General features: G+C 29.5%; 64 protein-coding genes, 4 tRNA genes and 1 pseudogene (2 of these 69 cut by a window edge). 38 read left to right on the forward strand and 31 right to left on the reverse strand.

All coding sequences use genetic code 11. The features are described from left to right. The 6 genes and pseudogenes from CQA75_RS00275 to purM all read right to left on the reverse strand — a co-directional run. Positions 1-492 carry the start of a hypothetical protein gene (locus CQA75_RS00275; protein ID WP_137623073.1) on the reverse strand. It extends 858 nt beyond the left edge of the window, so only the first 492 of its 1350 coding nucleotides appear in the window; the start codon lies at positions 490-492; its stop codon lies beyond the left edge, outside the window. A 12-nt stretch (positions 493-504) separates the two neighbouring features. After that, a complete protein-coding gene (locus CQA75_RS00280; RefSeq protein WP_137623074.1) occupies positions 505-1059 on the reverse strand; it encodes a hypothetical protein in 555 nt (184 codons plus the stop codon). A 64-nt stretch (positions 1060-1123) separates the two neighbouring features. After that, positions 1124-1276: pseudogene (locus tag CQA75_RS09085) on the reverse strand (SAM-dependent DNA methyltransferase); the annotation flags it as partial. 52 nt (positions 1277-1328) lie between these two features. Beyond that, positions 1329-2279: a glycosyltransferase family 9 protein gene (locus tag CQA75_RS00285; RefSeq protein WP_137623075.1), complete on the reverse strand. Its 951-nt coding sequence runs from the start codon at positions 2277-2279 to the stop codon at positions 1329-1331. A gap of 104 nt (positions 2280-2383) precedes the next feature. Beyond that, positions 2384-3127, reverse strand: a complete 744-nt coding sequence (locus CQA75_RS00290; protein WP_212741792.1) for a class I SAM-dependent methyltransferase — start codon at positions 3125-3127, stop codon at positions 2384-2386. Further along, the gene (gene purM / locus CQA75_RS00295) at positions 3124-4113 is read right to left on the reverse strand and encodes a phosphoribosylformylglycinamidine cyclo-ligase (protein WP_137623076.1); all 990 of its coding nucleotides are present in this window, start codon (positions 4111-4113) and stop codon (positions 3124-3126) included. The genes CQA75_RS00290 and purM overlap by 4 nt, the downstream gene beginning before the upstream one ends. Positions 4114-4173: 60 nt before the next feature. Between purM and coaE the strand changes: the two genes are divergently transcribed. Genes coaE through CQA75_RS00310 form a run of 3 tightly spaced genes read left to right on the forward strand, consistent with a single transcriptional unit; the run spans position 4174 to position 6261 of the window. Next, complete coding sequence (gene coaE, locus CQA75_RS00300; RefSeq protein WP_137623077.1) at positions 4174-4785, forward strand: dephospho-CoA kinase; 612 nt, start codon at positions 4174-4176, stop codon at positions 4783-4785. After that, positions 4782-5531 carry a diaminopimelate epimerase gene (gene dapF / locus CQA75_RS00305; RefSeq protein WP_137623078.1) on the forward strand — a complete coding sequence of 250 codons (750 nt, stop codon included), beginning with the start codon at positions 4782-4784 and terminating at the stop codon, positions 5529-5531. The genes coaE and dapF overlap by 4 nt, the downstream gene beginning before the upstream one ends. Beyond that, on the forward strand, positions 5506-6261 hold the full coding sequence (locus CQA75_RS00310) for a glucosaminidase domain-containing protein (RefSeq protein ID WP_137623079.1): 756 nt from the start codon (positions 5506-5508) through the stop codon (positions 6259-6261). The genes dapF and CQA75_RS00310 overlap by 26 nt, the downstream gene beginning before the upstream one ends. On the opposite strand, the gene CQA75_RS00315 is transcribed toward CQA75_RS00310, so the two are convergent. From CQA75_RS00315 to tupB, 7 genes are all read right to left on the reverse strand, one after another. Further along, complete coding sequence (locus tag CQA75_RS00315; RefSeq protein WP_137623080.1) at positions 6258-7295, reverse strand: ATP-binding protein; 1038 nt, start codon at positions 7293-7295, stop codon at positions 6258-6260. The genes CQA75_RS00310 and CQA75_RS00315 overlap by 4 nt on opposite strands. Before the next feature lie 39 nt (positions 7296-7334). Then, the gene (locus CQA75_RS00320; RefSeq protein WP_246023715.1) at positions 7335-8237 is read right to left on the reverse strand and encodes a lipase family protein; all 903 of its coding nucleotides are present in this window, start codon (positions 8235-8237) and stop codon (positions 7335-7337) included. Further along, positions 8225-8674 carry a Dps family protein gene (locus CQA75_RS00325; RefSeq protein ID WP_137623081.1) on the reverse strand — a complete coding sequence of 150 codons (450 nt, stop codon included), beginning with the start codon at positions 8672-8674 and terminating at the stop codon, positions 8225-8227. Before CQA75_RS00325 ends, CQA75_RS00320 begins: the two co-directional genes overlap by 13 nt. A gap of 127 nt (positions 8675-8801) precedes the next feature. Then, positions 8802-10022 (reverse strand): glucose-6-phosphate isomerase, encoded by a 1221-nt coding sequence (locus CQA75_RS00330; protein ID WP_137623082.1) that lies wholly within the window; start codon positions 10020-10022, stop codon positions 8802-8804. After that, the gene (gene galU / locus CQA75_RS00335) at positions 10016-10840 is read right to left on the reverse strand and encodes a UTP--glucose-1-phosphate uridylyltransferase GalU (RefSeq protein ID WP_137623083.1); all 825 of its coding nucleotides are present in this window, start codon (positions 10838-10840) and stop codon (positions 10016-10018) included. Before galU ends, CQA75_RS00330 begins: the two co-directional genes overlap by 7 nt. A gap of 104 nt (positions 10841-10944) precedes the next feature. Then, positions 10945-11925 (reverse strand): tungstate ABC transporter ATP-binding protein TupC, encoded by a 981-nt coding sequence (gene tupC, locus CQA75_RS00340; protein ID WP_137623084.1) that lies wholly within the window; start codon positions 11923-11925, stop codon positions 10945-10947. After that, the gene (tupB, locus tag CQA75_RS00345; protein ID WP_137623085.1) at positions 11926-12612 is read right to left on the reverse strand and encodes a tungstate ABC transporter permease TupB; all 687 of its coding nucleotides are present in this window, start codon (positions 12610-12612) and stop codon (positions 11926-11928) included. Between the two features lie 97 nt (positions 12613-12709). On the opposite strand from tupB, the gene tupA reads away from it, so the two are divergent. Further along, positions 12710-13519, forward strand: coding sequence for a tungstate ABC transporter substrate-binding protein TupA (gene tupA / locus CQA75_RS00350; protein WP_137623086.1), 810 nt, complete (start codon positions 12710-12712; stop codon positions 13517-13519). 17 nt (positions 13520-13536) lie between these two features. On the opposite strand, the gene CQA75_RS00355 is transcribed toward tupA, so the two are convergent. Beyond that, positions 13537-14118 carry an NAD(P)H-dependent oxidoreductase gene (locus CQA75_RS00355; RefSeq protein ID WP_137623087.1) on the reverse strand — a complete coding sequence of 194 codons (582 nt, stop codon included), beginning with the start codon at positions 14116-14118 and terminating at the stop codon, positions 13537-13539. Positions 14119-14221: 103 nt separating this feature from the next. On the opposite strand from CQA75_RS00355, the gene rrpA reads away from it, so the two are divergent. After that, a complete protein-coding gene (rrpA, locus tag CQA75_RS00360) occupies positions 14222-14551 on the forward strand; it encodes a MarR family transcription factor RrpA (RefSeq protein ID WP_137623088.1) in 330 nt (109 codons plus the stop codon). A 3-nt stretch (positions 14552-14554) separates the two neighbouring features. Continuing rightward, positions 14555-15001: a lipocalin family protein gene (locus tag CQA75_RS00365; protein ID WP_137623089.1), complete on the forward strand. Its 447-nt coding sequence runs from the start codon at positions 14555-14557 to the stop codon at positions 14999-15001. Here CQA75_RS00365 and CQA75_RS00370 read toward each other — a convergent pair whose 3' ends face one another. After that, positions 15002-16078, reverse strand: coding sequence for an NAD(P)-dependent alcohol dehydrogenase (locus CQA75_RS00370; RefSeq protein ID WP_137623187.1), 1077 nt, complete (start codon positions 16076-16078; stop codon positions 15002-15004). A gap of 147 nt (positions 16079-16225) precedes the next feature. Between CQA75_RS00370 and infA the strand changes: the two genes are divergently transcribed. The 7 genes from infA (at position 16226) to rplQ (ending at position 19532) form a co-directional block, all read left to right on the forward strand. Continuing rightward, entirely contained in the window at positions 16226-16444 is a 219-nt protein-coding gene (gene infA, locus CQA75_RS00375; protein ID WP_002781436.1) for a translation initiation factor IF-1, read from the forward strand. Positions 16445-16611: 167 nt separating this feature from the next. Continuing rightward, a complete protein-coding gene (rpmJ, locus tag CQA75_RS00380; RefSeq protein WP_002781429.1) occupies positions 16612-16725 on the forward strand; it encodes a 50S ribosomal protein L36 in 114 nt (37 codons plus the stop codon). A 2-nt stretch (positions 16726-16727) separates the two neighbouring features. Further along, positions 16728-17093 (forward strand): 30S ribosomal protein S13, encoded by a 366-nt coding sequence (gene rpsM / locus CQA75_RS00385; protein ID WP_002779545.1) that lies wholly within the window; start codon positions 16728-16730, stop codon positions 17091-17093. Positions 17094-17102: 9 nt separating this feature from the next. Beyond that, positions 17103-17495: a 30S ribosomal protein S11 gene (gene rpsK / locus CQA75_RS00390; RefSeq protein WP_002779544.1), complete on the forward strand. Its 393-nt coding sequence runs from the start codon at positions 17103-17105 to the stop codon at positions 17493-17495. 27 nt (positions 17496-17522) lie between these two features. Then, on the forward strand, positions 17523-18149 hold the full coding sequence (gene rpsD / locus CQA75_RS00395) for a 30S ribosomal protein S4 (RefSeq protein ID WP_137620237.1): 627 nt from the start codon (positions 17523-17525) through the stop codon (positions 18147-18149). Between the two features lie 12 nt (positions 18150-18161). Continuing rightward, on the forward strand, positions 18162-19175 hold the full coding sequence (locus tag CQA75_RS00400; protein WP_137623090.1) for a DNA-directed RNA polymerase subunit alpha: 1014 nt from the start codon (positions 18162-18164) through the stop codon (positions 19173-19175). Between the two features lie 3 nt (positions 19176-19178). Beyond that, positions 19179-19532: a 50S ribosomal protein L17 gene (gene rplQ / locus CQA75_RS00405; RefSeq protein WP_137623091.1), complete on the forward strand. Its 354-nt coding sequence runs from the start codon at positions 19179-19181 to the stop codon at positions 19530-19532. A 103-nt stretch (positions 19533-19635) separates the two neighbouring features. Here rplQ and CQA75_RS00410 read toward each other — a convergent pair whose 3' ends face one another. Next, positions 19636-20796 (reverse strand): tetrahydrodipicolinate N-succinyltransferase N-terminal domain-containing protein, encoded by a 1161-nt coding sequence (locus tag CQA75_RS00410; RefSeq protein ID WP_137623188.1) that lies wholly within the window; start codon positions 20794-20796, stop codon positions 19636-19638. A 1307-nt stretch (positions 20797-22103) separates the two neighbouring features. On the opposite strand from CQA75_RS00410, the gene CQA75_RS09090 reads away from it, so the two are divergent. Both CQA75_RS09090 and CQA75_RS09095 read left to right on the forward strand, forming a co-directional pair. After that, positions 22104-22925 (forward strand): relaxase/mobilization nuclease domain-containing protein, encoded by an 822-nt coding sequence (locus tag CQA75_RS09090; protein ID WP_171000057.1) that lies wholly within the window; start codon positions 22104-22106, stop codon positions 22923-22925. A gap of 17 nt (positions 22926-22942) precedes the next feature. Then, positions 22943-23692 carry a hypothetical protein gene (locus tag CQA75_RS09095; protein WP_171000058.1) on the forward strand — a complete coding sequence of 250 codons (750 nt, stop codon included), beginning with the start codon at positions 22943-22945 and terminating at the stop codon, positions 23690-23692. 495 nt (positions 23693-24187) lie between these two features. Here CQA75_RS09095 and CQA75_RS00420 read toward each other — a convergent pair whose 3' ends face one another. Continuing rightward, entirely contained in the window at positions 24188-25201 is a 1014-nt protein-coding gene (locus tag CQA75_RS00420; RefSeq protein ID WP_137623092.1) for an aldose epimerase family protein, read from the reverse strand. A 132-nt stretch (positions 25202-25333) separates the two neighbouring features. Further along, entirely contained in the window at positions 25334-26440 is a 1107-nt protein-coding gene (locus CQA75_RS00425) for an Mrp/NBP35 family ATP-binding protein (protein ID WP_137623093.1), read from the reverse strand. A gap of 129 nt (positions 26441-26569) precedes the next feature. Between CQA75_RS00425 and CQA75_RS00430 the strand changes: the two genes are divergently transcribed. From CQA75_RS00430 to prfA, 6 genes are all read left to right on the forward strand, one after another. Then, complete coding sequence (locus tag CQA75_RS00430; protein WP_137623094.1) at positions 26570-27685, forward strand: bifunctional 2-C-methyl-D-erythritol 4-phosphate cytidylyltransferase/2-C-methyl-D-erythritol 2,4-cyclodiphosphate synthase; 1116 nt, start codon at positions 26570-26572, stop codon at positions 27683-27685. Next, entirely contained in the window at positions 27682-28566 is an 885-nt protein-coding gene (locus CQA75_RS00435; RefSeq protein WP_137623095.1) for a DNA-binding transcriptional response regulator, read from the forward strand. Before CQA75_RS00430 ends, CQA75_RS00435 begins: the two co-directional genes overlap by 4 nt. Then, complete coding sequence (locus CQA75_RS00440; protein ID WP_137623096.1) at positions 28547-29704, forward strand: sulfate adenylyltransferase; 1158 nt, start codon at positions 28547-28549, stop codon at positions 29702-29704. Before CQA75_RS00435 ends, CQA75_RS00440 begins: the two co-directional genes overlap by 20 nt. 9 nt (positions 29705-29713) lie before the next feature. Further along, positions 29714-30214: a phosphatidylglycerophosphatase A family protein gene (locus tag CQA75_RS00445; protein WP_137623097.1), complete on the forward strand. Its 501-nt coding sequence runs from the start codon at positions 29714-29716 to the stop codon at positions 30212-30214. Between the two features lie 78 nt (positions 30215-30292). Further along, complete coding sequence (rpsT, locus tag CQA75_RS00450; protein WP_137621647.1) at positions 30293-30556, forward strand: 30S ribosomal protein S20; 264 nt, start codon at positions 30293-30295, stop codon at positions 30554-30556. A gap of 11 nt (positions 30557-30567) precedes the next feature. Further along, a complete protein-coding gene (gene prfA / locus CQA75_RS00455; RefSeq protein ID WP_137623098.1) occupies positions 30568-31635 on the forward strand; it encodes a peptide chain release factor 1 in 1068 nt (355 codons plus the stop codon). Between the two features lie 13 nt (positions 31636-31648). Here prfA and CQA75_RS00460 read toward each other — a convergent pair whose 3' ends face one another. After that, positions 31649-32404, reverse strand: coding sequence for a HugZ family heme oxygenase (locus tag CQA75_RS00460; RefSeq protein WP_137623099.1), 756 nt, complete (start codon positions 32402-32404; stop codon positions 31649-31651). Between the two features lie 187 nt (positions 32405-32591). Between CQA75_RS00460 and CQA75_RS00465 the strand changes: the two genes are divergently transcribed. Continuing rightward, positions 32592-34712 carry a TonB-dependent receptor gene (locus CQA75_RS00465; RefSeq protein WP_137623100.1) on the forward strand — a complete coding sequence of 707 codons (2121 nt, stop codon included), beginning with the start codon at positions 32592-32594 and terminating at the stop codon, positions 34710-34712. Here the strand turns inward: CQA75_RS00465 and CQA75_RS00470 are convergent. Next, the gene (locus CQA75_RS00470) at positions 34709-35563 is read right to left on the reverse strand and encodes an SPASM domain-containing protein (protein WP_137623101.1); all 855 of its coding nucleotides are present in this window, start codon (positions 35561-35563) and stop codon (positions 34709-34711) included. The two genes, CQA75_RS00465 and CQA75_RS00470, sit on opposite strands and share 4 nt — an antisense overlap. A 158-nt stretch (positions 35564-35721) precedes the next feature. Here CQA75_RS00470 and CQA75_RS00475 point away from each other — a divergent pair, with 158 nt between their 5' ends. Then, positions 35722-36975: an MFS transporter gene (locus tag CQA75_RS00475; RefSeq protein ID WP_137623102.1), complete on the forward strand. Its 1254-nt coding sequence runs from the start codon at positions 35722-35724 to the stop codon at positions 36973-36975. Here CQA75_RS00475 and mutY read toward each other — a convergent pair. Next, complete coding sequence (mutY, locus tag CQA75_RS00480) at positions 36961-37980, reverse strand: A/G-specific adenine glycosylase (protein ID WP_137623103.1); 1020 nt, start codon at positions 37978-37980, stop codon at positions 36961-36963. The genes CQA75_RS00475 and mutY overlap by 15 nt on opposite strands. A 74-nt stretch (positions 37981-38054) precedes the next feature. Here mutY and CQA75_RS00485 point away from each other — a divergent pair, with 74 nt between their 5' ends. From CQA75_RS00485 to CQA75_RS00515, 7 genes are all read left to right on the forward strand, one after another. Beyond that, entirely contained in the window at positions 38055-38807 is a 753-nt protein-coding gene (locus CQA75_RS00485) for a hypothetical protein (RefSeq protein WP_137623104.1), read from the forward strand. 52 nt (positions 38808-38859) lie between these two features. After that, positions 38860-38934, forward strand: a tRNA-Gly gene (locus CQA75_RS00490). An 8-nt stretch (positions 38935-38942) separates the two neighbouring features. Continuing rightward, positions 38943-39031, forward strand: a tRNA-Leu gene (locus tag CQA75_RS00495). Between the two features lie 17 nt (positions 39032-39048). Beyond that, positions 39049-39122, forward strand: a tRNA-Cys gene (locus CQA75_RS00500). Positions 39123-39143: 21 nt separating this feature from the next. After that, positions 39144-39231, forward strand: a tRNA-Ser gene (locus tag CQA75_RS00505). Between the two features lie 74 nt (positions 39232-39305). Continuing rightward, on the forward strand, positions 39306-40289 hold the full coding sequence (ribD, locus tag CQA75_RS00510; RefSeq protein ID WP_137623189.1) for a bifunctional diaminohydroxyphosphoribosylaminopyrimidine deaminase/5-amino-6-(5-phosphoribosylamino)uracil reductase RibD: 984 nt from the start codon (positions 39306-39308) through the stop codon (positions 40287-40289). Then, positions 40267-40779: a hypothetical protein gene (locus CQA75_RS00515; protein ID WP_137623105.1), complete on the forward strand. Its 513-nt coding sequence runs from the start codon at positions 40267-40269 to the stop codon at positions 40777-40779. Before ribD ends, CQA75_RS00515 begins: the two co-directional genes overlap by 23 nt. A gap of 4 nt (positions 40780-40783) precedes the next feature. On the opposite strand, the gene CQA75_RS00520 is transcribed toward CQA75_RS00515, so the two are convergent. The 4 genes from CQA75_RS00520 to CQA75_RS00535 form a co-directional block, all read right to left on the reverse strand. Next, positions 40784-42148, reverse strand: coding sequence for an L-serine ammonia-lyase (locus tag CQA75_RS00520; RefSeq protein WP_137623106.1), 1365 nt, complete (start codon positions 42146-42148; stop codon positions 40784-40786). A 6-nt stretch (positions 42149-42154) separates the two neighbouring features. After that, positions 42155-43429, reverse strand: coding sequence for an aromatic amino acid transport family protein (locus tag CQA75_RS00525; RefSeq protein ID WP_137623107.1), 1275 nt, complete (start codon positions 43427-43429; stop codon positions 42155-42157). A 243-nt stretch (positions 43430-43672) separates the two neighbouring features. After that, a complete protein-coding gene (locus tag CQA75_RS00530) occupies positions 43673-44089 on the reverse strand; it encodes a PepSY-like domain-containing protein (RefSeq protein ID WP_137623108.1) in 417 nt (138 codons plus the stop codon). A 64-nt stretch (positions 44090-44153) separates the two neighbouring features. Then, positions 44154-44891: a DUF4261 domain-containing protein gene (locus CQA75_RS00535; RefSeq protein ID WP_137623109.1), complete on the reverse strand. Its 738-nt coding sequence runs from the start codon at positions 44889-44891 to the stop codon at positions 44154-44156. A gap of 164 nt (positions 44892-45055) precedes the next feature. On the opposite strand from CQA75_RS00535, the gene exbB reads away from it, so the two are divergent. The 3 genes from exbB to CQA75_RS00550 are packed head-to-tail and all read left to right on the forward strand — an operon-like array spanning position 45056 to position 46501. Further along, positions 45056-45481 carry a TonB-system energizer ExbB gene (exbB, locus tag CQA75_RS00540; protein WP_137623110.1) on the forward strand — a complete coding sequence of 142 codons (426 nt, stop codon included), beginning with the start codon at positions 45056-45058 and terminating at the stop codon, positions 45479-45481. Then, complete coding sequence (gene exbD, locus CQA75_RS00545; protein WP_137623111.1) at positions 45474-45863, forward strand: TonB system transport protein ExbD; 390 nt, start codon at positions 45474-45476, stop codon at positions 45861-45863. Before exbB ends, exbD begins: the two co-directional genes overlap by 8 nt. Next, positions 45860-46501 carry an energy transducer TonB gene (locus CQA75_RS00550; protein WP_137623112.1) on the forward strand — a complete coding sequence of 214 codons (642 nt, stop codon included), beginning with the start codon at positions 45860-45862 and terminating at the stop codon, positions 46499-46501. The genes exbD and CQA75_RS00550 overlap by 4 nt, the downstream gene beginning before the upstream one ends. A 21-nt stretch (positions 46502-46522) precedes the next feature. Here the strand turns inward: CQA75_RS00550 and CQA75_RS00555 are convergent, their stop codons facing one another. Continuing rightward, the gene (locus CQA75_RS00555) at positions 46523-47395 is read right to left on the reverse strand and encodes a hypothetical protein (protein WP_137623113.1); all 873 of its coding nucleotides are present in this window, start codon (positions 47393-47395) and stop codon (positions 46523-46525) included. A gap of 30 nt (positions 47396-47425) precedes the next feature. Then, positions 47426-47581, reverse strand: coding sequence for a hypothetical protein (locus tag CQA75_RS09100; RefSeq protein ID WP_170999697.1), 156 nt, complete (start codon positions 47579-47581; stop codon positions 47426-47428). A gap of 105 nt (positions 47582-47686) precedes the next feature. Here CQA75_RS09100 and CQA75_RS00560 point away from each other — a divergent pair, with 105 nt between their 5' ends. Beyond that, positions 47687-48670 (forward strand): MnmA/TRMU family protein, encoded by a 984-nt coding sequence (locus CQA75_RS00560; RefSeq protein WP_137623114.1) that lies wholly within the window; start codon positions 47687-47689, stop codon positions 48668-48670. Between the two features lie 86 nt (positions 48671-48756). Here the strand turns inward: CQA75_RS00560 and aroC are convergent, their stop codons facing one another. From aroC to CQA75_RS00580, 4 genes are read right to left on the reverse strand one after another with little or no spacing between them, the layout of a single operon-like run. After that, positions 48757-49845, reverse strand: coding sequence for a chorismate synthase (gene aroC / locus CQA75_RS00565; protein WP_137623115.1), 1089 nt, complete (start codon positions 49843-49845; stop codon positions 48757-48759). Beyond that, positions 49842-50519: a ribonuclease III gene (rnc, locus tag CQA75_RS00570; protein ID WP_137621670.1), complete on the reverse strand. Its 678-nt coding sequence runs from the start codon at positions 50517-50519 to the stop codon at positions 49842-49844. Before rnc ends, aroC begins: the two co-directional genes overlap by 4 nt. Beyond that, positions 50516-50947: a ribonuclease HI gene (gene rnhA / locus CQA75_RS00575; RefSeq protein WP_137623190.1), complete on the reverse strand. Its 432-nt coding sequence runs from the start codon at positions 50945-50947 to the stop codon at positions 50516-50518. Before rnhA ends, rnc begins: the two co-directional genes overlap by 4 nt. Continuing rightward, positions 50934-51920, reverse strand: a complete 987-nt coding sequence (locus tag CQA75_RS00580; RefSeq protein WP_137623116.1) for a CDC27 family protein — start codon at positions 51918-51920, stop codon at positions 50934-50936. The genes rnhA and CQA75_RS00580 overlap by 14 nt, the downstream gene beginning before the upstream one ends. Positions 51921-51989: 69 nt before the next feature. On the opposite strand from CQA75_RS00580, the gene dnaG reads away from it, so the two are divergent. From dnaG to CQA75_RS00600, 4 genes are all read left to right on the forward strand, one after another. Next, a complete protein-coding gene (gene dnaG / locus CQA75_RS00585; RefSeq protein ID WP_137623117.1) occupies positions 51990-53804 on the forward strand; it encodes a DNA primase in 1815 nt (604 codons plus the stop codon). Between the two features lie 85 nt (positions 53805-53889). Then, positions 53890-54162 carry a NifU family protein gene (locus tag CQA75_RS00590; RefSeq protein ID WP_137621673.1) on the forward strand — a complete coding sequence of 91 codons (273 nt, stop codon included), beginning with the start codon at positions 53890-53892 and terminating at the stop codon, positions 54160-54162. Next, positions 54149-54703 (forward strand): histidine kinase, encoded by a 555-nt coding sequence (locus tag CQA75_RS00595; protein WP_137623118.1) that lies wholly within the window; start codon positions 54149-54151, stop codon positions 54701-54703. The genes CQA75_RS00590 and CQA75_RS00595 overlap by 14 nt, the downstream gene beginning before the upstream one ends. Continuing rightward, positions 54687-55844, forward strand: the 5' portion of a protein-coding gene (locus CQA75_RS00600; RefSeq protein WP_137623119.1) for a UDP-N-acetylmuramoyl-L-alanyl-D-glutamate--2,6-diaminopimelate ligase. Its footprint extends 123 nt past the window's final position; 1158 of the gene's 1281 nt are visible here — the first part of the coding sequence; it begins with the start codon at positions 54687-54689; its stop codon lies beyond the right edge, outside the window. Before CQA75_RS00595 ends, CQA75_RS00600 begins: the two co-directional genes overlap by 17 nt.

The raw sequence follows: 55844 nt of genomic DNA on the forward strand, positions 1-55844 counted from the left end.
CATATTGCCGCCCATAGGAATGAAATCTAGATTAATAATTCTTATTTCTAAATTCCATAAAAATAAACCCATGCCTACAATAAAAACTAGAATGCCTATAAAACCTGTGTAAAAAGCTCTAATAAAATATTTTTGATGCGTTACTCTTGCGATTTCATAAAATATATTCTTAGAAAATTTATAAAAAACTATCAAGATAATAACACTTAATAACAATTTCAAAACTATAGCAGTAAGTTGTTCAGCACCTTGTATCAAAATAGCTCCAATGATACCACTAAATATAATAATACCTACCATACTAAACAAATTACTAAATAAATTCTTAGCACCGGCATGAACTTTGAGTTTATAAAAAACAATGATAAATAAAATAGAGCTAACTAAACTAAAATATAAACCTATCATAGGAGTAAAACCTAACAAGCCAAGCGTTAAACCTATAAGAGCAAAAATTTTCACATTTCTAGCGATTTTTTGTCGATTTTCCAATAAGATTTCCTTTTATTTTTTTGAGTTTAAATCAATTTGATTTTCTGTATTATTTATTTCTATCTCTTCATCAAAACTTTTAAATTTAATCCAAGCTAGGATATGATAAATAAAACCAATGAAAATAAGTATAATTGGAAAGACAAGAAATATTGTTAACATACCTATAAAATACATATAAAAAGCTTTGATAAAATATTTTTGATGAGTTACTCTTGCGATTTCATAAAACATATTCTTAGCAAATTTATAAGAAACTGCTAACACGATAACATACAATAAAAATTCTACAACTAGGATAGTAATGTCTTGATCATGAAAAGCATACCTCAAAATAATTTCAATGATGACGCCAAGCACAACAATACCCACTATGCTAAAAAAATTAATAAATAACTTCTTAGCGCCAGCATGAACTTTGAGTTTATAAAAAACAATGATATATAAAATCCAACTAGCTATATTAAAGAGAGGCCCTATTAAAGGTATTATAGCCAACACACTGAGAGTTAAACTTGTAAGAGCAAAAATTTTCACATTTCTAGCGATTTTTTGTCGATCTTCCATAAATTTTCCTTGTAAAAAAAATAATTTAAGCTTTTTATTATATATAAATCATTTTAAATCTAGTTTATCTTATAGTTTTTAAGATGCCAACAAATAACTCTTTAGCTTTTTCTTGATTTTGTTTTAATTCCTCTAAAATTTCTTCCACTTCACGCAAAGATTTTTCTTCTTTAACATTTGGATTTTTAGCGCTTAGATCATAATTTCTATTTGACAAAGTATTCCAATAAAAATTATCCAGAAAATCTCTATATTTTAACGAACAAATTTTAATCAAGTAATCGCTTCAATCTATCTAAACATTCCTCAATGATTCTATCAATATCTTCCTTGATTAACTCTTTTTGTGGTTTTGGGATAAAAACATAATTTTTATTAAAAGTTGGCCATTGCTCATCATCCTTATAAGGATATAAACCTATACTTGGAATTTCAAGATTGGTAGCAAGATGAATCGTTCCTGTGCTAGGACTAATCAAACATTTAGAGTAATTAAGCAAGGCGACTAAATTTAAAATATCCTCATTATTTTTAAAGATAAAAATTTGTTTATTTAACAAAGCATCTAAACTATTTATTTGCTCCATAAATTCTTGATGGACTGCTTCATAAGTAGGAATGATGACTTGTTTCATCAAACTGGCTTTACAAATTAAAGTGATGTAATCTTGAATGCTTAGATTATAAGGCGTTGAAACAGCAAAAGGATTGATCACGATAAAATCTTTTTCTTTTAACTTGTAAGAATTTAAAAAATTTTGAACAAAAATTTCATTCTCGGCTGGAATTTTAATCTTAGTATCAAAGCATAGATTTTTAATTTTTTCATCATAAAGCTTTGGATTGATTTTTCTTGCATAATAAAGAAATTTTGCTCTTTCACTTCTATCTTTAAAAAATCTCTTAATAAAACTAATATTGATAGTAATACAACGAGGACTTAGAAAACTTAGCCATTTGAGACGGATTATAATGCGTTTGGCATTGGTTTGAAGCAAAAATTTAACAAAAAAGCTTTTTGCATGAAATGCTATTAAATAATCGCAATTAAAAGAATTGATTTGTTTTAAAACTTGCTGATTTCCTCCTCTTGCGGCGAAATCAATAACTTCAACTTTATCTATAAAATCAAAATTTTCTAATAATTTTTGAGTATTTTTCACACCAAATACAATAACCTTTGCCTTAAAAATAGTTTTTATAGCATAAAGTGCATCCAAAGTTGCAACTATATCTCCTATACTATAGGGGCAATAATACCCTACACAAAGTTGCTTATACCCCCCCCCGTAAATCTATACTTTTCATTATTTATCTCCTTTTCTTAATTGATACATTCACATAAAAACATTTCACTTGTATCATCTTTAGCAATTCTTTTATCAAAAGAAGAATATATAAAAAAGCACTCAAAGTCAAGCTCTTGTAAAATATTTTTTATTTCCTCTAAATCATAAAGATGGATTTTAAAATCCATAGTTTCACTTTTTAAAAGCTTATCTTTATCGTATAATTCATAAATTGAAGGTGAAAATTGAGTCTTTGTAAGCTCATCATAATGATTTTTACTTTTCAAAAACAAGTCAAAATTTTGCTTTGTTTTAACACTAACGCTTATTTTATAATCCTCATCATCTTTACATTTTGTCGCTATAGTATCAAGCGCAAAGACCAATCTTCCACCTTTTACCAAAAAAGATTTTAGTTTTTTTAAAAACTCTTTACACTCATTTACATCACCAATCAAACAAATCGAACCCGAACTTATAAAAATATAATCAAAACGTTCATGAGTAAAAAAATCTAAAACATCACCCTGTATAATCTTTGCGTTTGGCTCTTTTTCTTTTAGTTTTTCCAGCATAAAAATAGAATTATCTACCCCGCTAATATCAAAACCGCGCTCTATAAAAGGGAGTAAAAAACGTCCACTTCCGCACATCATTTCTAAAATTTTATACTCTTTTTTAGCATAAGAAAGATAAAAATTTAATTCATCTTCAGGAGCCTTTGTATGCAAAATTTCATACATTTGCGTGCATAAAGCATCGTAATAATTTGCTTTCACTCTAAAACTATACCTTCATTGATCACAATTTCACCGATGATAAAAGCATCACTTGCCTCTAAAACCTTGCTTACATTTGATGGATCAACCACCATCACTAAACCAACACCCATATTAAAACTTCTATACATTTCATTTTCTTCAACCGCTTCGCCTATGGTATAGAAAATTTCAGGGGTTTTAAGATGATGTTTTCGGATGATTGCTCCCATTCCACGCGGTAAAACACGCGGTAAATTTTCAACCAAGCCTCCACCAGTAATATGTGCTAAAGCATTGATAAAAGGTTTTAAAGTAAGAAATTCACGCACATAAATTCTTGTAGGCTCCAATAAAACATCGATTAAATTTTTTCCTTCTACTTTATCATCAAACTTCATCTTTAAACTTTCAAAAAGCACTTTTCTAGCTAAAGAATAGCCATTAGAATGAAGTCCAGAACTTGGAAGTGCTAATAAAATATCACCATTTTTTACAAATTTGCTTCGATCGATTTCATCTTCTTCAGCCATGCCCACAGCAAAACCCGCAAGATCAAAATCATCTTTTGCATACATTCCAGGCATTTCAGCAGTTTCACCGCCGATTAAAGCACAATTTGCCAACTTACAACCCTTAGCGATCCCTTCAACAACAACTTTTGCAACATCCACTTCTAATTTAGCCGTAGCATAATAATCCAAAAAGAATAAAGGCGTAGCAAAATTGCAAATAAGATCATTCACACACATCGCAACCAAATCTTGCCCTATGGTGTCGTATTTTTTTGCGTCTATAGCTAAGCGAAGTTTAGTCCCAACTCCATCTGTAGCACTTAACATCACAGGCTTTTTAAAGCCACTTGGCATTCTAAAAGCACCTGAAAAAGATCCTATGCCACCGATAACATTTTCATTAAAAGTTTCTTTTACAAGTGGCTTTATAGCTTCAACAAAAGCATTACCGTTATCTATACTTACTCCAGCATCTTCGTATGAAATTTTCATTAATTTTCCTTTAAGAAATAAAAAGTTATTTTAACGAAAAAAGTTTTAATAAGGCATAAGATGAAGAATGCTTTTTTTGTAACCGCTTCAATCGCTTGCGGCAAAAGCACTTTTATACAAATTGCAAATTCTATGGGATTTCAAAGCATCAGCGCAGATGAAATCGCTCATGAAATTTTAGATCAACACTCTTTAGAACTTGCACAAATGTTTTCAAAATTCAATACAAAAAATCAAAAATTATTAAAAGAAAACAAAAAAATCGATAGAAAAATTCTTGGTAGTATCATTTTTAACGATCAGGAAGCAAAAAAAATATTAGAAGATTTTACCCACCCAAAAATCAGAATGCAAATTTTAGAGCAAATGCAAATTTTAGAAAAACAAAATAAACCCTATTTCGTTGAAATTCCACTTTTTTTTGAAAGCAAAGCTTATGAGAATTTAGGCAAAGTGATCTTGATATATTCTCCTAAAGAATTAAGCCTAGAAAGACTTATGAAAAGGGATAATTTAAATTTAAAAGCTGCCAAAGAAAGGCTTTATTCTCAAATGGATATCGAAGAAAAACTTAAAAAAGCGGATTTGATTATAAAAAATACTGGCTCTTATGCCGATTTTGAAAAAGAATGCATACTGACGATTAAAAAAATCTCCAAAGGAATAATTTGAAATTTTATAAATATTGTGCTAATGGCAATGATTTTATCATTACAAATGCTGATAAAAAAGAAAATAGAAGTGAATTAGCTAAAGAAATTTGCGATCGCTATAAAGGCATAGGTGCAGATGGTTTTATCGTGATCTTGCCTCATGAAAAATACGATTTTGAATGGGAATTTTATAACAATGATGGCTCTTATGCAAGTATGTGTGGCAATGGCTCAAGGGCTGCGGCACATTTTGCACATCATATCAATAAAACACCATCAAAAATGACTTTTTTAACTGGAGCAGGTGTGATCAAGGCCGAAGTTGAAAATGATTTGGTAGAAATTTCATTTGGACAAGTTAAAAATATAAAAAGCCCATTTGAAGAATTTGGAAAAACTTGGCAAATTTGCGATACTGGAGTGCCACATTTAGTACATTTTTGTAAAAATTTAGATGAATTTGATATCATACTTTGTGAAAAAATGAGAAAAAAGTATGATGCAAATGTCAATTTTGCAAAAATCATAAATGAAAATTCCTTAAAGGTACGAACCTTTGAACGCGGTGTCGAAAATGAAACTTTAGCTTGTGGAACAGGAATGGGAGCTTGTTTTTATCTTGCATTTTTAGAGCAAAAAATTCAAGATAAAGCTAGCGTATTTCCAAAAAGCGGAGAAAAAGTTGATTTTAGATTAGAACATGAAGAATTGTTTTTTAAAGGAAAGGTAAGATACTGTTTTGAGGCGAATTATAATTTTTCTTAGTCTTTTTTTGAGTCAAATTTTTGCTACATCAAATTTAGAAGATGGCTTTGGGGAAGATTATTATAACTTAAGCATAGAAGAAAAAAGGCAAGTTTTTTTTGTCAAAATGAATGCGATGTTTGATGAAAGTTTTAAAGAAATCGCTAAAGAGCAAGATTTCATCGATGCATTTTTTAAATACGAATTTCAAAATGGCTTTAGATTGGCCAATCAACAAGCTTTTGCCAAACTTTTAGAACTCAAAGAAAAATATCGAGTGCAAAATCTTTTTGATTATTACGAGTATAAAAAAAGAATCGCTCCTATCCCAAAATCTATGGGCATAGCACAAGCTTTAGTTGAAAGCGCAACCGGCACTAGTCGTTTTGCAAAAGAAGCAAACAATCTTTTTGGGGAATGGACTTGGGGTGATAAAGGCTTGATTCCTGATCTAAGACATCCTAATAAAAAGCATAAAATTAAAATTTTTGATTCTTTACAAGATAGTGTTAATTCTTACGTTTTAAATTTAAACAGACATTTTGCTTACGCTAATTTTAGAGAAGCAAGGTATCAAGATATGAAAGAAGGCAAACTTATAAAAGGCTTTGAAGCTATAAGAACCTTACACGCTTATTCAGAACGTAAAGATTTTTATATCGATATCGTAACAAAGGTCATGGATAAATATCATCTTGAAAAATACGATAATCTTAATTCTAAGCCAAGCTTAGATCTTTTTAAAAATTAAAAACCAAGTGCGAATTTATCAAAAGGCAAAATTTCAAATTTAACCCCTTGCTCTAAAAAACTATCTTCACTCGAAAGGGTGATAAATATCACATTATAAATTCCTAATTCTAAAGCCTTAGAAACGATTTTTCTTGCACGAATTTTAATCAAATCAATATCCAAAGTCGGACTAGAAATATAAGCGATTTTTAACTCTTTGCTAAAAAAATGAAAATATTTATTGTAAAAAAAATCTTCTTGAAATTTAAAAAGCTCATTTAAAATCACATTTTCAAATAAATGTGCAAAATCCTTATAAATGCAAAGATTATTCCTTAAACCAAAATCTCTAAAATAAATTTTTTGAAGTTTTTTTTCACCATGCATAATAGGATAAATAATATAACGATTTTCAAGCTCTTTTATGGCATGATAAACACTGTCTTTTGAAGTTTTTATCTTTGTTTTAAGCTCTAAAAATAACTTAGAAATGCTGATTTGCTGCCCTAAATTTTTGGCTAAATATTTTAAAATTTCAAGCTCTAAAAAGTTAAAACTTTGCTTTAAAAGCTCATTTTTTCGGCTCAATTCACTGCGTCCAGTTTGCAAAAAAAGCCCTACTAAGTGATTAATGGGTAGATTTTTTTTATTGATACTTATGAATTCTTCAAAATCAAAATAATCAAGCCAAAGTTCTTTAAAATCTTTAAAATGCAAATCCTTTTTATCTGTGCTTACTATAATAGGAATTTTAATATCTTGCAAATCCAAAGTAAAATCAAGATCATAAAGACAAAGAATTTTGATTTGATGATGATTTTGCAAAAAAACTCCAAGTTGTTTTAAACTCTCTTTTTCAAAACGTATATCGCTTAAATTTAAAAATAAAATTTCTTCGGGTTTAAATTGGGATAGATAATTAAAAATTAAGGTTTTTTTGCCTGATTTTTTAGGGCCTTTAAGGATGATATTGGCTTGTGAAATTTGCACTTTTCTTTCATAGTCTATTTCAAATTTGGGTGCATTTTCATAGAAAAAATTCAATATTTTCATTTTTTTCCTTTTAAAAAGGATATTATAATAATTTTTTCTTCATAAAAGTTTTAAAACTTTATAAATCATCATAGGACAAAGTCTTGGATGATGCAATCTTGTTCCTAAATTTAAGATGATCTCATTTCCCTTCTTAGAGTACAAGGCTTGGACAAAATTAAAATGATGCCAGCAAATTTGCTCCTTAGGCAAATGATGGGTATAAAAATGATAAGAATTATTTTTTATATGTAAGCTGTTATTTTTTATATTTTTAGAAAGCCCAGGAGCTTGAAAGGTATAAATTCTATCTACAGCAAATCCTAAACGCGCCATAAAAATTTGTGCTAAATATCCGCCTAAAGAATGTCCTACTAGAGTGATTTTTTTAAATTGAAATTTTGATTTGAGTTTTTTATAAAAGGAGCAAAGGGATAAATATTGTGCTTTGGGGATTTTGTGATTTAAAATTAAAAAATCACTCCAAATATCTCCAAGATCAAATTTAATCGGCCTTAAATCACTCCCAGCAATGACTAAAATAAATTCTTGAGTGTTTCTATCTTGAAACAAACTCGCTCTAAAACCGCCTTTAGATTCTAAGAAATTTTCATTAATATGAGCGAGTAAAACGAAATTTTTTATAAAATAAAATGCTATAAAAGGATCAAATTTTCCTATGGCTATACCATTTTTATAAGAAAAATTTGTTAAAACCCTAAAGAATTCTTTTTGACTAACTTTAACAAAGATATCTTTTAAATCTAAATTCAAATAAGCAGCATGAGAAAGCAAAGAATAATGATACATTTGGATCAAATATTCTTTATTTTCTTGAAATTTAGAGTGTAATTTTTCTTTGGAATTTAATTCTTGAAGAGTTAAAGATTTTTTAGATGATAAATTTAAAAAAGTATCAAAATCATAAAGGGGTAAAAACCCCTTTTTAATTACATTTTGCAAGTGTTTTGTAAAGTGGAGCTAAGCATCCAAAGACTTTTTTCATATTTTGCAATATTTTCCTGTGCAAATGCGGCTGTAGTTGTATCTCCTTCTTTTTCTGAAGCCTCATTTAACTTTTTAAATTCAGCCAAAAGATACTCATAATCTTGTTTGATTAACTCGATCACTTCAGTTGGTGTAAAGCAATCTTTACCCACTTTAGGACTTTTTGCATTTTCCATTAAAACTTTTTGGCAAGTGATCGCTTTTTCACCAAGTTGCAAAACCCTTTCAGCACAATCATCAAAAAGCTCTGCCATTTCTTCATAAGCTTTTTCTGTGTATTCGTGGATTGAAAAAAATTGCAAACCTTTTACATTCCAATGATAATTATGGAATTTAATCCATAAGTGATGAGCGTCCGCTTGCATTTGTAATAATTGTTTAACTACTGACATTTTAAACTCCTTTTTTAATTTTTGAAAATTATAACATAAAATTCTTAAATAATAATTATTATTAGTTAAAAATTTATATCATATAATTTATCTAATAACTATTATACTCTTTTTATTTAAAAAATGGTTAGGATTTTAAAATATTTTTTAAAATCAATTTCCCCACTTCAACACCAGGCTGATTGTAGGTATTAATACCTAGCATTATGCCACAAGCTGAGGTAAAAAGCTCATAATAATACATCAAATAACCCGCATGCCAAGCATCAAGTTTTTCCATTTCTATAACATCTACGCTTAAATTTTCAGAAATCAAAGCATGCATTGTCGCATCACATTGTGCGTTTAAAAGATCGTGTAAATTGACTTTATTGCTCAAAGAATCTAAAAATTTAAAATGAATATCAGGAATTATAGGCGATTTTTCATTGTCTTTTACTTTTAAAAAAGTGATGGTTTTATTTTTTGGGCCATCCATGATTAATTGCAAGAAACTATGCTGATCCCTTGCACCTATTAAAGCAATGGGCGTAAGTCCTATGCGTTTATAACCTTGCTTTTTTCCAAGACTTTCTGCGATTAATTGAATATACCACTCATTAAAACCCTTAAAAACATCATCATAGGAAAAAAGTACATTGATATTTGCATTTTTATGCGTACAATAATGATAAGCCTTTTGTAAAATTTCCTCTTTTTTATGGATAAAAAAATCATCAAAACAAGCCTTAGCACCCTCTAAAAGAGCTTTTACATCATAGCCACAAAAACAAAGTGGTACAATACCAACAGCTGAAAGAACACTAAAGCGTCCTCCAACATTTGAAGGAATAAAAAAACTTTTAATGCCTAAATTTTCACCTTCTTGATGCAATTTAGAATTCTCATCTGTAATAAAAACAAAATATTTTTTTAAATTAGAAATTTCAATCTTAAAATAATCAATGATCAATTTAAAAAGCGAAACAACCTCTATAGTGCTACCTGTTTTACTTGTGATTAAAAATAAACTTTCTTCTAAATTGAGTTTTTCCAGTACAGAAAATAAAGAATAAGTACTTGTATTATCAAGGATAAAAAGCTCTTTATCCTTGCTTTTTTGATTTAAAAGCATATCTTTTAAAGCCTTAACTCCGCAACTTGATCCGCCCATTCCAATCAAAACAATATTTCTAACATGATCTTGTTTTTTGATAAATTCTAAACCTTCTTCAATGAGTGGCAAACTCGTATTAAAAAGATGATAATACCCTATTTCACCGCTTTGAACCTCATCATTGATGCGATAGGCATAAGAAGTAATGGTAGAAAATTCTACTTTTTTAAAAAAAATCGAATTTTTTAGCATTTACTCTTCTCATAAAAATAATTTGTCGCCTCGACAAAACCTTCAACACTACCGCAATCAAAACGCCTTCCCTCAAATTTATAAGCCAAAACCATACCATTAGTTGCTTGCGTTAAAAGTGCGTCTGTAAGTTGAATTTCTCCATTTTTACCCGCGTTTGTATTTTCTAAAATTCCAAAAATATCCGGAGTTAAAATATATCTTCCAATGATAGCTAAATTACTCGGAGCTTCATCAGGATCAGGCTTTTCTATCATAGAATTTACCATGATCAAATTCTCCTCTACTGTATTTCCAGCGATCACTCCATAATTACAAACTTGTTCTTTTGGTACCTCCATAACCGCTATAACAGTACAACGATATTTTTCATAAATCTTAACCATTTGTGCCATTACATTTAAGCCGTTTTCATTCACGCATAAATCATCAGCTAAAATAACCCCAAACGCTTCATCTCCTGCTAAAGGCTTTCCTTTAAGCACGGCATCGCCTAAACCACGCATTTCATTTTGACGTGTAAAAGTAAAGGTGCATTGATCGATTAAAGATCGTATGTCTTTAAGTAAATATTCTTTTTTTGTCCCAGAAATTTGATGCTCTAATTCATAAGAAATATCAAAATAATCCTCTAAAGCTCTCTTACCTCTTCCTGTGACAAAGCCCATATTATCCATTCCAGCTTCTAAAGCCTCATCAACTCCATAATGGATTAAAGGTTTAGTAAGTATAGGCAACATTTCTTTAGGCAGACTTTTTGTAGCAGGTAAAAATCTAGTCCCATAACCAGCCGCAGGAAAAATACAAGTTTGAAGCATAATAATCCTTTATTTTTAAACTAAAATCAATAACGATTTTCTATTAACATTTTTTAAATTAAAATTGAATTTTAATCTTAAAAAGCGATTTTACAAAAATTATGTTAATCTAAAAAATAAATAGCATCTTGATTAAACGTAAGAATAATTTCATCGTATAAATTTAAACCGCTTTGGCTAAATTGATCTTGATTTAAGCCAAATTCTAAAATTTTATCTTGAGTTTTAATACGTACAAAAACAAAATCTTTTCTAGTTCTTAAAGCTATAACTAAACATTTATCAATTATAAAATCAAAAGCATGATCTAAATTATCTTTTTCTTTTGCAAAAGAAATTTTATAAGGATTTATGGCTATTTTACTTGAATTTTTTTTCATATAAGGACTAAAATCCATAAAACGATCAAAATAAATTCCTTTATTTTCAAGATCAAAAACATTAGTATTTTCAAATTCCAAAATTTCACCAGAATGCAAATAATATCTTTTTTGTGCTAAAGAATCTAAAAAAACTTTATCATGACTTGCAATTAAAAAACCGCTATTATAAGTTTTTTGCATAAATAAAATTGCTTTTTTAAACAAAATGGCTGTTTTTTGATCTAAAAAAGCGCTAGGCTCATCCAATAAATAATACTTCGCACGAATACTCAAAGCCAAAGCAAAGGCAAGTTTTTGACTTTGTCCTGAAGAAAGTTCATTAGGATGTTTTTTAAGTAAGCTTTTATCAATCTCAAGCAAATTAAAAGTTTCATCGATACGATTTTGACTTTCTTTTAAATCGATTTTATAAGTTTTTAAAAGAAATAAAAAATTTTTTTCAATACTGCGATTGAGAAATATAGGTTCTGGAAAAAGAAGATAAATTTGACGCTTTTCATCTGAATTTAAATGCGTTTTTCCAAAATAAGAAATATTTTCAAAATCCCCTTCAAGAAATTTAAGTATTCTTAAAAGCGTGGATTTTCCACTCCCATTTAAACCCATTAAAATACTGATTTTGCTAGTATCTAAAACTAATTTTTTAATATTTAAAATATTTTTTTGATCATAGCTAAAGCTAAAATTATTAAGCTCTATCACTCAACGCCTTTTAAATTTATAAATGATGCAATTTAAAACAAAAGCAATTGAGATTAAAACCAAAGCAAGGGCAATGCCACTGGCAAATTCGCCTTTATTGGTTTCCAAAGAAATTGCCGTTGTAATTGTTCTTGTATCGTATTTGATATTTCCGCCAACTATCATGGCTACACCCACTTCAGCTACAATACGCCCATAAACTAAAGCTATGACACTGATAAGAGAAAACCTTAACTCATGGATGATAATCATGATAAGCTTTATAGAATTTAAATGAAACGATTTGATAAGCAATAATTGCTTTTTACTGATACTTTCAACTAAATTCGCAAAAAGAGCTATTGCTATAGGCAAGGCGAGTATAAATTGGCCTAAAATTAAAGCTTTTATAGTAAAAAGTAAGCTAAGCTCCCCTAAAGGCCCACGATTTGAGATCAAAGCGTATAAAATCAAACCCACCGCCACGGTTGGAAAAGAAAGGCTTGTATCGATTATAAGCCTTAAAAAACGCTTAAATTTAAAATTAAAAAATCCTAAAACAAAACCCAAAGGAAAGCCCACTACTAAAGCTAAAACTACAGATATACTAGAACTTAACATGGTTGTTTTTATAGCTGAAATCACACTATCATCAGCGTTTAATAACAATAATAAAGCTTGTTTAAAACCGTCAAAAATATATTCCAAATTCACAAGTCCAAAAAAAATAAATTAAGAAATTTTAGCATAATTTATGTTAAAATCTTTCTACATTATATTTTATAAAATTTTTTAAAGGAAAAAGATGAAAAAAACGATATTTCTAGGATTGTTTTTGGCTTTAAACATTCAAGCAGCAGAATTAAGAATGGCAACCACAACAAGCACCGACAATACAGGCTTACTCGATGGCTTACAACCTCTTTATAAGCAAGAAACAGGCAATACTTTAAAATGGGTTGCTGTTGGTACAGGCGCGGCCTTGAAAATGGGTGAAGATTGTAATGCAGATGTGCTTTTTGTGCATTCTCCAACAGCTGAAAAGGAATTCATCAAAAAAGGTTATGGAATTGATAGAACCCCTGTAATGTATAATGATTTTGTCATTATTGCGGATAAATCTTTAGCACCAAAATTTAAGGGTAAAAATTTAGAAGAGAGTTTAAAACTTATAAGAGATGAAAAATTAACCTTTATTTCAAGAGGAGATAAATCAGGCACCGATAATAAAGAAAAAAGCTTGTGGAAAAGCATAGGCAAAGTTCCAGAAAAAGAAAGTTGGTATCAACAAAGCGGACAAGGAATGCTCGCAAGTATTAAAATCGCTGAAGAGAAAAAAGGAGTGATTTTAACCGATCGTGGCACTTATATCAAGTATGAATTTAATGAAAAAGGAAAACCGAATTTGATCATCGTTAATGAAGGTGATGATAGATTGAAAAATTTTTATTCTGTAATCGCAGTAAATCCAAAACATTGTAAAAATGTTAATTACACTGAAGCAAAAAAATTCATCAATTGGCTTACAAGTGACGATACTTTAAGTTTTATCGGCGGATTTAAACTGCTTTATAAACCTTTATTTAAAGTAGATGCTAAAACAAGAAAAGAATAAAGCAGGAAATTTCCTGCTTATTTAAAAACCTTTTTCAAATGTAATTCATAATCACTTAGGTATTTTTCAACTTGTGGATTTTTTATGACATCATTGCATATAAAAGTTTCTAAGGCTTTCATACCTAAAAATTCATGAGCTTTGTGCAAGTGCCAATACACCATATCCACGCCCTTACCCTCAAAAAACTCATTTTGATCATTAAAAGCTTCAATAGGTGCATTCCAAGTTAAGCTAAACATATATTTTTTATCTTTAACCAAACCACCTTTTCCATAATTTTTTGTAGGATTTTCATGACTTCTTCCATCGTTAGCATAAAGTTTGCCATGCCCTACAGTAAAAACTTCATCGATGTATTTTTTAACAATCCAAGGCTCACCCATCCACCAAGCTGGCATTTGATAAATAATAACATCAGATTTTAAAAATTTTTCCAATTCTTCTTGTGCATTATAGCCTTTATCAATGTGAGTTTGTAAAATTTCAAATCCCAAATCACTTAAAATTTTAGCAGCATGATTGTGCAAAGTAAAATTAAGTTTGCCATTTGAATGTCCAAACTCCTTCGCTCCATTGAGTAATAATATTGTCTCCATCTTCACTCCTTTGATCAATTTTTGTGCTAAAATTATATTTTAACTATAAACAATAGTCAATACGAAAAATAAAGTAAGATACTATACTAAAGGAGTGCATTTAATGATAAAAGATGAAAATTGCAATTTCAATGAATGTGGCTTTAATTATACCTTATCCCTTATTGAAGGTAAATACAAAATGAGTATTTTATACTGCCTTTTTCGCAATCAAGTGATAAGATATAATGAATTAAAAAGAATTTTAAAACCAATCTCTTTTAAAACACTCACCAACACTTTAAGGAGTTTAGAAAATGATAAACTCATCATACGCAAAGAATATCCTCAAATTCCTCCTAAAGTAGAATACAGCTTATCTAAACGCGGACAAAGTCTCATTCCTATCTTAGAAGCCATGTGTGAATGGGGCGAAAATCACAAAAAAGGATAAATTATGATAGAACTTATCGGCGATATTAATTTACAAAATTACATGGGTGAATGGCTTGAAATCGCTAGAAAGCCTAATTTTTTTCAAAAAGCCTGTCAAAGCTCAAAAGCCAAATACACATTAAAATACAAAGGTGAAACTCCTTATATAGAAATAGAAAATTTTTGCCAAAAAGAAAATGAAATTTCAAGCATCAAAGGTAAAGCAAAGCTAAATGCTAATCGAAAATTAGCTGTAAGCTTTAATTTTTTTATGAATCTTTTTAATAAAACCAATTATGAAATTATTTTCATCGATACAGAATATCAAGTGGCTATTGTCGGAAGTCCTGATAAAAAATATCTATGGATTTTAGCAAGAAAAAAATTAGATGAAAAAACCTTGCAAGAACTTTTAAAAATAGCCAAAGAAAGAAATTTTGATATCAGCGATCTGATTTTTGATCGCTGATTATTCTTTTGTCATATCGATTACATAACGGAATTTTGCTTTTCCAGAAGTTAAATTTTCATAAGCTTTATCGATTTCTTGCGGAGTGATTAGCTCGGTTTCTGGATAAATTTTATTTTTAAGTGAAAAATCAAGCATTTCTTGAGTTTCAGCTATTCCACCTATTAAAGATCCATAAACCCTTTTGCCTGCTTTATGGATTAAGGTATTGATTTGAATTCCTATTTTATGCTCAACCGGTGGAAGTCCTACTATAGCTAATTCTCCTCCAAATTTAAGCAAATCAAGATAAACAGAAGGATCATAAGGTGTTGGAATGGTTGAAATGATCAAGTCAAAACGCTCTTTAACCGCATCTTTATCTGTGCTCGTATAAAAAGAACTTACACCCATTGCTAAAGCGTCGCTTTTTTTATTTTCATTTCTCGCAAAAACACTCACTTTTGCACCCATTTTAATCGCATATTTTACCGCCATCATTCCAAGTCCGCCAAAACCTGCTATAGCCACCAAAGAACCTTCTTTGATTTTTGAAAATTTCAAAGGAGAATAAGTTGTAATACCCGCACAAAGCAAAGGCGCAACCTTTTCAAGAGGTGCATCTTTAGGAACACAAACTGCAAATTTTTCACTCACGACTATATTGTTAGAATATCCACCATAAGTGATTTCATTATTATGAAAAATATCTTTACTGTTATAGGTATAAATCGTTTTTCCATTTTCGCAAAATTGCTCTTGAGAGCGTTTGCAAGCTTCACATTCCCCACAAGAATTGACCATACAACCTACACCCGCATAATCACCTACTTTAAATTTAGTCACATTTTTACCTACAGCAATAACCTCTCCAGCGATCTCATGGCCAGGAACACAAGGATAAATAGTTGCTCCCCACTCACTTTTTGCAGTATGCACATCACTATGACAAATTCCTGCGTATAAAATTTTTATCAAAATATCATTATCACCTATAGCGTGACGAGAAAATTCAAAAGGGGTAAATTTCGCATCTTTGCCAAGCATGGCATAGCCCTTGCTATGAATTCTTCCATTGTCTAAAATTTTATAATCGATCATTATTTCATCTCCTTTTTATAAAGATTTGGTTGTTTTTATTTTATCAAAAAAATATCAAACGATAAATAACAAAAAATAAGTAAATTTTTTAATAATTTTTGATAGAATAATTTTTACATTTTAAAAATTAAAAGGAGAAAACTTTTGGCAAAAGATGATGTAATAGAAATCGACGGAACAGTACTCGAAGCATTACCTAATGCGAATTTTAAAGTAGAATTAGACAATAAACATGTCATTCTTTGTCACATTGCAGGAAAAATGCGTATGCATTATATAAGAATTATGCCTGGTGATAAAGTTAAAGTAGAACTCACACCTTATAGTCTTGATAAAGGACGCATTACTTTTAGATATAAATAAGCTAATTAAAAGTTTTTTTTCGATAAAATTAGCGTTTTTGCGACATTTTGTATCGAACTATGAAAGAAGTATTTTTAAAATTCACCACTTATTTTAAAAATAGTTGGTTATTCATAAAACCTGATGCAGTCGCAAATCAAGTGGAATTTACTTAAAAGGAGACGCTCATGAAAGTGAGACCATCTGTTAAAAAGATGTGCGACAAGTGCAAAGTAGTTCGCCGTAAAGGCGTAGTTCGCATTATTTGCGAAAATCCAAAACATAAACAAAGACAAGGATAAACATGGCTCGTATTGCAGGTGTTGATTTACCAAAGAAAAAAAGAATTGAGTATGGACTAACTTACATTTATGGTATAGGACTTTTTACATCAAGAAAAATTCTTGATAAGACAGGAATTTCTTACGATAAAAGAGTTCATGAACTTAGCGAAGATGAAGCAGCGGCAATTAGAAAAGAAATCCAAGAAAACTATATGGTTGAAGGGGATCTTAGAAAACAAGTTGCTATGGATATCAAAGCTCTTATGGATTTGGGAAGTTTTAGAGGTTTAAGACATAGAAAAGGCTTACCTGTTCGTGGTCAAAAAACAAAAACAAATGCTAGAACTCGCAAGGGTAAAAGAAAAACCGTTGGTGCAAAATCATAAGGATAAGAAATGGCTAAAAGAAAAATTGTAAAGAAAAAAGTAGTTAAAAAAAATATAGCAAAAGGTATTGTATATATCAGTGCAACTTTTAACAATACCATGGTAACAGTAACTGATGAAATGGGAAATGCGATTGCTTGGAGCAGTGCGGGTGGTTTAGGATTTAAAGGTTCTAAAAAATCAACCCCTTATGCGGCACAACAAGCAGTAGAAGACGCTTTAAATAAAGCAAAAGAACACGGAATTAAAGAAGTAGGTATAAAAGTTCAAGGACCAGGAAGTGGTAGAGAAACTGCTGTAAAAAGTGTAGGCGCTATGGAAGGAATCAAAGTTACTTTCTTAAAAGATATCACTCCATTAGCTCACAATGGTTGTAGACCGCCTAAGCGTCGTCGCGTCTAAAATATAAGAAAAATTTAGGAGATTATTATGGCAAGATATAGAGGACCAGTAGAAAAATTAGAAAGACGCTTTGGTGTTAGCTTGGCATTAAAAGGAGAAAGAAGATTAGCCGGAAAAAGTGCATTAGATAAACGCCCTTATGCACCAGGACAACACGGAGCAAGAAAAGGTAAAATTAGCGAATATGGACTTCAATTAAGAGAAAAACAAAAAGCTAAATTTATGTATGGAGTTAGCGAAAAGCAATTTAGAAGACTTTTTGCAGAAGCAGCTAGAAAAGATGGCAATACAGGGGTTTTACTCATCCAACTTTTAGAGCAAAGATTAGACAATGTAGTTTATAGAATGGGATTTGCAACAACTCGTCGTTTTGCAAGACAACTTGTAACTCATGGACACATTTTAGTTAATGGTAAAAGAGTGGATATCCCTAGCTTTAGAGTAGAAGCAGGTGCTAAAATCGAAATCATCGAAAAAAGCAAAAATAATCCTCAAATTACAAGAGCAATAGAGCTTACAGCGCAAACCGGTATAGTAGCTTGGGTTGATGTAGAAAAAGACAAGAGATTTGGAATTTTCACAAGAAAACCTGAAAGAGAAGAAGTTGTCATTCCGGTAGAGGAAAGATTTATCGTTGAGCTTTACTCTAAATAATAGGGGCTAAATATGAGAAAAATTACAACATCCGCTTATACGCCAACAGAATTTACAATAGAAAATATTAGCGATACTGTGGCTAAAATCAGCGCTTGGCCTTTTGAAATCGGCTATGGGATCACCCTAGCCCATCCTTTACGTCGTTTGCTTTATACAAGCACCGTAGGCTACGCTCCAACTGCAATTCATATTGATGGAATATCTCATGAATTTGACAGTATGCGTGGTATGTTTGAAGACATCGCGCTTTTTATTCTTAACTTGAAAAAATTACGTTTTAAGATTAAGAATGATTCTGATAAAGAAATCGTAGAATTTAACTTCAAAGGTCCTAAAGAAATTTATGGCAAAGATTTGAACAATGATCAAGTTGAAGTGGTAAATGCTGATGCATATTTAGCAACCATCAATGAAGATGCGGATCTTAAATTTACTTTGATTATAGAAAAAGGTATTGGTTATGTTCCAAGCGAAGAAATCAAAGAATTTTTAGATGATCCTAAATTTATAGCATTGGATGCTTTCTTTACTCCAGTAAGAGAAGCGACTTATGATATCGAAAAAGTTTTATTTGAAGATAATCCTGATTATGAAAAAGTGGTTTTAACTATCACCACAGATGGACAAATCACTCCAAATGAAGCTTTTCAAAATGCTTTAGAAGCTATGTATAAACAATTATCAGTGTTTGATAAAATCACTAATGTTAGAAGTATCATTAAAAATCAAGCCACTAGCAATGAATTAGAAAATACTAAATTATTGCAAAATATCACTGACTTAAATTTAAGTGCAAGAAGTTACAATTGCCTTGAAAAAGCAGGAGTTGTTTATATAGGCGAACTTGCCTTAATGAGTGTAAATGAACTTGCGGGACTTAAAAATTTAGGTAAAAAATCACTTGATGAAATCAAAAGCATCATGGAAAGCATAGGTTTCCCTGTAGGAACTTCTAAATTAAGCGATAATAGAGATATATTAAGCAAAAAAATCACTGAATTAAAAGCACAAAATGAAGGATAAAAAATGAGACATAAACACGGATATAGAAAACTTGGCAGAACTTCATCTCATCGTGCTGCTTTGTTAAAAAATTTAACGATAGCTTTAGTTAATAGCGGTAAAATAGAAATAACTTTACCAAAAGCTAAAGAATTAAGAGGATATGTAGAAAGACTTATCACAAGAGCAAGATTAGGCGATTTTAATGCGCATAGAGCTGTTTTTGCTTCATTGCAAGATAAAAACGCTACTAACAAATTAGTTACAGAAATCGCTCCAAAATTTAAAGAAAGAAACGGTGGCTACACTAGAATCATTAAAACTAGAATTCGTCGTGGTGACGCTGCTGAAATGGCTTTTATTGAATTTGTAGCTTAATAAAATCCTAGCTTATGCTAGGATTTACTTCCTATCTAAAAAACAATCCAAAATATTTTTTATTGTTAAAAAATAAATCCCAAGCTAAACTTGAGAATTTATCTTAATGTAAAGCTTCGTTGAGTTTGACTGCTTTTTTATTTAAAGCAACGATCATCACTCCCGTTGTAGATTCTTGACGGAAATGAAGTCCGTTTAAGCCTTGAAGTTCTAAACCTTTATATATTTCTTTATCAAAAGTGAAATTTGGATTAAGCTTTGCGAGTTCTTGTGCATCTTTTAATAAAAATTTAGTTCCCTCTAGCACTGCAATTCCTGCATCAACGATACAATTATCGCCCAAAGGAACGCCGGTAACAGAATTAGCACCTAAAAGACAAGCTTTACCTATACTGATCGCATTTCCGCTTGTTCCGCTTAAAACTCCTAATATAGAAGCTCCTCCACCTATATCCGATCCTTCTCCTACGACTACACTTGAACTTATGCGACCTTCTACCATACAAGCCCCCGTTGTTCCTGCATTGAAATTCACATAAGAAGCGCCTGGCATAATCGTTGTTCCCGCTGCCAAAGAAGCACCCATTCTTACCTTTGAACTTTCTAAAATTCTTGTATTATCTTCAGGTATGATATGCGCTAAAAATCTTGGGAATTTATCAACAAAATCAATTTTTGGATATTGATTAGTCATCTTTAAACGCATTTCATTTTCTCTTAAATAATCAAGCTCTATAGGCTTATCATCACTCCAAGCAACATTGCTTAAAAGTCCAAAGGCACCATTTAGATTGATACTTCTTAAAGGCACTTTTTTTGTAGAAAGCAAATAAAGTTTAAGATAAACGCTTTCAACACTCAAAGGCTCTTTATCTTCAAAAAGACATACAAAAGCAAATTCATCGTCTTTAAATTTCTCTTTAATCAATTTTAACAAGTCGATATTTTTATGCCCTTCTTCTTCTAAAAAAGGTTTGAAGCAAGATAAAGCAAATTCAATATCTTCCATTTTTAAAACTTGAGTGAATTCGCTCGCATTAAAATCGATCTCGATTCCCCTTTGCATAAAAGATTCAAGTATGATCGCAGCTGAACTAAAATTCTGCTCATAATTTACCAAAGCAAAACTCGCTTGTAAGATTTTATTTTTATTGATTTGTCCTCTATCAAGTCTTGCTATACCAAAAGCTTTAGGCTGTTTATAGCCACTTTTTTGTTCTATTTGTTTGATTAAAAGTAAAAAATCTTCTTTGGTATTTACCAACATTTTTTTCCTTTATTGTTTTGTTATTTGAATAAATGATTATATCAAATAAAACTTGAAATCTTATTTTAAATTTAAAACTAAAAAATTTATAAATAATAATTAAATAATAAATATTTTTAAACTTAAACTGAATTGCCATAAATAACAATGTTAAAAATTTTATAAAAATTTTTCTCATTATTTTTTCCTTGAAAAAAATATTGATTTGCAAATCTTTCAAAATTATAGCACAAGGTATTAACCCCCCCCCCTTTTTTTTTGCGGCTTAATTTAATCTTAAAGTAATTATTTTATAGGGATTTAAACGCAATTTTTATTTTTAAAAAAAACTTAATTAAGTTTTTTTTAAGTAGATTTTTTGCAAAAAATGATACTCGTTTAAATGTCTATTTTTTCATACTTTTAAGTGAAATTTTTTTCAAAAACTGCCACTATAAAAAAGTCGCAAAAAAAAAAGGGGGGGGGTTAATATTTTTTTTCATTTTTAAAAAAAATGAAGAAAAAAAACTCTTTCAAAGCATTATTTTTTCTTAGTTTAAAAAAAATAAATTTTTTTTCAAAAAAAAATCATTCAAATGATTTTTTTAAATTATTTTTTTTAGTAAATTTTATTTTTTTTGTATTTTTTTTAAATAAAATTTATATTTATTTCATATTTTTTATTATTTTTTTAGCTTGTTTTTTATTTATATTAAAGAAAGCTATTTATTTATAAAGATTCTATTTCTTATTATGGAAAAGTTTTTTCTTGTCTTTGTAGTTTTTTCTATTTTTATTATTAATGCTTTTTCTTATCATATATTTTTTGCATATTTTGTATTATGTTTTTCATATTTTTTATTATTTTTTCTTTTATTGTGCTTTGTTTTTTTAACATTTTTTTTAGAAAAAAAATAGATTACTTTAAAAAAACTTTCTTAGAATATTTCATATTTTTATTTCTAATTTAAAATATTTTTCTTTGATTTTTTATTAGATATTTTTTTTTATTTTTTGTCTTAAATATTTTTTTGCATGTTTTATATTATTTTTCATATTTTTTATTATTTTTTCTTTTATTGTGCTTTGTTTTTTTTAACATTTTTTTAGAAAAAAAATAATTTATTTTTTAAAAGTAAAAATTAAAAAAAGTTTTTTTTAATTTTATTTTTTGCAAAAAAATCTTTTTTAACGTTTAAAGCCCTATAAAATAGGGATTTGAGTTAAAAAACAGCCACTATAAAGGGTTATCCTGCCTCTATACAAGTTTTATATTTTTTACTATAATTTTTTCAATTTCAAATTACAAATTTTTAAGAAAAAAAATGCAAAAAAATATAGAAGAATTACTCGAAGAAATAAAAAAAGTTAGAAAAGCAAGTTCTGTTATAAAAGATAAATTTGATAGAAATAAAATATTTAATCATTATGTCAGTTCTTATTCAATAAAAAACAATGTTAATAATTTTAATAAATCCTCTTTTTCTAAACAAGTTGTCGTAAAACTTTTAAGTAATTTATCAAGTGCTGGAGCGAAAAGAGCGATAAACTATATCTTAAAAAATAATGATACTCCTTACCTGATTAATGAAAAAGGGGAAGAGGTTTTAGCTAAAGAAGTTTTAAAAGATTGGAATAATGATTTTTCTAAATCAGAAAATGCAAAAGATGCTTGGCATTTAATGTTTTCTATAAAAGAAAGTGCCACTCCTAAAAATCTTGAAATATTAAAAAAATCTGTTCAGCGAGTTATGGATAATAATTTTCTAGGTTATAAGTATATTATGGTTTTACATACTCATCAAAATAATCCACACGCCCACATAGTTTTAAATAAAAGAAATATATTGACAAAAAAGAAAATTCATTTCAATAAAAAAGAAGATATAAAAGAGTTTTGGGACGATGTTAGAAATAATTTTAGTATGACTTTAAATAACAAAGGTTTGCGTTATCATAATCATTCCATTTTAGAAAAAGATTTAAAGAAAGAATGTGAAAGAATTAAAAGAAATTTATACCTTAATGAGTATGAAACCAAAAATGATTTAAATGAAATTTTATTAAATAGTATCAAGAGAGAAAATATTAAAATTGAAAAGAAAAAAGTAGAATTGATTTCTTTTATGAAGAGAATAAAATTTTAAAAGATGAAAGAAAAAATTTGCTTAATCTTTTTAATCAATATAAAAAGAAAAATAATAAAAAATTTTATAAAATTGGGCGAGATTTAAAGCTTAATAATAAAAAAATAAATGAGAATGAAAAAATTATTTTAAATGAGATAAAAGAGTTAAAAGAAATTTATCCAAAAATTGAAATTTTAAACAAAGAATTAAATAAATTAACTTATGAAAAAATAATCGATGTAAAAAGATTAGAAACGTTTTCAGATAGTATAAAAAATGTAAAAATTTCATCAAAAAAAGATTATCAAGAATTCTTAAAAGTTAGAAGTTCTATTTCTAAAAATAATCAAAATTTAGATGATGCGATTAAAAAGAATTTAGAAGCAAATCTTATCTCTTTAAATCTTTTCAATGGTAAAAAACAAAATATTTTTAATTTAAACAATAAAATTCAAAGTTTAAATAATGCAATTTATTTGCTTAAAAAATCAAATTCTGAAGTATGGGAATACGAAAACTACCTTAAAACTTTAGAAAGCAATAAGGACTTCTTAAAGGATAATATTTCCTTTAGATTTAAAAATTTAAAATTAGAACTTTCAAATAAAAGCACTAAAAAGATTAATCCTTTTTTGATTAAAGAATATCAGAAAGGTTGTGAAATTTTAAATATCAAAGATGATTTAAATATAATCAATAAAATTAATAATTCTAGTTATTTTGGTAAGGTTAATAATAAGCAAAATGAAAATTTAAATGATTTAAAGAATAGAAGTTATGATTAATGCGGATTATCCGCATTAATTAAGGTATTTACTATCTTTTGCTTCAGTAGGGTCGCAAATTACAGAGTTATTTTTTCCCTTATAACAAATAATATTGACTAATTTATATTTATTTTCATTATTTTTTAATAGAAAATAATTACAATAATCAGCAAAAGATGGCTTTTCTTGAATTTGTTCTTTTACAAATTGGACAAGCGAATTTCTAATTTTAGAATCAACATGACTTAAGTTTTTAATTGAAGTATAATCATAAATTTCATAACTTGGATATTTACTTTTAATTTTTTCAATTGCTGGATTAAAAAAAAGGAGAGTTATCCTTGTTTTCTGCTTTTATTAAGCTATCACTGCACCCCGTTAAAAAACTGATTAGCCCTAAGACTAAAATTCCTTTTAAATTTTTTTCATTTTTTTCCTTTCTTGAAATGTTTTTAAGGTTTAGAAAACCACTTTTCCATATTTTTATCAAAAATAATCTCCAAACTTATATCTTTAATCATTTTTAAATGTAAATGATATATTGTAGCTTTGCTTACTATGACGTGGCAATACAATATCACCAAAATTTTCATGATGAATCGCATCAGGTAAAGTCTGCGCCTCTAATGCAATGCCTTCATTTTTATTTGCCAAAGCGCCTTTATCTCGGCTAAATGAAATGTTTTGTCCTTCGATCTTTTCAGGCGTATAAACAACAAGTCCATTACGATCAGAATGCACGATAATTTGACGCTTGCTTTCTTTATCTTTTAAAATGGCAACCAAATTTGTTTTAAGCACATAAGCTGTATCTAGTCCTTTAATTTCTTTAAGCACGGATTCTACATTTTTAAAATGACGAAAATCATAAGGTGTGTTATCAACAGCGAGAAATTTTCCAGTAGGGATTAAATACTCATCAGTTTCTAAAATATGGTCGCTATTGATTTGTAATTCATGCGTTGTCAAATCGCGACGATTGCTCAGATTAAAATAAACATGGCACGTTGGATTAAACAAAGTATCTTCTTCGCCACCTATTGCGCTATATACAATGCTTACTTTATTTTGATTATCCAAGGTATAAACAATACTAGCTTGTATCTCTCCAAAAAAGCCATCCATACTTTCATCGATCTTTTTTTGAAAAGTCACACTCGCTCCATTTTCATCAACCGAAGTTGAATATTCCCAATTCCAAGTTGAAAAGCCATGTGGCCCACCATGAAGAGTATTACCATGATCGTTTTGCGGCAATTTATAATGCTTATAAGATGCGTTTTTGATCCTTCCAGCAACCCTGCCGATTGATTTGCAAATATTTTGAGGATTTGAGTAATAATCGTTAATATTATCAAAACTCAATAATAAATTTTGATGCTCTTTATCCTTAGTCGGAACTAAAAACTGATGCCAAATTGCCCCCATACTAAGGCAGGAAATTTCTACATTATTGTCATTGATCAAACGAATTCGCGTCACTTTTTCATCATTATACTCGCCAAATGTTTCTTGCAATATTTTCATTTTTGCCCTCCTAAAAAATCTTATACCATTTTGACATTAATTAATAAATACTTTTTAAGAATGGTGTAAAAAAATTAAAAGTGATTTAAAAAGATAAGAAGTGAAAAAATATTTAGGGAATAACCCTAAATATTAGTGAGAACAAGCGCTTTTTCCATTCATAATAGGCTGAATTGCAGAATTATCCGCACCGCCTTCATTGTTAATCTTTTCTATGAAATTCCAAATTTTCTCAGCCGCCATTAAATAACGCTTTGAACTCACGCTTTCAGGATGATAAAAACTCACTGGTTTTCCATCATCTCCACCTTCTCTAACGATCATTTCAATAGGAATTTGTGCTAGAACTTCGCTTTTGTAAGCTTTCGCCATTTCTTCAGTGGTTCCTTTGCCAAAAATATCATATTCTTTGCCATTATCAGGGCATAAAAATCCACTCATGTTTTCTACGATACCTGCGATTGGAATATGAAGTTTGTTAAACATATCAAGCGCTCTTTTGCTGTCATCTAAAGAAACGGTTTGTGGAGTGCTTACACATACACCTGCAGTGATTGGGATGCTTTGTGCAGAGGTGATTTGTGCATCACCTGTTCCTGGAGGCATATCTAAAAATAAAACATCAAGTTCAGGCCAAATCACATCAGCGAGTAATTGCTCCATCGCTTTCATGATCATCGCGCCACGCCACATAAGTCCTTGTCCTTCTTCGATCAAAACTCCCATACTCATCATATAAATTCCATGAGTTAAAATAGGCTTTAATCTTTGTCCAACCACTTCAGGTTGAGTTTTGGTTTCTCCAAGCATTCTTGGGATATTTGGCCCATAAATATCCGCATCCAAAATCCCTACTTTTTTACCCATTTTTGCCATAGAAATAGCTAAATTTACGGTTGTGGTCGATTTGCCCACGCCACCTTTACCACTTGAAATCATGATGAAATTTTTCACTTGCGGAACGATATTTTTACCGCTTCTTGAATTGCTTTTTTCTTCAGGAATTTTTGGTGTGATAATATTAATTTCTATATTTTTTAAATTTAAAGATGATAAAACTTCGCTAACATTTTTGCGAATTTCATTAGAAACTTCAGGATTAGACGAAGCGATTTCAATATTGATAAAAGCTTCATTATTTTCTACTTTAACTTCTTTTACAAAATTAAAACTGACTATATCTTTTTCAAAACCAGGATATTTAACGCTTTTGAGTTTTTCTAAAATTTGTTCTTTCATAATTCTAATCTTTCCTTAAAAAATTAAAAATTTATTTTACTAATAAAAATCTAAAATTTAGCTTTTTGTAAGTGTATAATATGGTAACATTATATACATAGATAAAATTATAAATTTTAAGGAACAAAAGTGCAAGAATTAAGTCTAATTATGCTAGCAGCTGGAAATTCTACACGTTTAAATATGGAAGTTAAAAAGCAATTTTTACGTATAGGAGAAGATCCTTTATGGCTTTATGCGACAAAAAATTTAAGCTCTTTTTATCCGTTTAAAAAGATAATTGTTACTTCTGGTAATGTTTCTTACATGAAAAAATTTACAAAAAATTATGAAATTGTAGAAGGTGGAGACACAAGAGCGCAATCTTTAAAAAAAGCCTTAGAATTAGTCGAAACAGAATTTGTTATGGTTAGCGATGTTGCAAGAGTTTTTATCAGTAAAAATTTATTTGATCGTTTGCTTGAAAATATCGATAAAGCAGATTGCATCACCCCTGCTTTAAAAGTTTGCGATACCACGCTTTTTGATGAACAAGCCATACAAAGAGAAAAAATTAAACTCATTCAAACGCCACAAATTTCACGCACAAATTTACTCAAAAAGGCCTTAGAACAAAATTCTGATTTTACAGATGATAGCACCGCTATCGCAGCTTTAGGGGGTAAAATTTGGTTTATAGAGGGTGAAGAAAATGCTAGAAAACTAACCTTTAAAGAAGACTTAGTTAAATTAAATCTCCCAAAACCTAGTCATGAAATTTTTTGCGGAAATGGTTTTGATGTCCATGAATTTGGCCAAACAAGGCCTTTAATCTTAGGCGGTATCGAAATTCATCCTAGCATGGGCTTAAAAGCACATTCAGATGGCGATGTTTTAGCGCATTCTTTAACCGATGCGATTTTAGGTGCGGCTGGCTTAGGCGATATAGGCGAACTTTATCCTGATACTGATATGAAATTTAAAGATGCTGATTCTATGGAACTTTTAAAAAAGGCTTATCAAAAAGTCAAAGAAGTTGGCTTTGAGCTTATAAATGCTGATATTTGCGTTATCGCAGAAGCTCCAAAACTACACAAATTTAAAGAAGAAATTAGAGCTAATATAGCCTCAACCCTTAATATCAGCGAACACAGGATCAATGTAAAAGCCACCACCACAGAAAAACTAGGATTTATCGGTCGCAAAGAAGGCATAGCGGTTTTAAGCAATGCAAATTTAAAATATTTTGATTGGACAAAATTATGAAAGTTTTAATCATAGAAAATGAAATTTACTTAGCGCAAAGCATCGGTATAAAACTTAATAATATGGGCTATGATTGCACTATTATTAATTCTTTTAATGAATTTAATGAAGAAAAACGTTATGATATTATCTTACTTTCAGCTAATACTAGTAATTTTTTAAAAGCTGTAGAACATTTTAAAAACAGTATTATTATTTTACTGATTTCTTATATAAGCACTGATGTAGTTTCAACGCCTTTAAAAATGGGTGCTAGTGATTACATACAAAAACCTTTTATGATAGAAGAGCTAATAAGAAAAATAAAACACCATCAAGATTTTAGAAAGCTTTTAGCAGCAAATAAAACTTATGAAAGCTACATAAAATCTCGCATAAAAATGATAAAAATTCCAGAATACAATTATAAAAAAATCAAACTTCCACTCATTTTAAAATCCAATCTCCAAAATTCAGCTGATGCTTTTGTTTTTAAATATCTTTATGAACATAATATGGAATTTGCTTATATTGATTTAGCTGCTACTAATGCCATCGAAAAAGTAATGAAATTTCATTTTGAAAATTCTCTTTTATTTTTGAATAATCTTCAAATTTTAAAAACATCAGAGAGAGAAATTTTATTTAATTTCATAAAAAATAAGCCTGTAATTTTGCACACGAATTCTCAAATAGAAAATTCAAAATTCAATCAAATAGATCTAAACGATGATCAAAAGGGCATCATCAGTGATGAAATTTTAACTATTGATGAGTATATAAGATACATAGTTTTAAACTATCAAAATGTGCTTTCTGATACAGAGCTTTCTAAAAAAATAGGAATTTCTCGCAAATCCTTATGGCAAAAAAGGAAAAAATATGACCTCAAGAAAAAATAAAACAATTATAATTGATGAAAATGAATTAGGCATTCTTTCTCTTATAGAAGAAGGTTTGCTAGGGAATTGCAATTATTTAATGGATGAAAATGAAAGTAAAGAAATTTTAAAAACTGGCAAATTAAAAGGAGAAAATTTTCCCTATCCTTTCACCTTTGCTCCTAAAAATGCAGAAAAAGTCTTAAAAAATCTCAAAGAAAAAGATAAAATCGAACTCATTTGTAATGAGAAAATAGTAGGTTATATAGAATTTAAAAATAAATTTAAAAATGATAAAAATTTTTCGAGTATTTTCAGCTCTAGAACCTGTTCTTTAGAAAACAATGGAAAAACTTGTATCAGTGGAAAAATAAAAATCTATGATTCTCCTATAAAAACTATCAAACAACAATTTCAACTCGTAAAAGAAAAACTCAATGCTCAAAAAATAACTGCTTTAGTGACCAATCTTGATCCTTTGCATAGAGCACATGAAAGAATGTTTCGTTGGGCTATAGATAAAGCGGATTTAGTAGTGATCTTTTTAGTAGAATCTTTTTATGAGGATGGCTTTGAATTTAATTTAAAAGAAAAATATTTGCAAAAGCTCATACAAAATTATTTGCCACCCGATAAAATCTTTGTTTTTCCTTTAAAAAATATTGATCTTTTTCATTCTCATTTAAATCCTGCACTTGAAAGCATAGTAGCAAAAAATTTAGGCTGCACTAAACTTGTGGTAGGACAAAATCACACAGGCCTTGGGATGTTTTATGATGAAAATCAACCCAAATCGATTTTGGATGAATTTTCCAAAGATTACGGCATAGAAGTGATTATTTTACCTGAATTTGTATTTTGCAATGTTTGCCATATGATCGTAAGTACTCGATCTTGCCCGCATGGATTTCACCATCATTTACATTATAATTCTCAATCTTTGAAAAATTTATTAAGATTAGGTATTATTCCACCTGCGCTTTTTATGCGAAAAGAAATTTCAAGTATGATTTTATCTTCAATCTTTCCAAAGCGTTTTAAAAATTTTCAAAAAATATATAACGATCTTTTTGCCACAGATGGTATTTTAGAAGATAAAGAAGATGAAGAATTTTATCAAAAACTTTTAGAAGCGTATCAAATGTCTTATATCGTTTGAAAGGTAATAATGCAAAAAATTTTCTTGACTTTTTTTTATTCAGGTTGCGCCCCAAAAGCATCTGGAACTTTTGGGACTATCGCTGCTTTAATTCCTGCTTTTTTTATTTTAAGATATCTAGGAAGCACCACATTAGTACTACTTAGCTTTTTGATTTTTCTCATCAGTATACGTGTGATTGATGATTATGAAAAAAGCACTGGAATTCACGATGATAAACACATAGTAATTGATGAAGTTGCGGGAGTTTTTTTAGCTTGTGCTATAGCAGCTAATGCATCAAATTCTTTATTAAATTTCATCATGGCTTTTGTATTTTTTCGCTTGTTTGACATCACTAAACCTTCTATTATAGGAAAGATTGATAAAAAAGTTAAGGGTGGCTTAGGAGTGATGTTAGATGATATGGCAGCGGGTTTATTTGCTGGACTTTTAAGCGCTGTAATCTATGGAATTTTAATCAAATTTGATCTTTTATTTTGGGATAAAAAATTAATAGATTTATTTTGAAATTTTTCTTAAATTAATGAAATTTTAAATTTTATTCTTATATAATTAACCCTTAAAATTTCAAAAAAGGAATATTTAATGGCAAACCATAAATCTGCTGAAAAAAGAGCGAGACAGACTATTAAAAAAACAGAAAGAAATAGATTTTATAGAACAAGACTTAAAAATATCACAAAAGCTGTAAGAGAAGCAGCTGCTAAAAATGATAAAAACGCTGCAAATGAGGCTTTCAAAATAGCTAATAAAAGCATTCATGCTATGGTTAGTCGCGGTTTTCTTAAAAAACAAACTGCTTCACGCCGTGTAAGCCGCTTAGCTCTTTTAGTTAATAAAATTGCATAATTTTATTTTTAATGTTAGCTGATAAACTAGACCCTTTTTTAAAACGCTATGAAGAGTTAAATTCTCTTCTTAGTAGCTCTGATATCATTAATGATATCGAAAAGATGACTTCTCTCTCGAAAGAACAAAAGAATTTAGAACCTATTGTTTTAAAGGCTAAAGAATATTTACAAACTTTAGAAAGTATAGAAGAAAACAAAGCTTTGCTTAATGATAGCGAACTTGGAGAACTAGCTAAAGAAGAACTAAAAATTCTAGAAGAATCTAAACCAAAACTTGAAGAAGAACTTAAAATTTTACTCTTACCTAAAGATCCAAACGATGAAAGAAATATCTTTTTAGAAATTCGTGCGGGCACTGGTGGAGATGAGGCTTCTTTATTTGTTGGCGATCTTGTAAAAGCCTATTCAAGATACGCAGAAAATCGTAATTACAAATTAGAAATAGTCAGTTCAAGCGAAGGAAGTGTTGGAGGTTTTAAAGAAATTATAATGCTAGTTAAAGGCATAGGGGCTTATTCTAGATTAAAATACGAAGGCGGAACTCATAGAGTTCAAAGAGTTCCTCAAACAGAATCTCAAGGAAGGGTACATACTTCTGCAATTACGGTTGCTGTTATGCCAGAAGTAGATGATATCGAAATACAAATCAATCCTAATGATCTAAAAATCGATGTGATGCGTTCTTCAGGTCATGGCGGACAAAGTGTTAATACTACCGATTCAGCCGTTCGTATCACTCATATCCCTACTGGTATAGTTGTGGTCAATCAAGATGGAAAAAGTCAGCATAAAAACAAAGAAAGTGCTATGAAAGTTTTAAAAGCTAGACTTTTTGAAATGCAAGAAAGCGAACGCTTAGCCCAAGAAAGTGAAGCAAGAAAATCTCAAGTGGGAAGTGGAGATAGAAGTGAACGCATACGCACTTACAATTTTCCTCAAAATCGTATCAGTGATCATCGTATAAATTTAACCTTATATCGTTTAGACTCTATCATGCAAGATGGACTTTTTGATGAAATTATCGAACCTTTAATCGCCCATTATCAAGCTGAGTCTTTGCAAGAGCAAAATTTATAATTTTGCTCTTTTTTTAGTGTTTGTGTGGAAATTTATGTGGATTTCCATTAGCTCCTGCAAAGCTGATTTCGCCTTGATTGATATCATAAGCTTGTCCAAAACCTTTAACAAATCTTCCTTTTTTGAATTCAAGTTTAACCAAATGAAAATCAAGCATTTTTCTTATAGTTTTTATTCCGCCTTCTGCACCTGTTTGTCTTTCAAATTCATCATAAATTTTATCAAATTGCTCCCCTCTTTCTATAAAATTTGCATCCACCCTATAACGCAACCTTTTGCGAAGTATCACAGAAGCAGCTTTACTTTCATCCTCTAAAAACATTATTTCTATATTGCTTGGATTTGCTTTGATATTGTTAAAATGCTCACTCACTTCACTGATATAAATATAATTCCCCAAATCAGTCGCTACAAAAGGTGCATAAGAGCAAACAACTTCATTATTTTCACTTAAAGTCGCTAAACATACAGAATTAAAACTTGATTTAAATTCCTCAATTTCCTTAGCCACTCCGCTAAAATCCTGCTCGGTTTTTGCACTCATACAAAGAGAAATAATCGTATCTTTTAAAGTCTCTTCATTCGCTTTTTTAGGGAATTCAATGCGCAAAGTTTCATCATCGTTATAAATGATATCCAAACCCTCAAAATCAACATGACTTAATTTCACATCTTTAACTTCTTTTACACCTCCAAATTTTTTACAAAGATCGACTAAATTTGATCGGTGATGTTCATTCATGTGAGAAATAATGCTTTCTAGATTCATTTTTATTCCTTTTATTAAAAATTTTAATTTTAAAATGATATCAATTATCAAATTAAATAAATCTTAAGGACTAATCTAATATTTTTAAAATCAAAAATTTTATTTATTTTTAAGACAATAAACGATAAATTTATCACTTTATATTATGATATACATTATCATTATTTAATCTCTTAAGGAGTTAATCTTGCATAAAAAAATAACGTTGATAAAATTCTTTATCCTGATCAATTTTTTACTCATTGATATTAATGCACAAGAAAACAACGAAGAAGATAAGGTTAAACTGGATGAAATCGTTGTTTCTGCAAGTAAGCAAGATTTTGATAATAGTTTAAGAAATGTCATCGTTATTAACAGCTCCGATTTGCAAAAAAAAGGTTTTAGCTCCATAGAACAAGCTTTAGAAAGAATGGCTGAAATTAATTTTGTTAATTTTGGACTAGGAAGAAATATTGACATGCGAGGTCAAGGTGATAAATCCAATGTCGCTGTTAAAGTCATGATCGATGGAAAATCAATTAACATGCTTGATAATTCTCATGGAGTAACTCCGCTAAATAGTATCAATCTTGATAATGTTGAACGTATAGAAATTATCCCAGGTGGAGGCTCTGTACTTTATGGAAATGGTACTCGCGGAGGTGCGATCAATATCATCACAAAAAAACAAAAAAAAGATTTATTTTCTATAGCTATAAAAGGAAATGGATACAATCGACACAAATTAGGTGGCAATTTAGAAATCAATGCGGCCAAAAAAATCAACGAAAATCTAGCCTTTAGTTTTAATATGGAAGGCTTTAATCAAGATGGTTATCAAGATGGTTATAATGAAAAAGGCTATTTTATAAACACTAAAACCTATATCAACCCTAACGAGCAAAGCGATTTGATTTTTGGTTATAATTATTTTAAAAGCAAAAATACAGGAAGTGGATATTTAACAAAAGCACAAATTGAAGACAATCCTAAACAAAAAGGCAATGGAGAAAATATCACCTCTATTAATAGACCTGAAATCACTCTAGATTATCATTACTATCTTGATGATACTTGGGAATTTGATCTAGAAACTTTCTGGCAAAATCAAAAAATCAATTATCTCAAAGATGTTTCCATGATGACTGTTATGGGTATAACCTTGCCTGTATATCAAAATGGAAGTAGTTTTGAAGATACCTTTACAGGGATAAATCTTAAAAGCAGATACAACTATAAAGACAATTCTTATCTTATCTTTGGTTATGAATTTGCTAATCATGATGCTAAAAGAACAAGCATTATCCATTATGATGTAAATATGCCTAAATTTTCAATCAATCACACCATGACAACTCTTATGGACATGAAAAAGCAAAGCCATTCTTTATTTGCACTTGATTCTCATGAATTTAATGATATTTTCAGCATTTCTAGTGGGTTAAGATATGAACGCAGTTTTTATAAAACAAATAGAAACTATACAAGCAAAATGCTTATTACTCAAATACAAAAAAATAATACTGAAACCTTTAATACTGAAAATCAAGGCAATAATTTTGCCTTTGAAATCACTCCAAATTTTAAATACTCAAACACAGGAAGTTTATACCTTAAATATGAAAGAGGCTTTATATCTCCTTCACCGGCACAATTTGTCAATAAAGATCAAAAAACACAAAAATATTATTCTTCAGATTTAAATTCTGAAATTTTTAATACCTTTGAACTAGGAATCAATGATCTTTGGTGGGATTTTTATGGATTTAATTTAACTTTATTTTACACCCTAAGTAAGGATGAAATTTCATATCTTGGAAATCCACATTCTGAGGCAGGTGCTTTTTGGAAATATTACAATATCGACCAAACTCATCGTATTGGCGCGGAATTAAATTTCGATCAAAGCTTTTTAGATGATGCGCTTATATTTAGACAAAGCATAGCCTATATAGATGCTAAAATTTCAAAAGGGATTAACAAGGGAAAAAGAATTCCTTATGTCTCAAAAATCAAAGCTAGTCTCGGTGTAGAATACGCTATCAATTCAAATTTTAGTACCTTTTTGGATCTAACTTATTATTCTCGTGCTAAAGATGGTGGAACGATAGATGAAAAAACCGGAAAAATGAGCAAAAACACTTGGATAAAAGATTATGCTTTAACAGATATTGGTTTAAGCTATTATTATAAAAAATTACAAATTTCTAGCGGAATCAGAAATCTTTTTAACAAGCAATACTACACCTATCAAGACAGCCTCAATGACGAATATTTATCAGGAAGTGGTAGAAATTATTATTTAGAGTTAAAATATGTTTTTTAATCCAATCTTACCTTAAAAAATTCACAACTTTGACAAAGCTTTTCGATGCGTTTATTTTCCTCAAAAGCTTTTTTCATCGATGTTAAACGCTTAGAATTTAAAAGATTTTCAAAACCATCTTTAAAAACATTGCCCAAATTTATATCCCCTTTAGCATCCAAACAACAAGGAACTAAAGTTCCATCACTCAAAATTCCAATTTGATCTTTTAAGGCGTAACATTTTCCATGAAAATATAAAGGCGTATCATCCAAATTTGGCCACTTAAAAAGCTTATTTTGATGAAGGATAATGTGCCTTGCTAAATAATTTTTTGCCAAAGCAAAATCAATATCTTTTTGAAATTCTTTAGATAAAAATTCATAAATGATAAAATTTTCTTTAGGTGCTTTAAAATCAGTATCTAAATTCCAAAGCCTAAGATTAATAAAGCTTGTTTTTTGGCACCTTATATGTTCTTTGCAAAATGTTAAAATAGGATCAAAATATTGCTTTAAAGAAAACTTGCTTTGGCTTAAAAAAGCCATCAAAGAAATATTAATCTGACGGATATTTTCATAATTTAATAATAAATCGCGATTTTTAACATCAAAATAAAAACCGCTTGTAGTAATCTCAAGTTTCATATCATAATCTTTAGCAATGTCTAAATAACTCTTTAAATCCGGCAAAAGTAAAGGATCGCCTAAAAGATGTAGAGTAAAAAGCTTAGATTGATTATGAATTTGCTTTGCTAAAATGATAAAATTTTCTTTAGACATAATTTTTCGCATTGCTTTTTGTGAAGGGCAAAAATCACATTTTAAACCACAAATATCGCTTAATTCTATATAAATTTTTTTAAATTTCATTCTTTTATCCAAAAATAGTTATTTTACCAATTTTCAAGTAAAATAGTAACATTATTTATAAAAATTCTTATTTTTTTATTCCTTTACTTAGGTATTTTAAAGTATTAAAAAAAATCATGCTACACTTAAAATAAAAACTTGCAATATTAAGGACTTGTATGCAAAAATCTACTCATAAAATTCGCTCTATCATGGCAGCAAGCAGTGGAAATCTAGTAGAATGGTTTGATTTTTATATCTATGCTTTTACAGCAACATATTTTGCTCACACTTTTTCAACATCAGATAATCCTACAATCCAACAAATTAATGCTTTTGGAGTTTTTGCCGCAGGATTTTTTATGCGCCCTATAGGCTCTTGGATCTTTGGCTCTTTAGCTGACAAGATGGGTCGTAAAAAATCTATGATAATATCTGTAGTTTTAATGGCTTTAGGTTCTTTTATGATAGCAGCCCTACCAAGCAAAAATATAGTTGGTAATCTTGCTATTATCTTGCTTTTAATAGCAAGACTTATACAAGGTCTTAGCGTAGGCGGAGAATATGGTATAGCAGCAACTTATCTTTCAGAACTCGCCGTAGAAGGAAAACGCGGTTTTTACTCTTCTTTTCAATATGTAACTCTAATAGGCGGACAACTTCTAGCGGTTATGAGTATTAGTATAATGTTTTTATTTTTTAGTATTGATGATATGAAGGAATATGCTTGGAGAATACTTTTTATCATAGGTGGAATTTTAGCACTTGGTTCATTTTTTGCAAGAAGGATGATAAATGAAAGCGCCACCAAACTTCATCAAAATGAAGATCGTGGAACTTTAAAAGCATTATGTAAATCTTGGAAACCTTTTTTAATAGTGCTTGCAATAACTTCTGGAGGTTCTTTAACTTTTTATACTATCACTACTTATACGAAAACCTTTATAGAAAATGCGGGTATGGATAAAATACTTGTTAATAATCTTTTTTTAGGTGCTTTATTTATACTTATGATTATCCAACCTATTTTTGGCTATTTAGGAGATAAAATAGGACATAAGAATTCTTTAATTATATTTTGTATTTTAGCCCTTGTAGGAATTTATCCTATTTTTGCATTGATCACTAAAAATGCACAAAATAGTTCTTATTTGGTATTTATCTTGGTAGTATTATTATTTATTATTTTAAGTTTTTATACTTCAGTCGCTGGAATTTTTAAAGCTAAACTTTTTCCTGAGCATATAAGAGCTTTAGGAACAGGTCTAGGTTATGCTATTTCAAATGCTGTTTTTGGAGGATCTGCACCTTGGATAGCTTTACAATTTAAAAATGCAGGTATGGAAAATGGCTTTTTTATCTATATAACTATTTTTATAATCATTATGCTTATAGCCACTTTATGCTTACCTAAAAAATCAGAACTTAAGTAAATTTAGAGCTTTTAAAGAAAGTATTGATAATGGGATAGATTTTAGTTCTTTAATTTCTTTAAATTCATAATCTTTAGTTTTAATTTTTAAAATTTGATGATACACTTTAATATTGATTTTATATTTAGTATAACTATGTTTAAACTCTCCTAAAAACATCATATTTTTTTGCTTTTTAAATTCATTTTGCTTAAATAAAGGAAAATTATACATGCCCTTATAAAGCTTTTCTTGACTTTTTTCAACAGCAATTTGATCTTTATAAATATAAAAAATAAGTGCTAAATTTAATTTTTCATAAAGAATTTTCTTATTTTCAGGATAAGAATGTGGGTTAAATTTGGCCTTGCAAAAATCATACAAAGGGCAAACTCCACATTTTGGATTTTTTGGCAAACAAACCAAGGCACCTATATCAAGCAAAGCTTGATTATGATTAAAAGCATCATTTAAATTTAGGATTTTATATGCTTTTGATTCGAGCTCTTTCATGTTCGCATTTTTTAAAGCAAAAAGGCGAGAAAGCACACGGCGTATATTGCCATCAACAAAAGCCACCTTTTGATCATAAGCAAAACAAGCAATTGCACCTGCTGTATAAGCGCCTATACCGCTTAAGCTTTTTAATTTCTCAAACTCTTTTGGCAAAATACCACCGAATTTCTCCATACATTCTAAAGCTGCTTTTTTTAAATTTCTAGCACGAGTGTAATAACCAAGTCCTTGCCAAGCCTTTAAAAGCTCATCTTCATTAGCACTAGCTAAACTTTGCAAAGTAGGAAATTTTTGTAAAAATGGAAAATAAAATCTTTCTAAAACAGATTTTACCTGAGTTTGCTGAAGCATAATTTCACTGATATAAACCCCATAAGCTCTATCAATTTGTTTCAACCTATCATCACAATGAGTACTTTGCAAATTCCGCCAAGGTAGATCTTTTCGCCCCTTATCTTCATACCAAAGAAGTAATTTTTTTTGAAGTTTGTCAATGGTTTGTTTTTGCATAAATCAAAGTATATCAAAAATTTTAGATTTTTTTTGATAAAATAAACAAAATCGATTCTTAAAAAGGGGAAAATATGTTGGCTTTTTTTAAAGGTTTAGGTGTAGGATTTTTATGTCTTTTACTTTTTGTAGCTGGAGTGGTTTTTAATGTTGAATTTTTAGATAAAAAACATTCAAATCAAGCTTTAAATTTTTCAAGAAATATAGAAATTAGCACTCATTTAAAACCTGATGAATTCTATACAAATATTAACTTTTGGGCTAATGAAAATCTTGATAGCAAAATCACCCTAAGCGACGATGAAAAAAAACAAATTGCAGATACTTTTAATCAAATCATACAACGTACCCAAAAAGATAATTTTTGCAGCGGGGGAAGTTTTTCTTTAGAACCTAATTTTTCTTACAAAGATGGCATACAAACCATAAAAGGACAAAAATTAAATGCAAATTTAGAATGCGTTATCAAAGAAAATGATCTTGAAAATTTCAACCATTTTTTAAATGATTTAAATACTATAGTTAAAAAAAGTTCTTTTGTGGGAGTTTCTATACCTTCTTTAGAACCTAAATTTTCAAAAAAACTTTTACAAGAAAATAAAGAAGAACTTTATAGCCAACTTTTACAAAAGGCTTATTCTTATGAAACAATTTACTCTAAAGATTTAAATAAAACTTGTACATTAAAAACCCTAGATACAAATTTAAATGCAAATATATCACCAAGATTTTTTGCTGCAAAATCCAATGATATGCAATTATCCTTGCCTGTTGTTAAAAATACAGAACAAAGCTTAAGCGCTACAGCATTATTTATATGTAAATAGCAAAATAAACTCATTTTAAGTTTATTTTGCTAGAATTTCATCTTTAAACTTTGCGGGAATAGCTCAGGGGTAGAGCACAACCTTGCCAAGGTTGGGGTCGCGAGTTCGAATCTCGTTTCCCGCTCCATATCACCCGCCCGGGTGGTGGAATTGGTAGACACAAGGGACTTAAAATCCCTCGGAATTTTTCTTCCGTGCCGGTTCAAGTCCGGCCTCGGGCACCACTTTCTAAATTTATCAGGGCGACATAGCCAAGCGGTAAGGCATGGGCCTGCAAAGCCTTGATCTCCGGTTCGAATCCGGATGTCGCCTCCAAAAAAGGCACAAAATCATAATCGGGAGATGGCTGAGTGGTCGAAAGCGGCGGTCTTGAAAACCGTTGAGGGTAACACCTCCAGGGGTTCGAATCCCTTTCTCCCGGCCACTAACTTCTTAAATACTCTATACAAAAACATAATAATATTATATAATCCTCTAAAAAGAATTTTAATGGAAACAATGAAAGAATTTTATATGCAATTAGCCTTAAATGAGGCTTGGAAATATCAATTTTTAACCTATCCTAATCCTGCAGTAGGCTGTGTGATTTTAGACAAAAATGAAAAAATATTAGCCATAAAAGCACATGAAAAAGCAGGTTTAGCACACGCAGAACTCAATGCAATTGCTCATGCTTTTAAAAGATTAAAGCCTGAAATTTCAATGCCTAAAGAAGCTAATGCCTTGCATGATTTTATTTGTAAAAATCATCAAAATATATTTAAAGAAGCCATCGCTTTTGTTACCTTAGAACCTTGCTCTCATCAAGGAAAAACCCCTCCTTGCGCAAAGCTTTTTAGCGAACTTGGTTTTAAAAAAATTTTTATCAGTGTTAAAGATGAAAATGATATCGCAAAAGGCGGGGGAGATTTTTTAAGAAAACAAGGCATAAAGGTAGAATTTGGCATACTCGAAAAAGAAGGAAAAGATCTTTTAAAACCTTTTTTAAAATGGCAAAAAGGGCAATTTAAACTTTTTAAATTAGCCCTTTCTATGAATGGATCAGCTTTAGGAAAAATCGTTAGCAATGAATTAAGCAGAACTTATGCTCATAAAATTCGATCAATCATAGATCTTTTGGTAGTAGGTGGTCAAACCATAAGAAAAGATAAACCGACTTTAGATGCAAGACTTTGTCAAGGAAAGGCGCCCGATCTTTGCATTTTAAGCCATGAAAAACTAGAAAATTTTGATCATAATATCCCTTTATTCCAAATTCCAAATCGCCAAATTTATACTCAAATTCCAGAAAAAGCTAGATTTTTAATGTATGAAGGAGGAGAAAATTTTTTAAAAAGTTTTAAAAATGAAATGGATTTATTTTTAATTTTTCAAAGTTCCATTTTAAATGATCAAAAAAATGTTACAATACCTTTAAATTTAAAACCTCTTTATAAAAATTTTTTAGGAAATGATACCTATGGCATTTATGAATCTGAATAAAATTTTTCGCGTAAATTATGATTTTAATTTCTTTAAAATTGAAAAGAAAAGTGATATTAAAAATATTATTTTAAAAGATTATATTTTAAAGTCTTACAAAGATGAACTTAATCCAAATGGGGAAACTTTTATCTATCAAGGAATAAAAGAGCAAGTTTTTAAGGAAAATGATGAAATTCTTATTTTAAATATTGGTAGAAAAATCATATTTTTTAAAAATTTAACCCAAAATTCAGACAATCTCGGAGAAATTCAAACAAAACAAAGTGTGCTTTTATCTTTTTTATTTTTTGGAAGCTTGTTTTTTGCTAGTTTATTTTTGATGCAATTTAACCTAACCGATTTGTTTTTTCTAATTTTATGTATTATAGTATTAATCGCAAGTTCTATTAGCACTAATCTACTTTTTAAACATATCAATTTATTAAAAAAATTTTCAAAAGAAGAAATAAGAGAATTTTTAAAAAAAAGAAAAAATGTTAAAGCATAATGCTTTAACATACAGTTTTTAAATTTGTAGCAAGACCACCCAAAGAAGTTTCTTTGTATTTATAATTCATATCTTTACCAGTTTCATACATCGTCTCTATCACTTCATCAAGACCAACTTTAGGGGTTGATTGTCGAGTCATAGCCATTCTTGCCGCACTAATAGCTTTAATCGCTCCAAAAGCATTTCTTTCAATACAAGGAATTTGGACAAGTCCCGCAACGGGATCGCAAGTTAAACCTAAATGATGTTCCATTGCTACTTCAGCAGCATTGCAAGCTTTGAAGGCATTAGCACCCAAAACCGTAGCCATTGCGGCAGCAGCCATAGAACTTGCACTACCAATTTCAGCTTGACATCCAGCTTCGGCTCCACTAATACTTGCATTTTTCTTATACAATGAACCAATTAACATAGCTGCTAATAAGAAATTTACAGCTTGATCATCATTAAAACCTATAGTATGATTTTTAAGATAAAGCATAACAGCAGGAACAACTGCACAAGCCCCATTCGTAGGAGCTGTAACTACTCTAGCACCACTTGCATTTTCTTCTGCAACTGCAAGTGCATATAATGAAATGAAATCAATTATTCCCATAGGATCAGCTGTCATAGAAATACGCTCATGTAAGCCTTTAGCTCTGCGTTTTAAATTAAGCTTTCCAGGCAAATACTCTTCGGTAGGATGAATTCCATTATAATAAACTTCTTGCATCACTTCCCAAATTTCAAGGCAATAAGACCTAATCTCTTCTTTTGTATGAAATTGCAATTCATATTGATAAGAAAGCTCTGCCAAATTCCAATTATTTTTCTCGCAAAATTCAAGAACTTCTTTAGCACTATTAAGCTCTATTTCATTTTTACTTGATAAGTTTTGACCTGAATTCTTATTTCTTTTTTCTAATTCTGCAGCAGTTAAAACAAAACCACCTCCTACAGAATAATAAGTTTCTTCATCAACAAGTTCATCTTTTTCATTAAAAGCTTTAATTTGCATTCCATTTTCATGCAAAGGTAAAAAATCTTTAGAAAAAATCAAATCTCTTTCATAATTGAAATTTAATTCTTTTTCTCCACATAGATTGATTTTACCTTTTTCTAAAGCGTTTTTATTGGCTTCTTCTTGTATAGAGGCGCTTAAATTTTTAGCTTCTAAGCCATTTAAGCCCCAAATTACAGCCTTATCACTTAAGTGTCCTTTGCCAGTTAAAGACAAAGAACCATAAAGAGTAACTTGAATTTTAGTTATTTCATCAAGTCTTTTCGCAATCTTTTTACAAAATAAATTTCCAGCAAGCATAGGTCCTAAGGTATGTGAAGATGAAGGACCTACTCCTATTTTAAAAATACTTAAATTACTCATCATATCCTACTTTACAAAATATTCTAAAATAAGATTATGTACAACAGCTGAAATTGCTACTATTCCCATAATAGCAATAAAAATATCTAAAGCTTTACTACGGAATTTTGCCAAAATATCAAAACGATAAATGCAATAAATTGGCATTAAGAAAAGCAATATCGCTAAAACAGGACCACCTATAGTCTCGATAATACCTATAACACTTGGATTTTCATAAGCCACATACCAAGCAATAGCAAAAGTGATAATCGCTGTTAAAGTTTGAGCTAATTTACCTTGAATTTTTCCATTACTTGCCTTGTATAAAATACCATTTAAACCTTCTTGAGAACCAAGATAATGTCCTAAGAAACTTTTACTGATCGCAACAAGAGCAACAATAGGCCCAACATAGGTTAAAACAGCTACTTGAGGGAATTTATTTGCGATAAAAGTTAAAATATTAACATTTTGAGCTTTTGCAGAAGCAAATTCTGCAGGAGTAAAAGTCAAAGCACAAGAAAAAATAAAAAACATAACCACAAAAACCATTAAAACTACCGCTGAAGAAATAATTCTTCTAGCACGAAACTCTGCATCATCGCCATATTCTTTTTTGCAAAAACACGCTAAAGATGAAATAATAGGAGAATGGTTAAAACTAAATACCATAACAGGAATTACAAGCCATAAAGTCACCCAAAAATTACTTGTTTGAAATACTGAAAAATCTATATTTGTAAATAAAGCTGTATTCCATTGAGGAATTAAAAGCAACGAAAGGATAAATAAAAATATAATGAAAGGGAAAACAAGAAAACTCATAGCTCTAGTAACCACACCTTCACCAAAAATTGAAACAAGAACTAAAGCACCTACAACTAAAAAGCTTATCCATATACGAGCCCCATGAAGTGTTGCTGCATCATAATGAAACTGATTGATTAAAAATTCAATCAAAGTCGTTGTAAGATTTGCACTATAAACAAGCAAAATAGGCAAAATAGCAAAAAAATACAATACAGTGATTAAAAATCCACCGCCTTTACCAAAATAACTTTCTGCAACAAAAGTAATATCATCTTTTGGATTAGAACTTGAAAGAACAAAACGACATAGATTTCTATGAGCTAAATAAGTCATAGGAAAAGCTAAAACAAGTATAACTAGCAAGGGAATCAATCCACCAAGTCCTGCACTTATAGGTAGCAAAAGGACACCTGCGCCAATTGCTGTTCCAAAAAGAGATAACACCCACCTTATATCGTGGCTGGTCCATGTATTGTTAGAAGTATTCATCTGTTTTTCCTTTTTTTAACGATAAAATAAGTGAATCATTATATCAGATTTTTGTAAATATTACAGATATTTTTATTATATAATTAATTTTTACGAAATATTTTATTAATTAAAAATTAATAAATCAGTAGAATTTTAAGATGATCAAAGTATTATATTAAAGTATATAAAAATATTCTTTTGGTTTTAATTAAAATATTTGAAAAAAATCAAATATTTTAATTATTTTTTAACACTTTATAATTAGTGATCCATTTTTTGCCCTAAGATATTGCCTTGAGCATCTGTATATATTTTCATATAATTATTTAATTCAAATTTATATCCACTCACTTCCTTACTCACCTCTAAAATTTGTGCGTTTGATGAAGTGCTTATCTTAGACATAATGTTTGGCAAAATACTGTTAGGCAATGCCTGATATTTTCCATCCACTTCTTTCCATTCCCCATTGATCATAAAATCTATTTCTGTCCCATTATTTAAAGTTACATCAAAAGAATCAATATCTTTTTTAACTAAAGCAATTTGAGCATTTTTAAAATTTGTAGCGATAAATTCTTGCGCATTTTTTGGAAGAGTATTAGCAGGAACAATAATATCTTTAGCTAAAAGTACTGTAGCTCCTAATAAAGCCGCTAAACCTAATTTTATTTTCATTTTTTCTCCTTTTTTGTTTTGGTTGCAAGAATTAAATCTAATTTTTGTGAAGTTAATGTGAAGTCTAAAAATTTATTTTCAGACTATCTCCTTCAACACTCACTCCTTTACTTTTTGAAAAACTGATGTTTTTGCCATCTTCAAATTTCAAAGTATCTAAATCTTTTAATTCGATATCGTAAGTTAAAATATGTAAAATAATATCATACAAAGAAAAAAACAATTCCTTTTCATCCATTTTACTTTCATAAACCTCAAATTCCAAACGATTAAAATTTCTTAGTCCATAAGTATAAGCATTAACTCCATTTTTATAAGGATATACACTTACATAAACCCAATTATAAACTGGCAAACGATTTTCTTTTAACATGTTGGCATTTTCTATATAAAATTTAGGTTCTAAAACAACCCCGCCAGTATAAAATCCTAAAGCATTTTTATCTTGCAAACATGCGGATGAAACTTGAGTAAAAAGTTTAGCTTGTTCGAGCTTGCTTTCACTTTGACTTAGCACAGCAACCAAAAGATGGGCTTTGTGCTTTTTTGTCTCTTTTAAAGCATCTTTCCACATAAAATTAAAATTCGCATAATACTCAGCTTCTTCATTGGGTATAGGATTTTTAATCAAACTTAGGGTCACAAGCATATTTTTATGATAAAAAATAACTCCATCTTGATTAAAATCCTCATCTGGAATCAAGATATCAAATTCATTTTTAAGCAAATTTTGCAATTTTAAAAAGTCAAATTCATCATCGCTTAAAAGCACAAAAGAAGTAAAATTATGGTTTTGCTGCATACTTTTTTCCTTAGAAATTTATTATTTAAAATTTATTATATCTTAAAACATTCATTTTTTAGGGTGCAAATTTTTAAAAATTATGATAATTACTATTAATTATAGTTTTATTTTTCTTGTAGTATAATCGTGCGGTTTTAACAAATATTTAATGGGATTTATATATGGAATTTTTAAGAAATTATATTGATTTAATCATTTTTTTAATTTTAGGAATAATGGCTTTTATAGCACTTTGGTGTGTTATTGAAAGATTATTATTTTTTAGAAAAATTGATTTTAAAAATTATAAAAATCAAGAAGAATTTGATAATGCGATCAGTGAAAATTTAACCGCCATATATATTATTTATTCTAATGCTCCATATATTGGACTTTTAGGGACTGTTGTTGGGATTATGGTTACTTTTTATGAAATGGGCTTAGCTGGAAATATAGACGTAAAATCTATAGTTATAGGACTTTCTCTAGCCCTTAAAGCCACAGCTTTAGGTCTTTTAGTTGCCATTCCAACCCTTATCGCTTATAATGCGCTATTGCGTAAAATTTCTCTTCTAAGTAGTACTTATAAGGCAAATCAAAATGATTAAATTGCCAAAAAATGAAGGATTAAACATTGTCCCATTTATAGATATTATGCTTGTTTTACTCGCTATCGTTCTTAGTATTTCAACCTTTATCGTGCAAGGTAAAATCCAAATCAACCTCCCAAAAAGCGAAAGTTCTATGAGCCTTAGCGATCATGAAAAAAAACTTCTTATTAGCATCGATGAGAAAAATATTTTCTATCTAGATGATAAAACAGCAAATTTAGAACAAATAAAAGAGGCGATATCCCGGCTCGATCAAAAAACTATCGTAGAACTCAAAAGTGATAAAAATGCTAAATTTGAAAGTTTTGTGCAAATTATAGATCTATTAAAAAACAAAGGACATGAAAATTTCCAAATTGTAACGGAGAAAAATAAGTGAAAAACTTATTTTTAAATCACAAATATCAAGCCTTTTATCTATCTTTTTTGATCTTTTTACCTGTATTTTTTTTAATCTTTAATTCTGCTGATTTTTTTAAAGTAAAATTTAAAAATGAGGAAATTTTTACCTTATCTATGAAGCAATTTACCCAAATCAATCCAGCACCCACACAAGAGAATAAAATCGTAGAAAAAACCACACCTAAAATCAATAAAATTCAACCAAAACCCATAAAAAAAGATACAAAAAGAATCAAAAAAATAGAACAAAAACCAATTACAACCGAATCAAAGCCAACAACAAATCAAATAACTAAAAATCCTTCTCCCCAAATCACTCAACTCATACAAGGCAAAGATAAACATCCACTCCTTGAAGAAATTCAAAAAGCAATTCAAAAAGCCCAAAATTATCCTAGACAAGCTCAAAGAATGGGTATGCAAGGGGTTGTTAAAGTAGAATTTTTATGGAAAGAAAATAAAACTTTAGCAGAGTTAAAAATAATCCAAAGTTCTGGATACTCTCTCTTGGATAAAAATGCCTTAGAAAGCATTCGCAAAGCTTCAATAAATTTCCCTTACTATAAAAATGATTTAAGAATTATACTTCCTATAGTGTATAGTTTAAAAGGGTAAAACTCATCAAAATTATTTAATTTAAACTCTTTTATCAACAAATATGGCTTTATTATCATTGATTTGTCCTATCAAATCTTTGCTTAAATTCTTAGCTAACTCATCTAAAGATTTGTCTTGAAGTTCTTCAAATTCTTTTGGATTACTTGCTTTAAGTTTGGCCTGTTCATCAGCACTTAAAGAGCTTAAACCTTTCTCTTGTGCTTTTTGAAGTAAATCTTCATCATCATTTTCTTTTTCTTTGATTTTAGCTTTATCATCATCTTTTTTTTGCGTTTTTTGTGGATCAACACTTTGCATAGCATTTGCTCCACCTCCTGAAACTTCTTTTAAATCACTCAAAATTTCTCTTAAACTCGGTTCTTTAACATCATTTTCATCGATATTTCCATCTTTATTGACATCTTTATCTATGAAAAAATTCAATTTTTCTTCTATGCTCGCATCATCAGATAATGAATCGTTATGTTTTAAACCTAAATTCTGCATACTTTCATGCAAAGTATTTTGGTGAAAACTTATGCCGATTTTTTTATCACTTTGTGTAGATTTAACACTGAAAAATTCATTCTTCGCATTTTCAAACCAATTAGAAACAAATTCATTTGCTTCTCCATTTAATCTTATAGCTCCATCATCTCTAGCAATATAATTTGTATAAGAACCAAAATGATTTTGCAAATTTTTATAATTTTCTTCGCTTAAATTTAAAGATATCAACTCACCTTCTTTATCTTCAAAAATAATTTTCTTGCCAAAATTATTATGATCTGAAAGATCATTAACTTTGACTTTATCCTTTTCTTCAGACTTTAATTCCAAAATTTCTTTACGATTTGTAACATTTTGATTGTTTGACAAAGTATTAAAACCATTCATTGTTAATTTATCCATAAATCATCCTTTAAAATTTACAAATTAACATTATTTACAAGATGCAAATAAACCCAAACGGCACATTTTTCTTTGATGCTGCGTTGGTAAAGCATTGCATTTTTTCAATCTTTCTTTATAATCAGGACAGGAATTTTTAGCATACACTACACCCAAAAGTATAAAAATAAAAAATATTTTTCTCATGATTAAAACCCTTAATATTATAAGCTAGTTTTGATATAATTATAAATTTGATATCGACAAAAAAGAAAAAGATTTTATATAATAAAGAATGTAATAAGGAATACAATGAAAGCATTAGCCCTTTTTAGTGGTGGCCTTGATAGTATGTTAGCAATGAAGCTTATCACTTCTCAAGGTATAGAAGTTAAAGCTCTAAATATTAATATAGGTTTTGGAAGCACAAGCGATAAAAGTGAGATCATGAAAAAAAGAGCGGCTATGGTGGGTGCAGATTTTGAAATGATCGATGTAAGAAATTCTTATTTACAAGAAGTTCTTTTTAATCCACAATATGGCTATGGCAAGCATTTTAACCCTTGCATAGATTGCCATGCTTTTATGTTTAAAACTGCTCTTGCTATGCTAAAAGAAGAAAATGCAAGTTTTATCATCACCGGAGAAGTCTTAGGACAAAGACCGATGAGTCAAAGAAATGACGCTATGGCTAAGGTTAAAAAATTAGCTCTTGATGAAGAAGATCTTATCTTGCGTCCTATGTGCGCCAAAAATTTACCTCTAACAAAGCCTGAAAGAGAAGGTTGGGTGGATAGAGAAAAACTAGAAGGCATTAGTGGAAGAAGTCGCAAAAGACAACTGGAACTGGCTGCACAATTTGGACTTGAAGATTTTGAAAGCCCAGGTGGAGGATGTTTATTAACCCTTGATAGTTTTGCTAAAAAAATTCGCGATTTTATACAATTTGATAAAGATATGCAAGTTAATGATGCACAACTTTTGAAATACGGACGTCATTTAAGATTGCCTATGGGCGCTAAAATGATCATAGGACGTAATGAATTAGAAAATGAACTTTTAAGAAATTTAAAAACTCCAAAATATGAAGTTATAGGCATAGGAAATTTAATAGGGGCTTATTCTTTGCTTAGCACAAATGCAAGTAATGAGGATATAGAACTTGCTTTAAAAATTGCTTTAACTTACACTAAATGCGATATAAATACCAACTATGAATTAGAATTTAAAAACCAAAAATTTATCACCTCAGCTTTTGAAGATAAAACACAAATTAGCAAATTTTTTATCAGTTAGTATAAACTAATTTCAAAAAAGAACGATATAGTGATTGAATCTTTTCAAAATATTGCTATAAAAGCCCGTTTCAAAACGGGCTTTTTTTATTTTAGACTATAAATTTTTTTCAAATTATTTAAATTAGAACTCGCATTTAAAAGCAAACAATCAGCTAAAACTAAACGCACCATAGCATTAACCACAACACTTCCACGTATGCCAACGCAAGGATCGTGTCTGCCTTTTAATTCTAATTTCACATTATTTCCAAATTTATCCATACTTTCTTGTTCTCTAAAAATAGAAGGAGTGGGTTTAAAATAAGTTTTTAAAACAAGATCTTCTCCATTTGAAATTCCACCTAAAATGCCCCCACTATGATTGCTTAAGAATTTATTATCCTTTAAAATATCATTATTTTGAGATCCATACATTTTGCTTGCATTAATCCCCTCACCAATTTCTACTGCCTTAACAGCATTAATCCCCATTAAAGCATGGGCGAGTTTAGAATCTAATTTATCATAAAGAACTTCTCCAAATCCTTTCATCATCCCAGTTACTCTTGTAAAAACCGCTGCGCCTACACTATCTTTAGATTTTTTTGCATTTAAAATTTCAGCTTTAAAATCATTTTCTAAACTAGAATCAAGACAAAAAATCTCACTTTCTTGTGCCCATTTAAAATCAAATTGATCCTCATTTAAATTTGATTTTAACCTCCCTACTCCAAAAACTCCACTTTGAACACAAATATCAAATTCATTCAAAAGCATCGCGCATACAGCACCCCCAGCTACCCTAGCAACACTTTCTCTAGCACTTGATCTTCCACCGCCTCTATAATCTCTTAAGCCATATTTATGAAAATAAGTAAAATCAGCGTGTGCAGGGCGAAATACATCTTTAAAATTATCATAATCTTTAGAACGTGCATTTTCATTAAAAACAACTATGGCAATAGGATGGCCTGTGGTATATCTCTCAAAAACTCCGCTTAAAACTTGTGCTTTATCGCTTTCTTTTCTTGGGGTTGAAAATTGATTTCCACCTTTGCGTTTATCGAGTTCATTTTGTAAAAATTCCTCATCAAATTTTACACCAGCAGGCATTCCATCTATCACACAACCCACAGCTACTCCGTGAGATTCTCCAAAACTTGTAAATTTTAATCTTGTGCCAAAGGTATTCATGATAAATTTTCCAATTTTTCAAGTGCAATTTTTGCCGCCATTTGTTGTGCCTCTTTTTTGCTTTTTGCAATAGCTCTTGCAATTTCCTTACCCTCTAGCTTTAAAGCAATTTCAAATTGTTTTAAATGATCGGGCCCAAAAGCACGCAGTGTTTCGTATTCTGGAGTTTTTCCTATGGTGCCTTGAGTGATCTCTTGCAGTCTTGTTTTATAATCTTTGATTAAATTTTTTGCATCAATTTTTGGAAAATTATTTTCTATGAGTTTTAAAGCGATATTTCTTGCACATTCAAAGCCTGATTCTAAATGAATAGATCCTATGATCGCTTCTAGGGCATCAGAAAGAATGGAAGGCTTTTGTCTTCCTCCATTATTTTCTTCAGATGCACTCATAAAAATAAAATCACCCAAATTTAAACTATCGGCAATTTTTGCAAAGGATTTTTCATTCACTAAAGCGGCTCTTAATTTTGACAAATCGCCTTCAGCGTCTTTTCCAAATTTATGAAATAAATACTCCCCTACGATCAAATCAAGCACCGCATCCCCTAAAAATTCCAAACGCTCATTATTATAAGATTTTTTACAACTTTTGTGAGTCAGTGCTTGTGTGAGAAGATTTTTATCTTTAAATTGATAACCTAAGTTTTGTTCTAAAAGCTCGATATTTTTCATTGATTTTCCTTTTGCAATTTTAAAGCCGCCTCTCTTGCTAAAATATCACATCTTTCATTTTCCTCATGCCCGTTGTGTGCTTTGATCCAAAAAGCTTGAATTTGATGCGATTTTGATACTTTTAAATATTCTTTCCACAAATCTACATTTTTTTTACCTTTAAAATCCTTTTTAATCCAATCATCAAGCCATTCATTAATACTTTGAACCATCAAATTTGAATCAGTAAAAAGTTTGACTTCACAAGGCTCTTTTAAAATTTTTAAAGCTTCAATAATAGCCATTAATTCCATACGATTATTAGTAGTATTTTTTTCCGATCCAAAGCCTTCTTTTTGATACCCTTTATAACGCACTATATACGCCCACCCTCCAAAACCTGGATTATTAAGACAAGAGCCATCGGTATAAATTTCAACACATTTCATCATTTTTTACTTCACAAATAATCTTACAAGTATTAAATTCATAACACATAGGACAATGATAAAAAAACAAAGGCATTATATTTTTGCATTCTGAACAACGATAAGAAAATTCAAGCCTTGCTTTAAAAGAATTTTCACGTAAAATTTTTAACATTTTTAAATTTGAATTTTTAAAAACAAAATGACTTGGAATTTGATCTTTGCTAATATAGCCTAAAGCATAAAAAAATTCTAAAAACTCTTGATTTTCCAAATTAAAAACTTGATCTTGCTTATAAAGTAGATCGCAAATATCGTTAAAATTTTGCCCCAAAAATAAAGAATATTTTTCAAAAATAAAACGCCCTAGCATAGTATTGTTTGACATTTTTAATTCTAATAATTTTTGTTTTTTTTCTTCATTGTTTAAATTTGAAGCATGTAAATTTAAAGCTTTTATAAATTCTTGTTCTTTTTCTACTTCTTCTCCAAGTTCAAATAAACACTCTAAAATTTCTAAATTTTCTTTATAAGCTTTTAATTTCAAATACACAATTTTAAGAAGTTTTAAAGCCTCTATATTTCTTGGACGAAGTTTTAAAGCTTGAAGTAAAACTTCTTTAGCGCGCTCTAAAAATCCTGCTTTAAAATAAATATTTGCCAAAGCGATAAAAATAAATTCTTGTTCATTTTTATCCTTGCTTTTTTCAAGTGCGATCAAATAAATTTGAGTGGCCTTTTCAAATTCCCCACTTTTTGTAAAAATATCTGCTAAAAAGCTTAAATTTCCAAAACTCAATCTTTCATTTCTTAATAAATCTTTGTGAATATTATCTATTTCAAATTTTTTAATGAATTTTTCAAGCTTTTGTTCTTTATCTTTATTTGCAAACAATTTCCAAGCATGATTAGCCACAGAAACCACAAAAATCAAAACAGTTAAAATAATAAGTCCTACCAAAGGATCCCTATATTCAACAAAGAAAAAATCCATAAACTCTCTTTAAAATTTTATGCCAAATTATAGCTAAATCTTTGTATAATTTTATTTAAGGTTTTTAAAATGATATCTAAAGAAAGTATAGAAAATTTATCCCAAAGACTTAATATTGTTGATATTATTGAAAATTACATTGAAGTAAAAAAACAAGGCTCTAGCTTTGTTTGCGTGTGTCCATTTCATGCAGATAAAAATCCTTCTATGCATATTAATGCTCAAAAAGGTTTTTATCATTGTTTTGCGTGTAAAGCAGGAGGAGATGCTTTTAAATTTGTAATGGACTATGAAAAATTAAATTTTTCTGATGCAGTAGAAAAAGTCGCCAGCCTTTGCAATTTTACTCTAAGTTATACTAAAGAAAAAAATGAAAGCAGGAAAGATCTAAAAAATATCTTACCTAAATTAAACGCTTATTTTAAAAATAATCTTTCTCATCATAAAGAAATTTTAGACTATCTCTACTCAAGAAAATTAGACGATAAAGACATTGCTAAATTTGAATTAGGTTTTGCAAATTCAAGCGAAGAAAGCGTGAGATTATTGCAAAATGAAAATATATCCATCGAAGATGCTTTAGCGGTTGGAGCCCTAAAGAAAGATGAAAAAGGTGAAATTTATGCGAGTTTTATATGGCGTATCACTTTTCCAATTTATGATCAAAAAAATACACTTGTAGGCTTTGGCGGAAGAACTATTAATCCAAACGTAATGGCTAAATATGTCAATTCTCCCCAAAATATGTTTTTTGATAAAAGTAGAATTTTTTACGCTTTTCATTTAGCTAAAGATGCCATCAGCGTAAAAAAAGAGATGATTATCTGTGAAGGTTATATGGATGCGATTGCTTTTCATAAAGCAGGTTTTAACAATGCAGTAGCCGTTCTTGGCACCGCACTAACCGAACATCATTTACCTTTAATCCGTCGATATGAAGCTAAAGTGATACTTTGTTTTGATAACGATGAAGCAGGATTAAGAGCGGCTACTAGATCAGCTTTTTTACTTAGCACTCATAAAATCGATGGCAAAGTCGCTCTTTTAGAAGGCGGAAAAGATCCTGCGGAATTAGTCGCTAATAATCAAAATGCGAAACTTTACGACATACTTGAAAAAGGTATGGAGCTTGGGGAATTTTATATCAGACGTATCATAGCAGATTTTACACTTGATTCAGCGCTTGATAAACAAAAAGCTTTAGAGAGTGTGCAAAAATACACTTTCGCTCTTGAGCCTTTGATTGCTAATTCTTATACGCAACTCGTTTCTAAACTTTTAGGCGTGGAAGAAAAACTGATTGTTTTAACCAAAAATTTCAGATCTTATAAAAATTTAAATTCCACTCCTTTAGAAATTCCAAACACAAAAACACACATTATGGAACTTGAAATTCTCAACTTTTTAAAAAATAATTCCAACATGCACGAACTTTTTAAACAAATTAGCGATAGTGTTTGTTTTAAACATAAAATTTTATTAGAAAAAATTCTAGAAAAAAAAGGCTATGAAGATAGCGATATAAGAGAATTTGAACAAAAAAATATCCTTAAAAATTTAAATCAAAATGAATTTTTATTTGGCATTTGCAAAATCAATTTAGCTTTTTTAAATCACATCGATACAATCAATTCTGTCTTAGCTCTAAAAAAACAACTTTTTGCCCTAATCGATAAAAATTCTCAAATTTTAAATAAAAATTTAACACAAGAAGAGTGTTTATGTTTTTTAAAAGAATATTTATTGCTTTTAAAAAATGAAAAGGATGAAATAAAGCTAGAGCAATTATTTAAAAGCTTAAATAAAATTTTTTCTCTTAAAAAATTTGATGCAAAAGAATTAAATATCAATTCTACGCAAGAATACAATGAAGAACCTTTTTAAGTTAAAATGGTAAAAAAGTGTTTAATTTACCTTTTTTTAAACACAATCACGCTAAAGTATAGAAATTTTTTTAAGGATTGATTTGATGATGCCTTTTAGTGATGAAGAACTTATAAATCCTGTAAAATCAAGCTTAGAAAAAAGCATTCCTATGTTGGAACGCGATGGGGGTGGGCTTGAATTTTTAGGGATTAAAAATGGAGTAGTTTATGTGCATTTAATCGGTGCTTGCAAAGGTTGTGCATCAAGTGGAACAACCCTAAAATATGGACTTGAAAGACAACTTAAAATCGATATTCATCCAGAAATTACCATTGTAAATTTAAATGGCGGGGCAGAAGAATTTGCAAAATTATAAAAAACTCGGTATTGAACATTTTCTAAAAAAAGATTTTAAAACCGCAAAAATATATTTTTCTCTAGCCTATGAAAAACGCAAAAATAAACGTTTGTTTAATTTTATTTTGCTTTGTGATTTGGCTTTAAAATTTCCAAAAGAATCAATTTTGCTTTTTGAATTTTATTTAGAACACTACACCATAGAAAAAATTGATAAAGATTTTGAAGAAATTTTAAAAACAATAGAAACTCAACACGAAGAAAGATCTCAAAATAAAGATGAATTAGAAGATGGCTATGCTCTAAATTATCAAGATTTTTTAAAAAGTGAAGAACAAATTGGCTTTGAAAAAAGTTTTGAAAATATTATACAGAGTGCAAAATTAGTGATTGATAATCGTGATGATTTTTTAGATTTTTTAGAAAAACTTCTTGAACACGGCTATAAAGATATGACTTTAAATTACATCGAAAGCGTTATATCTCATTTTTGGGCCAATGAAAGATTTATAAAAATCCAAGAAAAACTTATAGGATTTAAAAGTGAAAATAAAGCTTGAAAATACATTTATTACCGATAATACTTTAGAGTGTGAAAAAGGTTGTTTTTTTCTAAAAACCGAGCAAAACAAACAATTTGAAAATGAAGCTTTAAAAAAAGAATGCAAGATTATTGATGTTAAAGAATGCAAAAAAATACTCAATATTGATGAAAATATTAAAATTATCGGCATCACAGGAACAAATGGAAAAACAACCACCGCAGCGGCAATTTATTCTATATTGCTTGATTTAGGATATAAATGCGGTCTTTGTGGAACCCGCGGTGCTTTCATAAATGATGAACAAATCGATGAAAAATCCCTTACAACATCAGCAATTTTAAAAACATTAGAGTATTTAAAAATCGCTACGCAAAAAGGATGTGAATTTTTCGTTATGGAAGTAAGCTCGCATGCTTTAGTGCAAAATAGAATCGAGGGTTTAAAATTTGCAGCAAAAATTTTTACCAATATCACTCAAGATCATTTAGATTTTCACCAAAATTTTGAAAATTATAAACAAGCCAAAGAACTTTTTTTTACAGATGAAAGCTTAAAATTTATCAACAAGGACGCCTTAGCAATTAAATTTAATGTAAAAAATGCTTTTACTTACGGCATAGAAAATCCTTCTTTGTATCAAATTAAAGCCTACTCTTTAGAAAATGGCATCAATGCGGTTGCTATGATCAAAAATACAACCTTTCATATAGAATCCCCTATGTTAGGACTTTTCAATCTTTATAATCTTCTTGCTGCAAGTGCTTGTGTGAATGAACTTGTTAAGCCAAATTTAGATGATTTAGAAAAAGCGATCAATCACTTTGGAGGGGTTTGCGGACGAGTGGAACAAGTTGCTGATGGAGTTATCGTTGATTTTGCTCATACGCCTGATGGCATAGAAAAAGTTCTTGATGCTCTTAAAAATAAAAAATTAATTGTAGTTTTTGGCGCAGGAGGCAATAGAGATCGCACTAAACGACCTTTAATGGGTAAAGTTGTAGAACATTTTGCAAAAACTGCTATCATTACAAGCGATAATCCACGCGATGAGGATCCAAAAATTATAATCGAAGAAATCGCAAGCGGTTTTAAAGAACCAAAAAAAGCTTTGATGATTGAAGATAGAAAAGAAGCCATAAAAAAAGCTTTAGAACTT

It is taken from the genome of Campylobacter taeniopygiae, from assembly GCF_005406225.1.
GTDB classification, from domain to species: domain Bacteria; phylum Campylobacterota; class Campylobacteria; order Campylobacterales; family Campylobacteraceae; genus Campylobacter_D; species Campylobacter_D taeniopygiae.

What these genes read in the sequence shown, in the direction of transcription:
- CQA75_RS00280 (WP_137623074.1), bottom strand. Translation starts at nt 1,059, where the DNA reads ATGGAAGATCGACAAAAAATCGCTAGAAATGTGAAAATTTTTGCTCTT.
- purM (WP_137623076.1), bottom strand. Translation starts at nt 4,113, where the DNA reads ATGAAAATTTCATACGAAGATGCTGGAGTAAGTATAGATAACGGTAAT.
- coaE (WP_137623077.1), top strand. Translation starts at nt 4,174, where the DNA reads ATGAAGAATGCTTTTTTTGTAACCGCTTCAATCGCTTGCGGCAAAAGC.
- CQA75_RS00315 (WP_137623080.1), bottom strand. Translation starts at nt 7,295, where the DNA reads ATGAAAATATTGAATTTTTTCTATGAAAATGCACCCAAATTTGAAATA.
- CQA75_RS00325 (WP_137623081.1), bottom strand. Translation starts at nt 8,674, where the DNA reads ATGTCAGTAGTTAAACAATTATTACAAATGCAAGCGGACGCTCATCAC.
- CQA75_RS00330 (WP_137623082.1), bottom strand. Translation starts at nt 10,022, where the DNA reads ATGCTAAAAAATTCGATTTTTTTTAAAAAAGTAGAATTTTCTACCATT.
- galU (WP_137623083.1), bottom strand. Translation starts at nt 10,840, where the DNA reads ATGCTTCAAACTTGTATTTTTCCTGCGGCTGGTTATGGGACTAGATTT.
- tupA (WP_137623086.1), top strand. Translation starts at nt 12,710, where the DNA reads ATGAAAAAAACGATATTTCTAGGATTGTTTTTGGCTTTAAACATTCAA.
- CQA75_RS00355 (WP_137623087.1), bottom strand. Translation starts at nt 14,118, where the DNA reads ATGGAGACAATATTATTACTCAATGGAGCGAAGGAGTTTGGACATTCA.
- rrpA (WP_137623088.1), top strand. Translation starts at nt 14,222, where the DNA reads ATGATAAAAGATGAAAATTGCAATTTCAATGAATGTGGCTTTAATTAT.
- CQA75_RS00365 (WP_137623089.1), top strand. Translation starts at nt 14,555, where the DNA reads ATGATAGAACTTATCGGCGATATTAATTTACAAAATTACATGGGTGAA.
- rpmJ (WP_002781429.1), top strand. Translation starts at nt 16,612, where the DNA reads ATGAAAGTGAGACCATCTGTTAAAAAGATGTGCGACAAGTGCAAAGTA.
- rpsM (WP_002779545.1), top strand. Translation starts at nt 16,728, where the DNA reads ATGGCTCGTATTGCAGGTGTTGATTTACCAAAGAAAAAAAGAATTGAG.
- rpsK (WP_002779544.1), top strand. Translation starts at nt 17,103, where the DNA reads ATGGCTAAAAGAAAAATTGTAAAGAAAAAAGTAGTTAAAAAAAATATA.
- rpsD (WP_137620237.1), top strand. Translation starts at nt 17,523, where the DNA reads ATGGCAAGATATAGAGGACCAGTAGAAAAATTAGAAAGACGCTTTGGT.
- CQA75_RS00400 (WP_137623090.1), top strand. Translation starts at nt 18,162, where the DNA reads ATGAGAAAAATTACAACATCCGCTTATACGCCAACAGAATTTACAATA.
- rplQ (WP_137623091.1), top strand. Translation starts at nt 19,179, where the DNA reads ATGAGACATAAACACGGATATAGAAAACTTGGCAGAACTTCATCTCAT.
- CQA75_RS09090 (WP_171000057.1), top strand. Translation starts at nt 22,104, where the DNA reads ATGCAAAAAAATATAGAAGAATTACTCGAAGAAATAAAAAAAGTTAGA.
- CQA75_RS00420 (WP_137623092.1), bottom strand. Translation starts at nt 25,201, where the DNA reads ATGAAAATATTGCAAGAAACATTTGGCGAGTATAATGATGAAAAAGTG.
- CQA75_RS00425 (WP_137623093.1), bottom strand. Translation starts at nt 26,440, where the DNA reads ATGAAAGAACAAATTTTAGAAAAACTCAAAAGCGTTAAATATCCTGGT.
- CQA75_RS00435 (WP_137623095.1), top strand. Translation starts at nt 27,682, where the DNA reads ATGAAAGTTTTAATCATAGAAAATGAAATTTACTTAGCGCAAAGCATC.
- CQA75_RS00440 (WP_137623096.1), top strand. Translation starts at nt 28,547, where the DNA reads ATGACCTCAAGAAAAAATAAAACAATTATAATTGATGAAAATGAATTA.
- CQA75_RS00445 (WP_137623097.1), top strand. Translation starts at nt 29,714, where the DNA reads ATGCAAAAAATTTTCTTGACTTTTTTTTATTCAGGTTGCGCCCCAAAA.
- rpsT (WP_137621647.1), top strand. Translation starts at nt 30,293, where the DNA reads ATGGCAAACCATAAATCTGCTGAAAAAAGAGCGAGACAGACTATTAAA.
- prfA (WP_137623098.1), top strand. Translation starts at nt 30,568, where the DNA reads ATGTTAGCTGATAAACTAGACCCTTTTTTAAAACGCTATGAAGAGTTA.
- CQA75_RS00460 (WP_137623099.1), bottom strand. Translation starts at nt 32,404, where the DNA reads ATGAATCTAGAAAGCATTATTTCTCACATGAATGAACATCACCGATCA.
- CQA75_RS00470 (WP_137623101.1), bottom strand. Translation starts at nt 35,563, where the DNA reads ATGAAATTTAAAAAAATTTATATAGAATTAAGCGATATTTGTGGTTTA.
- CQA75_RS00475 (WP_137623102.1), top strand. Translation starts at nt 35,722, where the DNA reads ATGCAAAAATCTACTCATAAAATTCGCTCTATCATGGCAGCAAGCAGT.
- mutY (WP_137623103.1), bottom strand. Translation starts at nt 37,980, where the DNA reads ATGCAAAAACAAACCATTGACAAACTTCAAAAAAAATTACTTCTTTGG.
- CQA75_RS00485 (WP_137623104.1), top strand. Translation starts at nt 38,055, where the DNA reads ATGTTGGCTTTTTTTAAAGGTTTAGGTGTAGGATTTTTATGTCTTTTA.
- ribD (WP_137623189.1), top strand. Translation starts at nt 39,306, where the DNA reads ATGAAAGAATTTTATATGCAATTAGCCTTAAATGAGGCTTGGAAATAT.
- CQA75_RS00515 (WP_137623105.1), top strand. Translation starts at nt 40,267, where the DNA reads ATGGCATTTATGAATCTGAATAAAATTTTTCGCGTAAATTATGATTTT.
- CQA75_RS00520 (WP_137623106.1), bottom strand. Translation starts at nt 42,148, where the DNA reads ATGAGTAATTTAAGTATTTTTAAAATAGGAGTAGGTCCTTCATCTTCA.
- CQA75_RS00525 (WP_137623107.1), bottom strand. Translation starts at nt 43,429, where the DNA reads ATGAATACTTCTAACAATACATGGACCAGCCACGATATAAGGTGGGTG.
- CQA75_RS00530 (WP_137623108.1), bottom strand. Translation starts at nt 44,089, where the DNA reads ATGAAAATAAAATTAGGTTTAGCGGCTTTATTAGGAGCTACAGTACTT.
- CQA75_RS00535 (WP_137623109.1), bottom strand. Translation starts at nt 44,891, where the DNA reads ATGCAGCAAAACCATAATTTTACTTCTTTTGTGCTTTTAAGCGATGAT.
- exbB (WP_137623110.1), top strand. Translation starts at nt 45,056, where the DNA reads ATGGAATTTTTAAGAAATTATATTGATTTAATCATTTTTTTAATTTTA.
- exbD (WP_137623111.1), top strand. Translation starts at nt 45,474, where the DNA reads ATGATTAAATTGCCAAAAAATGAAGGATTAAACATTGTCCCATTTATA.
- CQA75_RS00555 (WP_137623113.1), bottom strand. Translation starts at nt 47,395, where the DNA reads ATGGATAAATTAACAATGAATGGTTTTAATACTTTGTCAAACAATCAA.
- CQA75_RS09100 (WP_170999697.1), bottom strand. Translation starts at nt 47,581, where the DNA reads ATGAGAAAAATATTTTTTATTTTTATACTTTTGGGTGTAGTGTATGCT.
- CQA75_RS00560 (WP_137623114.1), top strand. Translation starts at nt 47,687, where the DNA reads ATGAAAGCATTAGCCCTTTTTAGTGGTGGCCTTGATAGTATGTTAGCA.
- aroC (WP_137623115.1), bottom strand. Translation starts at nt 49,845, where the DNA reads ATGAATACCTTTGGCACAAGATTAAAATTTACAAGTTTTGGAGAATCT.
- rnc (WP_137621670.1), bottom strand. Translation starts at nt 50,519, where the DNA reads ATGAAAAATATCGAGCTTTTAGAACAAAACTTAGGTTATCAATTTAAA.
- rnhA (WP_137623190.1), bottom strand. Translation starts at nt 50,947, where the DNA reads ATGAAATGTGTTGAAATTTATACCGATGGCTCTTGTCTTAATAATCCA.
- CQA75_RS00580 (WP_137623116.1), bottom strand. Translation starts at nt 51,920, where the DNA reads ATGGATTTTTTCTTTGTTGAATATAGGGATCCTTTGGTAGGACTTATT.
- dnaG (WP_137623117.1), top strand. Translation starts at nt 51,990, where the DNA reads ATGATATCTAAAGAAAGTATAGAAAATTTATCCCAAAGACTTAATATT.
- CQA75_RS00590 (WP_137621673.1), top strand. Translation starts at nt 53,890, where the DNA reads ATGATGCCTTTTAGTGATGAAGAACTTATAAATCCTGTAAAATCAAGC.